Origin of the sequence: Mesorhizobium sp. B2-3-11 (assembly GCF_006442215.1) — a bacterium.
In the GTDB taxonomy this organism is placed as follows: domain Bacteria; phylum Pseudomonadota; class Alphaproteobacteria; order Rhizobiales; family Rhizobiaceae; genus Mesorhizobium; species Mesorhizobium salmacidum.
In genome coordinates this window covers 1-57671 of record NZ_VFVS01000017.1, presented here as the reverse complement: position 1 = coordinate 57671, position 57671 = coordinate 1, and the positions used below count along the sequence as shown (strand labels likewise).

Annotated in this window: 47 protein-coding genes and 2 pseudogenes (1 of these 49 running past the window's edge); 37 read left to right on the top strand and 12 right to left on the bottom strand. The window is 63.7% G+C overall.

Annotated elements, in window-relative coordinates; all coding sequences use genetic code 11:
• A protein-coding gene (locus FJ960_RS21680; protein ID WP_140716665.1) for an MFS transporter crosses the window boundary here: on the bottom strand, positions 1-852 show its 5' portion. The gene continues 330 nt to the left of window position 1, outside the view; the window shows 852 of its 1182 coding nt (coding positions 1-852); it begins with the start codon at positions 850-852; the stop codon falls past the left edge of the window.
• A 118-nt stretch (positions 853-970) separates the two neighbouring features.
• Between FJ960_RS21680 and FJ960_RS21675 the strand changes: the two genes are divergently transcribed.
• Entirely contained in the window at positions 971-1876 is a 906-nt protein-coding gene (locus FJ960_RS21675; RefSeq protein WP_140716663.1) for a LysR family transcriptional regulator, read from the top strand.
• Between the two features lie 60 nt (positions 1877-1936).
• Here the strand turns inward: FJ960_RS21675 and FJ960_RS21670 are convergent, their stop codons facing one another.
• Positions 1937-2986, bottom strand: coding sequence for an aldo/keto reductase (locus tag FJ960_RS21670; RefSeq protein WP_140716661.1), 1050 nt, complete (start codon positions 2984-2986; stop codon positions 1937-1939).
• Positions 2987-3088: 102 nt separating this feature from the next.
• Complete coding sequence (locus FJ960_RS21665; RefSeq protein ID WP_140716659.1) at positions 3089-3751, bottom strand: YggS family pyridoxal phosphate-dependent enzyme; 663 nt, start codon at positions 3749-3751, stop codon at positions 3089-3091.
• A gap of 152 nt (positions 3752-3903) precedes the next feature.
• On the opposite strand from FJ960_RS21665, the gene leuS reads away from it, so the two are divergent.
• The 4 genes from leuS (at position 3904) to FJ960_RS21650 (ending at position 9895) form a co-directional block, all read left to right on the top strand.
• Positions 3904-6528, top strand: coding sequence for a leucine--tRNA ligase (gene leuS, locus FJ960_RS21660; protein WP_140716657.1), 2625 nt, complete (start codon positions 3904-3906; stop codon positions 6526-6528).
• Positions 6515-7093, top strand: coding sequence for an LPS assembly lipoprotein LptE (lptE, locus tag FJ960_RS21655; protein WP_140503883.1), 579 nt, complete (start codon positions 6515-6517; stop codon positions 7091-7093). Before leuS ends, lptE begins: the two co-directional genes overlap by 14 nt.
• 59 nt (positions 7094-7152) lie before the next feature.
• The gene (locus tag FJ960_RS30175) at positions 7153-7284 is read left to right on the top strand and encodes a hypothetical protein (RefSeq protein ID WP_281405560.1); all 132 of its coding nucleotides are present in this window, start codon (positions 7153-7155) and stop codon (positions 7282-7284) included.
• Positions 7285-7348: 64 nt separating this feature from the next.
• The gene (locus tag FJ960_RS21650; protein WP_140716655.1) at positions 7349-9895 is read left to right on the top strand and encodes a DNA translocase FtsK; all 2547 of its coding nucleotides are present in this window, start codon (positions 7349-7351) and stop codon (positions 9893-9895) included.
• Between the two features lie 79 nt (positions 9896-9974).
• Here the strand turns inward: FJ960_RS21650 and fsa are convergent, their stop codons facing one another.
• On the bottom strand, positions 9975-10631 hold the full coding sequence (gene fsa / locus FJ960_RS21645; protein WP_027145130.1) for a fructose-6-phosphate aldolase: 657 nt from the start codon (positions 10629-10631) through the stop codon (positions 9975-9977).
• 91 nt (positions 10632-10722) lie between these two features.
• On the opposite strand from fsa, the gene FJ960_RS21640 reads away from it, so the two are divergent.
• The 8 genes from FJ960_RS21640 to FJ960_RS21605 all read left to right on the top strand — a co-directional run bounded on the left by FJ960_RS21640 (position 10723) and on the right by FJ960_RS21605 (position 19566).
• Positions 10723-12906, top strand: a complete 2184-nt coding sequence (locus tag FJ960_RS21640) for a primosomal protein N' (protein ID WP_140716653.1) — start codon at positions 10723-10725, stop codon at positions 12904-12906.
• Positions 12907-12954: 48 nt separating this feature from the next.
• The gene (locus FJ960_RS21635; protein WP_140716651.1) at positions 12955-13650 is read left to right on the top strand and encodes an aspartate/glutamate racemase family protein; all 696 of its coding nucleotides are present in this window, start codon (positions 12955-12957) and stop codon (positions 13648-13650) included.
• A gap of 95 nt (positions 13651-13745) precedes the next feature.
• Positions 13746-14141: a DUF4345 family protein gene (locus FJ960_RS21630; protein WP_127275645.1), complete on the top strand. Its 396-nt coding sequence runs from the start codon at positions 13746-13748 to the stop codon at positions 14139-14141.
• 246 nt (positions 14142-14387) lie between these two features.
• Positions 14388-14948: a F0F1 ATP synthase subunit delta gene (locus tag FJ960_RS21625; protein ID WP_140716649.1), complete on the top strand. Its 561-nt coding sequence runs from the start codon at positions 14388-14390 to the stop codon at positions 14946-14948.
• Positions 14948-16477 (top strand): F0F1 ATP synthase subunit alpha, encoded by a 1530-nt coding sequence (gene atpA, locus FJ960_RS21620; protein WP_140503877.1) that lies wholly within the window; start codon positions 14948-14950, stop codon positions 16475-16477. Before FJ960_RS21625 ends, atpA begins: the two co-directional genes overlap by 1 nt.
• 31 nt (positions 16478-16508) lie before the next feature.
• Complete coding sequence (locus tag FJ960_RS21615) at positions 16509-17396, top strand: F0F1 ATP synthase subunit gamma (RefSeq protein ID WP_140503875.1); 888 nt, start codon at positions 16509-16511, stop codon at positions 17394-17396.
• A gap of 69 nt (positions 17397-17465) precedes the next feature.
• The gene (gene atpD, locus FJ960_RS21610; protein ID WP_181166609.1) at positions 17466-19046 is read left to right on the top strand and encodes a F0F1 ATP synthase subunit beta; all 1581 of its coding nucleotides are present in this window, start codon (positions 17466-17468) and stop codon (positions 19044-19046) included.
• Between the two features lie 112 nt (positions 19047-19158).
• A complete protein-coding gene (locus tag FJ960_RS21605; RefSeq protein WP_140503873.1) occupies positions 19159-19566 on the top strand; it encodes a F0F1 ATP synthase subunit epsilon in 408 nt (135 codons plus the stop codon).
• Positions 19567-19677: 111 nt separating this feature from the next.
• Here the strand turns inward: FJ960_RS21605 and FJ960_RS21600 are convergent, their stop codons facing one another.
• Complete coding sequence (locus tag FJ960_RS21600; protein WP_140716647.1) at positions 19678-21186, bottom strand: mannitol dehydrogenase family protein; 1509 nt, start codon at positions 21184-21186, stop codon at positions 19678-19680.
• Positions 21187-21387: 201 nt separating this feature from the next.
• On the opposite strand from FJ960_RS21600, the gene uxaC reads away from it, so the two are divergent.
• The 8 genes from uxaC (at position 21388) to FJ960_RS21560 (ending at position 28448) form a co-directional block, all read left to right on the top strand.
• Complete coding sequence (gene uxaC / locus FJ960_RS21595) at positions 21388-22800, top strand: glucuronate isomerase (protein ID WP_181174283.1); 1413 nt, start codon at positions 21388-21390, stop codon at positions 22798-22800.
• 33 nt (positions 22801-22833) lie between these two features.
• Positions 22834-23811 carry a TRAP transporter substrate-binding protein gene (locus FJ960_RS21590; protein ID WP_140716643.1) on the top strand — a complete coding sequence of 326 codons (978 nt, stop codon included), beginning with the start codon at positions 22834-22836 and terminating at the stop codon, positions 23809-23811.
• Positions 23812-23873: 62 nt separating this feature from the next.
• Positions 23874-24398 carry a TRAP transporter small permease gene (locus FJ960_RS21585; protein ID WP_032935732.1) on the top strand — a complete coding sequence of 175 codons (525 nt, stop codon included), beginning with the start codon at positions 23874-23876 and terminating at the stop codon, positions 24396-24398.
• 3 nt (positions 24399-24401) lie between these two features.
• Positions 24402-25682 carry a TRAP transporter large permease gene (locus tag FJ960_RS21580; protein WP_027145118.1) on the top strand — a complete coding sequence of 427 codons (1281 nt, stop codon included), beginning with the start codon at positions 24402-24404 and terminating at the stop codon, positions 25680-25682.
• An 11-nt stretch (positions 25683-25693) separates the two neighbouring features.
• Positions 25694-26464, top strand: coding sequence for a FadR/GntR family transcriptional regulator (locus FJ960_RS21575; protein ID WP_140716641.1), 771 nt, complete (start codon positions 25694-25696; stop codon positions 26462-26464).
• Between the two features lie 22 nt (positions 26465-26486).
• Entirely contained in the window at positions 26487-27338 is an 852-nt protein-coding gene (gene kduI, locus FJ960_RS21570; protein WP_140716639.1) for a 5-dehydro-4-deoxy-D-glucuronate isomerase, read from the top strand.
• Entirely contained in the window at positions 27335-28099 is a 765-nt protein-coding gene (gene kduD, locus FJ960_RS21565; protein WP_140716637.1) for a 2-dehydro-3-deoxy-D-gluconate 5-dehydrogenase KduD, read from the top strand. The genes kduI and kduD overlap by 4 nt, the downstream gene beginning before the upstream one ends.
• A 10-nt stretch (positions 28100-28109) precedes the next feature.
• Complete coding sequence (locus FJ960_RS21560; protein ID WP_140503861.1) at positions 28110-28448, top strand: cupin domain-containing protein; 339 nt, start codon at positions 28110-28112, stop codon at positions 28446-28448.
• A 260-nt stretch (positions 28449-28708) separates the two neighbouring features.
• On the opposite strand, the gene FJ960_RS21555 is transcribed toward FJ960_RS21560, so the two are convergent.
• Positions 28709-30130 (bottom strand): coniferyl aldehyde dehydrogenase, encoded by a 1422-nt coding sequence (locus tag FJ960_RS21555; protein WP_140503860.1) that lies wholly within the window; start codon positions 30128-30130, stop codon positions 28709-28711.
• 231 nt (positions 30131-30361) lie between these two features.
• Between FJ960_RS21555 and recQ the strand changes: the two genes are divergently transcribed.
• From recQ to FJ960_RS21530, 3 genes and pseudogenes are all read left to right on the top strand, one after another.
• Positions 30362-32197 (top strand): DNA helicase RecQ, encoded by a 1836-nt coding sequence (recQ, locus tag FJ960_RS21550; RefSeq protein WP_140716635.1) that lies wholly within the window; start codon positions 30362-30364, stop codon positions 32195-32197.
• Positions 32198-32774: 577 nt separating this feature from the next.
• Positions 32775-34112, top strand: coding sequence for a hypothetical protein (locus FJ960_RS21540; protein WP_140716633.1), 1338 nt, complete (start codon positions 32775-32777; stop codon positions 34110-34112).
• A gap of 756 nt (positions 34113-34868) precedes the next feature.
• Positions 34869-35114, top strand: a pseudogene (locus tag FJ960_RS21530) (IS481 family transposase); the annotation flags it as partial.
• 1490 nt (positions 35115-36604) lie between these two features.
• Here the strand turns inward: FJ960_RS21530 and FJ960_RS21525 are convergent.
• On the bottom strand, positions 36605-37522 hold the full coding sequence (locus tag FJ960_RS21525) for a LysR substrate-binding domain-containing protein (RefSeq protein WP_140503853.1): 918 nt from the start codon (positions 37520-37522) through the stop codon (positions 36605-36607).
• Positions 37523-37643: 121 nt separating this feature from the next.
• On the opposite strand from FJ960_RS21525, the gene FJ960_RS21520 reads away from it, so the two are divergent.
• From FJ960_RS21520 to FJ960_RS21485, 8 genes are all read left to right on the top strand, one after another.
• Positions 37644-38684 (top strand): aromatic ring-hydroxylating dioxygenase subunit alpha, encoded by a 1041-nt coding sequence (locus FJ960_RS21520; RefSeq protein WP_140716629.1) that lies wholly within the window; start codon positions 37644-37646, stop codon positions 38682-38684.
• Positions 38681-39808 (top strand): 2Fe-2S iron-sulfur cluster-binding protein, encoded by a 1128-nt coding sequence (locus FJ960_RS21515; protein ID WP_140716627.1) that lies wholly within the window; start codon positions 38681-38683, stop codon positions 39806-39808. Before FJ960_RS21520 ends, FJ960_RS21515 begins: the two co-directional genes overlap by 4 nt.
• 47 nt (positions 39809-39855) lie before the next feature.
• Entirely contained in the window at positions 39856-40977 is a 1122-nt protein-coding gene (locus tag FJ960_RS21510) for an aminotransferase class I/II-fold pyridoxal phosphate-dependent enzyme (protein ID WP_140716625.1), read from the top strand.
• Positions 40974-42500, top strand: coding sequence for an FAD-binding oxidoreductase (locus tag FJ960_RS21505; RefSeq protein ID WP_140716623.1), 1527 nt, complete (start codon positions 40974-40976; stop codon positions 42498-42500). Before FJ960_RS21510 ends, FJ960_RS21505 begins: the two co-directional genes overlap by 4 nt.
• A gap of 22 nt (positions 42501-42522) precedes the next feature.
• Entirely contained in the window at positions 42523-44538 is a 2016-nt protein-coding gene (locus tag FJ960_RS30170) for a DUF2817 domain-containing protein (RefSeq protein WP_140716621.1), read from the top strand.
• A gap of 75 nt (positions 44539-44613) precedes the next feature.
• Positions 44614-45411 (top strand): transporter substrate-binding domain-containing protein, encoded by a 798-nt coding sequence (locus tag FJ960_RS21495; protein ID WP_140716619.1) that lies wholly within the window; start codon positions 44614-44616, stop codon positions 45409-45411.
• Positions 45412-45488: 77 nt separating this feature from the next.
• Positions 45489-46202, top strand: coding sequence for an ABC transporter permease subunit (locus FJ960_RS21490; protein ID WP_181174282.1), 714 nt, complete (start codon positions 45489-45491; stop codon positions 46200-46202).
• Positions 46199-46915 (top strand): ABC transporter permease, encoded by a 717-nt coding sequence (locus FJ960_RS21485; RefSeq protein ID WP_140716615.1) that lies wholly within the window; start codon positions 46199-46201, stop codon positions 46913-46915. The genes FJ960_RS21490 and FJ960_RS21485 overlap by 4 nt, the downstream gene beginning before the upstream one ends.
• A gap of 476 nt (positions 46916-47391) precedes the next feature.
• On the opposite strand, the gene FJ960_RS21480 is transcribed toward FJ960_RS21485, so the two are convergent.
• The 5 genes from FJ960_RS21480 to FJ960_RS21460 form a co-directional block, all read right to left on the bottom strand.
• Positions 47392-48312, bottom strand: a complete 921-nt coding sequence (locus FJ960_RS21480; protein ID WP_140503840.1) for an ABC transporter permease — start codon at positions 48310-48312, stop codon at positions 47392-47394.
• A 28-nt stretch (positions 48313-48340) separates the two neighbouring features.
• Entirely contained in the window at positions 48341-49435 is a 1095-nt protein-coding gene (locus tag FJ960_RS21475; protein ID WP_140716613.1) for an ABC transporter permease, read from the bottom strand.
• On the bottom strand, positions 49419-50966 hold the full coding sequence (locus tag FJ960_RS21470) for an ABC transporter ATP-binding protein (RefSeq protein ID WP_140716611.1): 1548 nt from the start codon (positions 50964-50966) through the stop codon (positions 49419-49421). The genes FJ960_RS21475 and FJ960_RS21470 overlap by 17 nt, the downstream gene beginning before the upstream one ends.
• A 96-nt stretch (positions 50967-51062) precedes the next feature.
• Positions 51063-52157: a BMP family ABC transporter substrate-binding protein gene (locus FJ960_RS21465; RefSeq protein WP_140716609.1), complete on the bottom strand. Its 1095-nt coding sequence runs from the start codon at positions 52155-52157 to the stop codon at positions 51063-51065.
• A complete protein-coding gene (locus FJ960_RS21460) occupies positions 52154-52981 on the bottom strand; it encodes a GntR family transcriptional regulator (protein WP_140503833.1) in 828 nt (275 codons plus the stop codon). The genes FJ960_RS21465 and FJ960_RS21460 overlap by 4 nt, the downstream gene beginning before the upstream one ends.
• A gap of 240 nt (positions 52982-53221) precedes the next feature.
• Between FJ960_RS21460 and FJ960_RS21455 the strand changes: the two genes are divergently transcribed.
• From FJ960_RS21455 to FJ960_RS21435, 5 genes and pseudogenes are all read left to right on the top strand, one after another.
• Positions 53222-54079, top strand: coding sequence for an aromatic ring-hydroxylating dioxygenase subunit alpha (locus FJ960_RS21455; protein ID WP_140503832.1), 858 nt, complete (start codon positions 53222-53224; stop codon positions 54077-54079).
• A 33-nt stretch (positions 54080-54112) separates the two neighbouring features.
• Positions 54113-55006, top strand: a complete 894-nt coding sequence (locus tag FJ960_RS21450) for an aromatic ring-hydroxylating dioxygenase subunit alpha (RefSeq protein ID WP_140716607.1) — start codon at positions 54113-54115, stop codon at positions 55004-55006.
• A 22-nt stretch (positions 55007-55028) separates the two neighbouring features.
• A complete protein-coding gene (locus tag FJ960_RS21445) occupies positions 55029-56795 on the top strand; it encodes a 2Fe-2S iron-sulfur cluster-binding protein (protein ID WP_140716605.1) in 1767 nt (588 codons plus the stop codon).
• Between the two features lie 9 nt (positions 56796-56804).
• A complete protein-coding gene (locus tag FJ960_RS21440) occupies positions 56805-57455 on the top strand; it encodes a glutathione S-transferase (protein WP_140716603.1) in 651 nt (216 codons plus the stop codon).
• A gap of 58 nt (positions 57456-57513) precedes the next feature.
• Positions 57514-57671: pseudogene (locus tag FJ960_RS21435) on the top strand (S-(hydroxymethyl)glutathione dehydrogenase); the annotation flags it as partial.

The following is a 57671-nucleotide window of genomic DNA, read 5'->3' as shown; positions in this document are numbered from 1 at the left end:
GAAGCTCATCGTGGCAAGCACCAGCGCCAGCACCACGAGGCTGCCGAGCACCGCCGGCACCAGCCAGCGATCGGCGACCTTGCCGCCGGCGAGATTGCCGGCGATGAGACCGCCGCCGAAGACGAGCAGGATCGGCGACACGGCCGCTTCCCTGAAGCCGCTGATCTCGGAGAGCAACGGGGCGATGTAGGTAAAGACGGCGAAGACGCCGGCATAGCCGAGCACCGTCGTGGCGAGGCCGAGCAGGACGGGCGTGCGGCGCAGCACGGCGAGATCGGTGCGCAAATCGCTCTTCTCGAGCGCTGCGTGGCCGCGCGGCACCAGGGCCAGGATGACGGCGAAGGCGGCGAGGCCGACGGCGGTCACCGCCCAAAAGGTCGCGCGCCAGCCAAAGGCCTGGCCGAGCCAGGTGCCGAAGGGTACGCCGAGGATGTTGGCGATGGTGAGCCCAGTGAACATCAGCGCGATCGCCGAAGCTTTCCTGTTGGGCGCGACCAGGCCAGTGGCGACCACCGAGCCGACGCCGAAGAAAGTGCCATGGGCAAAGGCGGTGATGATACGGGCACCCATCAGGGTCCAGTAATCTGGCGCCAGCGCACAGGCGAGGTTGCCAATCGTGAAGATTGCCATCAACGCCAGCAGCACGGTTTTGCGCGGCCAGTTGCCGGTGGCGATGGTCAACAGGGGCGCACCGATGACAACACCGAGCGCGTAACCCGAGATCAGTTGGCCAGCGGCCGAGATCGACACACCAAGATCCTTACTGACATCCATGAGCAGGCCCATGATGACGAATTCGGTGACACCGATGCCAAAGGCACCGGCAGCGAGGGCATAGAGAGCAAGAGGCATGGCGGTCCCATCTGTCAGCAAAGGACGCCCAGTCCGCGCCCCGGCCCGGAAGATCGTGATCCGCCATGTTGTGAACCAGACTTGCCCAAGGCATATTTCCTGTGAAATAGATTCACAGATGGCCAGGCCCGATATCAACCGCTCCGGCGAGATCGAAGTCTTCGTATGCGTCGTCGAAGCGGGGAGCTTCTCGGCCGCGGCGCGGCGGCTGCGCATGACGCCGTCGGCGGTGAGCAAGCTGATCGCGCGGCTCGAAACACGGCTTGGCGCGCGGCTTGTCAGCCGCTCGACGCGCAAGCTCCAGCTCACGCCGGAAGGGACGTCCTTCTACGACAGCGGCGTGCGCGTCCTGGCTGACCTCGATGCCGCCGAGCGGGAAGCGGCGGCGGGTGCGGCGCCGCGCGGGCGGCTGAGGGTCAATGCCTATGTGCCGTTTGGCCAACACCGGCTAATGGCACTGCTGCCGCGCTTTCTGGCACGGTATCCGGAGATTTTCGTCGAGGCTGTGCTGACCGACAGCGTGATCGATCTGTTGGAAGAGCGCGCCGATGTCGCGATCCGCGCCGGGCCGCTTCGCGAGTCACGGCTGGTGGCGCGCAAGCTCGGCCAGAGCCGGATGGTGGTGGTTGCCGCGCCTGCCTATCTCGAAGCGCGCGGCACGCCGCTGACGCCCGGCGATCTCGGCCGTCACAACATGCTTGCCTTCGGTTTCGTCCGATACATCGATGGCTGGCCGTTCATCGACGCGGCCGGCGCACCGGTCATGGTCCCGATCGCAGGCTCTGCCACGGTGAGCGACGGCGAGGCGATGCGGCTGTCCGCCCTATCAGGGGCGGGCATTGCGCGGCTGGCGCGCTGGCATGTCGAGCCCGACATCGCCGCCGGCCGGCTGGTGCCGCTGCTGGAAGACTTCAACCCCGGCGACGAAGAGCCGACGCATGCCGTCTATGTCGGTCAGGGCAAACACCTGCCTGCACGTGTGCGGGCCTTTCTCGACTTTCTCGCAGAGACCGTCCGGCTGTAGTCGAAGCCGCGCGTCCATGGGACACGCGGCGTCGAAAAGACTGGCTTGCCAGCGGTAGGGCTATGCCTTCGGGACGAAAGGCGCCGGACGACGGCCGGCGCCCTGGCGTTCGACCATCCAGCCGGGATATTCGGCCGGCAAGGCGCTCACTTCGTCCAGCCTGGCGAGGTCGTCGGCATCGAGCTTGAGGCTGGTGGCGGCGAGGTTCTGCTCGAGTTGCTCCATGCGGCTGGCGCCGATGATCACACTCATGACGAAAGGCTTGGCCAGGACATAGCCGAGCGCCACGGTGGCGACGCTGACATCATGTTTCTTGGCGACCTCGCGCATGACGGCGACCGCTGCCCAGGCGCGGTCCTCGTTGACCGGCGGGAAGTTGAAGGACGCGCGGCGGCCCTCGCCGTTGCCCGGCGCGCCGGGGCCATATTTGCCGGACAGCAGCCCGCCGGCCATCGGCGACCATACCATCAGGCCGAGCTTCTCCTCGTTGATCAGCGGCACGATCTCGCGCTCGAGGTCGCGGCCGGCGATCGAATAATAGGACTGGATGGTCTCGAAACGGGCAAAACCCTTGCGGTCGGCGATGCCGAGCGCCTTGGCGATGCGCCAGGCCTGCCAGTTGGACACGCCGACATAGCGGACCTTGCCACTAGTGACGAGATCATCGAGTGCCCGCAGCGTCTCGTCGATCGGCGTCACCGCGTCGGTGCCGTGCAACTGATAGAGATCGATGTGGTCGAGCTGCAGCCGTTCGAGGCTGGCATCGATCGAATCCATGATGTGGCCGCGCGACGAGCCGCGCTGGTTCGGCCCGTCGCCCATGGCGGCATGGACCTTGGTGGCGATGACCACGTTCGACCTGGCAACACCGAGATCCCTAAGCGACTGGCCGAGAAGGCGTTCGGACTCGCCGACGGAATAGACGTCGGCCGTGTCGAAGAAGTTGACGCCGGCGGCGATCGAGCGGCCGACGATTTCGTTGACGCCCTTCTGGTCGAGGCTGGCGATCAGGCCCCATTGGGCGTTCTGGCCGGCGGCGCCGAAGGTCATGGTGCCGAGGCAAAGTTCGGAGACGAAAAGCCCGGTATTTCCAAGCTGATTATAACGCATCGTGAGGCTCCAGGAGGATGTGTGGTGACATCGGGACAAATAGGAACGGTACGTTTCGTTTCAAGCGCTGGGGCAATGAATTAGCCGGGCTGGCCTAAGCGACTACCGGTTGCCGAAGATCGCCGAACCCACGCGGACGCTGGTGGCACCGAAGGCGATCGCGGTCTCGTAGTCGCCGGACATGCCCATCGACAGTTTGGCGGCGCCGGCCTCTCTCGCCATTTTTTTTAGCAGTGCGAAATGCGGGCCGGGATTCTCGTCCGCCGGCGGAATACACATAAGGCCTTCGATGGCGAGGCCATGAACTTCCCGGCAGCGCCTGACGAAGGCGACCGCCTCGCGCGGTTCGATGCCGGCTTTCTGCGGTTCGGAACCGGTATTCACCTGGACATAGAGCTTTGGCGCACGGCCTTGCCTGGCAATTTCCTTGGCGAGCTCGGCGGCGATCTTGTCGCGGTCGATGGTCTCGATGACGTCGAACAGCGCCACCGCCTCCCTCGCCTTGTTCGACTGCAGCGGGCCGATCAGGTGTAGTTCGATATCGGGGAAAGCCTTCTTCAGCGCTGGCCATTTGCCTTGTGCTTCCTGGACGCGGTTCTCGCCGAAGACGCGTTGGCCGGCCTCGATCACCGGCTGGATATCGAGCGCGTCGAAGGTCTTGGAGACCGCCACCAGCGTCACCGCGCCGGCTTCACGGCCGGCCTCCTGCTCGGCGGCGGCGATCTTCGCCTTGACCGCGAAAAACTGCTGAACGGTGTCGCCCATATGCAAATCCCGCTGTTTGACTCGCGTTTTTGTCAGCCGCGACGCCCATATGGTTGACGGGTTTGCCAAACCATGGTGAACACCCGGACCACATTTCGTGAACTGCCGGGCTCTTGCCCGCAGTTCGCATGCTTTTAAGTGAAAAACGTCCCATGGCAACCGAACGATACAATCCGCGCGCGTCAGAACCCAAATGGCAGAAGGTCTGGGCCGAAAAGAAGCTTTTCGAAGCGCACAATGACGATCCGCGCCCGAAATACTACGTGCTGGAGATGTTCCCCTATCCGTCGGGGCGCATCCATATCGGCCATACCCGCAATTATACGATGGGCGACGTGGTGGCGCGCTACAAGCGGGCCAAGGGCTTCAACGTGCTGCATCCGATGGGCTGGGACGCCTTCGGCATGCCGGCCGAGAACGCGGCCATGCAGAACAAGGTCCATCCCAAGGAGTGGACCTACCAGAACATCGCCACCATGCGCGAGCAGCTCAAGGTGATGGGCCTGTCGCTGGACTGGGCGCGCGAATTCGCCACCTGCGACGTCGATTATTACCACCGCCAGCAGATGCTGTTCCTCGACTTCGTCGCGAAGGGGCTGGTGACGCGCAAATCTTCCAAGGTCAACTGGGACCCGGAGGACATGACGGTGCTCGCCAACGAGCAGGTCATCGACGGGCGCGGCTGGCGCTCCGGCGCGCTGGTCGAACAGCGCGAGCTGACGCAATGGTTCTTCAAGATCACCGACTTCGCGCAGGACCTGCTGGATTCATTGGACGGCCTCGACGAATGGCCCGAAAAAGTGAAGCTGATGCAGCAGAACTGGATCGGCCGTTCGGAAGGCTTGCTGATCCGCTGGCCGCTGGCCTCGGAAATTGCCGGCGAGCATGAGTTGGAGGTCTACACGACGCGGCCCGACACCATTTTCGGCGCCTCGTTCATGGCGATCGCCGCTGATCACCCGCTGGCCAAGAAGGCCGCGGCGACCAATCCGGCGCTGGCGAAGTTCATCGATGAAGTGCGCCATATGGGCACTTCGGTGGCGGCTCTCGAGACGGCCGAGAAGAAGGGCTTCGACACCGGTATCCGCGTCGTCCATCCCTTCGACGATACCTGGACGCTGCCGGTCTATGTCGCCAATTTCGTGCTGATGGAATACGGCACCGGCGCCATCTTCGGCTGCCCGGCGCATGACCAGCGCGACCTCGACTTCGCCAACAAATACGGCCTGCCGGTGGTGCCGGTGGTGATGCCGGACGGCGAGAACCCGTCGGCTTTCCAGATCATCGACGAGGCCTATGTCGACGATGGCGCGATGATCAATTCGCGTTTCCTCGACGGCATGAAGCCGGACCGGGCTTTCGACGAGGTCGCGAACCTGCTGGAACAGAAGACGATCGGCAACCGGCCGATGGCCGAGCGCAAGGTGAATTTCCGCCTGCGCGACTGGGGCATTTCGCGCCAGCGCTACTGGGGCTGCCCGATCCCGATGATCCATTGCGAGGATTGCGGCGTGGTGCCGGTGCCGAAGGCCGACCTACCGGTCAAGCTGCCGGACGACGTCGATTTCGACCGGCCAGGCAATCCGCTCGACCGTCACCCGACGTGGCGGCATGTGAAGTGCCCGCAATGCGGCAAGGACGCGCGGCGCGAAACCGACACGATGGACACGTTCGTCGATTCGTCCTGGTACTTCGCCCGCTTCACGGCGCCCTGGGCCCATGAGCCGACCGATCCCAGAGCAGCGAACGAGTGGCTGGCCGTCGATCAGTATATTGGCGGTATCGAGCATGCGATCCTGCATCTGCTCTATTCGCGCTTCTTCACCCGCGCCATGCGCGAGACCGGCCATGTCGACCTGGCCGAGCCGTTCAAGGGCCTGTTCACGCAAGGCATGGTGGTGCACGAAACCTACCGTGTCGGCTCGGCATCGAATGGCCGCTGGCTGGCGCCGACCGAAGTGCGTCTGGAGGAAGTCGACGGCAAGCGCCGCGCCATCGACATCGCCACGGGCGAGGCGGTCACCATCGGCCCGCTCGAGAAGATGTCGAAGTCGAAAAAGAACACGGTGAGCCCGGAAGACATCACCGATGGCTACGGCGCTGACACGGCGCGCTGGTTCATGCTGTCGGATTCACCGCCCGAACGCGATGTCGAGTGGACCGACGAAGGTGCCGCCGGCGCACATCGTTTCATGCAGCGCATCTGGCGCCTGGTGTCGACGGCGGCCGAGACGCTGGCAGGGGTCACACCCAAGGCGGTCAATGACGGCGAGGCCGGAGCGGTTTCCAAGGCCGCGCACAAGATCCTGAAGGCGGTCGGCGAAGACATCGAGAAGCTCGCCTTCAACCGTGCCATCGCCCGCATCTATGAACTGGCCAACGCGCTGACCACCCCGCTCAACGAGGTGGCGGAAGCCAAGGCCGATCCGGCGCTGAAAAACGCCTGCCGCGAGGCCGTCGAGATCATGGTGCACCTGATCGCGCCTGTCATGCCGCACCTTGCCGAAGAGTGCTGGGAGACGCTGGGCGGCAGCGATCTGGTGGCCGAACGGCCGTGGCCGGTCTTCGATCCGGCGCTGGTCGTCGACAATGAAGTCACCTATCCGGTACAGGTCAACGGTAAGAAGCGGGGGGATTTGACAATTGCCCGCGACGCGGACCAAGGTGCGGTCGAAAAAGCGGTCTTGGCTCTCGACTTCGTGCAGAAGGCACTTGAAGGCAAGACTCCGCGCAAGGTGATCATCGTGCCGCAGAGGATCGTCAATGTCGTTGCCTGATCGGGAAAAGACAGAGTTGAGCCGTTTGCTGCGCCGCATCGCGCTTGCCGGTCTTGTCGGCTCGCTTGCGCTCGTCTCGGCCTGTCAGGTGCGGCCGCTCTATTCGAGCGCGCCGCTGTCGACCGGCTCCACAGCCAATGCCGAGCTGGCGTCGATCGCCGTCAAGCCGGTCCGGACGCGTTACGCCCAGCAGGTGCGCAACAATCTGATCTTTGGGTTCGGGCGCGGTGCCGGCGAACCGGCTTCGGCACTTTATTCGCTCGATCTCGGTGTGACCGAAGCCGTTGAATCCTCGGCACTCGTCCAGGTTGGAACCGATCAAGACGAGCCGACCGCCGGTTCGGTGACGCTGACCGCCGGCTACACGCTGACCGATGCGAAAACCGGCGCGGTGATCGCGGTCGGCAGGCGGGCGATCACCTCGTCCTTCGACAGGCCGCGTCAGGAATTTGCCTCCTACCGGGCGCAGATCGACGCCGAGAACCGTGCCGCGCGCGAACTGGCCGAGGCCCTGCAACTGTCAATCGCGCAGGATCTGGCCCGACACGGCAAGGCAGCCAGCTAGCGCCACTCTTCGTTCACGAAAGACGTCCTCTCGATCCTGGTGCCCCCGGCTGTTTCCCGATGGCCAAGGGCCGGCGCTTGCACATGCTCGGCCCGCATATGTGGATGATCGTCGAATACGATCCAGCGCTCGAATCCGTATCGTTCGGCATCGCCGCGAAAGATATTTTTCGCTCGCTCCAACGGCACTGACGGAAGCAACTGTTAACCACTCGCTCCCTATTGCTCAGCAGACGTTCCACAGTGAGTCTTGAGCATGGAAGCCAGGCGTTTTTCTCGGGTCAATTCATTGCACACAGCTTCGCCCGATGACCCCGAAAGGGAGCGCTCCGGCGGCCCGCGCGGCAAGGTGGATGTCAGCCAATCCGGTGCTTCCCATGCGGGCCAGTCCGGACGGGTAGCCGATCCCGGCGACGACCGCAGACCCTCCGTCGGGCCGAATGGGAAACCCGCGGCGGACAATGCTTTCCCGCAGGGCGACACCGAAAGCCCCGCCTGGCAAGAGTATTTTTTCCTTGCGCCCAATGTGCGTTTTACACGCACGCCGGACTATGAACCCAAGCATCGCCAACCTCATGACGTGGTTGCCGCGCAGGGCGGTCCGCAGGCGCCCCCGACGCAGCAGGTCGGGCCTGGCGCCGTCATGCATCGCGGACCATCACCGGCCGCGTCCGCTCAGCCGGCGCGCGGCGGCGAGACGTCGCAAGGTGTTCAGCCGACGGCTCCGAAGATGCCCGCAACGGCACGAGCGGCCACGCGCCCGGCGCCCGTTGTCGTGAATGGCGCGCCGGTCAGAACAGCCACCGCTGAAAAAGCCCGGCGGCCCTATCTTTCGGATCACGCCTTCTTCGAGGGCTTGGCTCCGCTTCTGGTTGACGTGACGTCGCCGCCCCGCTCAGTCAGCCCGGTTTCGCGTGTACCGGTCGCGGCAGCGCCGGTCGCCGCGGCGCGGGCCGACATCTCCGCGTCCGCCGTGGCCGATGTCACCACCTTGTTCCGTGTCATCGAATGCCTTCCGGGCCAGGCCTCGTCCGCACTGCCGGACGTCTTTCCGGCCAACTCCAACAAGGCCCTGGTCGAGCCGCCCGTTCCGGCGGGCAGGGCTGTCCGGCAGGGCCGGACGACGGCAGTGGTCGCATCTGCCGCAAGCAGCGCCGCCCCACTTGTGCAGCGCGTGGAGGAAACCGTTGCCACCGTGCGCGGGCCGTCGCTGCCCATGGCTGGCAAGGTTGCGCGGCCGGTGACGGGCGAAAGCTACGAGCTTCCCTCGGAGGAACTGCTGCAGCAGCCGCCGGAAGGGCAGGGCTTCTACATGTCGCAGGAGCGGCTCGAGCAGAATGCCGATCTCCTGGAAAGCGTGCTGGAGGATTTCGGCGTTCGCGGCGAGATCATCCACGTTCGCCCTGGCCCGGTCGTTACCCTCTACGAGTTCGAGCCGGCGCCAGGTGTCAAGTCGTCGCGCGTCATTGGCCTCGCCGACGATATCGCCCGCTCCATGTCGGCGGTCTCGGCGCGCGTCGCCGTCGTGCCCGGCCGCAATGTCATCGGTATCGAGCTGCCGAACGAGACCCGCGAAACCGTCTATTTCCGCGAACTGATCGAATCGCAGGGCTTCCGCAAGACCAGCTGCAAGCTGGCGCTTTGCCTTGGCAAGACGATCGGCGGCGAACCTGTCATTGCCGAGCTGGCGAAAATGCCGCACCTGCTCGTCGCCGGCACCACCGGCTCCGGCAAGTCGGTCGCCATCAACACCATGATCCTGTCGCTGCTCTACCGGCTGAAGCCGGAAGAATGCCGGCTGATCATGGTCGACCCGAAAATGCTTGAGCTCTCCGTCTATGACGGTATCCCGCACCTTCTGACCCCCGTCGTCACGGATCCCAAGAAGGCCGTTACCGCGCTCAAATGGGCGGTGCGCGAGATGGAGGATCGCTATCGCAAGATGGCGCGGCTCGGCGTGCGCAACATCGACGGCTACAATGAGCGCGCCGCCCAAGTCCGCGACAAGGGCGAGACGGTCGTCATGACCGTGCAGGCCGGCTTCGAGAAGGGCACCGGCGAGCCGCTGTTCGAACAGCAGGAAATCGATCTCGCGCCGATGCCCTACATCGTCGTCATCGTCGACGAGATGGCCGACCTCATGATGGTTGCCGGCAAGGAGATCGAAGGCGCCATCCAGCGCCTGGCGCAGATGGCGCGCGCCGCCGGCATCCACCTGATCATGGCAACGCAGCGGCCTTCGGTCGATGTCATCACCGGCACGATCAAGGCCAATTTCCCGACCCGCATCTCCTTTCAGGTCACCTCCAAGATCGACAGCCGCACCATCCTGGGCGAGCAGGGCGCCGAGCAACTGCTCGGCCAGGGCGACATGCTGCACATGATGGGCGGCGGGCGCATCGCCCGTGTGCACGGCCCCTTTGTTTCCGACGCCGAGGTCGAGCATGTCGTGGCGCATCTGAAGGCGCAGGGCCGTCCCGAATATCTGGAGACCGTGACGGCCGACGAGGATGAAGAGGAAGAGGAGGGCGACCAGGGTCCGGTCTTCGACAAGGGAGCCGTTGCCGCCGAGGATGGCGATCCCAGCTATGACGAAGCGGTCAAGGTGGTGTTGCGCGACAAGAAATGTTCGACGTCCTACATCCAGCGCCGCCTCGGCATCGGCTACAACCGCGCGGCTTCACTGGTCGAACGCATGGAGAAGGAGGGTCTGGTCGGCGCACCCAACCATGTCGGCAAGCGCGAGATCATGGCGGGCAAGCGCCCGTCGCCTATCGCGCCACCCGACGACGGCACGGACTGATCGGGCGGTCAGCTCTTGATCCGCAGCGTATGAAAAAGGCCGGTTGCCCGGCCTTTCTTCGTATCTGGTGTGGGACCGCTCAGCCGATCTTCTGGCCGGTCTTGGCCCAATCGGCGAGGAAGGCGGCCAGGCCCTTGTCGGTCAGCGGATGGTTGACCAGCGCCTTCAGCGTCGCCGGCGGCGCGGTGATGACGTCGGCGCCGATGAGAGCCGCCTGCTTGACGTGGTTCACCGTGCGCACGGAAGCGGTCAGGATCTCGGTCTGGAAATCGTAATTGTCGTAGATCTGACGGATCTCCTGGATCAGCTCCATGCCGTCCGAGCCGGTGTCGTCGATGCGGCCGACGAAGGGCGAGATGAAGGACGCGCCGGCCTTGGCCGCGAGCAGCGCCTGGGTGGCCGAGAAGCACAGCGTGACGTTGACCATGCGGTTCATCTCGGTGCGGATCGTCTTGCAGGCCTTCAGGCCGTCCAGCGTCAGCGGCACCTTGATGGCAATATTGGGCGCGATCTTGGCCAGCACCTCGGCCTCGGCCATCATCTGCTTGAACTCGGTCGCCACGACCTCGGCCGAGACCGGGCCTTCGACGATGTCGCAGATCTGCTTGGTGACCTCGATGATCTTGCCGCCCGATTTCAGGATCAGGGAGGGATTGGTGGTGACGCCATCGAGCAGTCCCAGATCGTTCAGTTCCTTGATCTCTTTGATATCGGCGGTGTCGGCAAAAAATTTCATGGCGGGTCTCCTGACGATTTCGTCGTGCTTGGGAAGGCACGTTCAGCGTTGCTCTTTGATCTAGACCAAAGTCAGGGCAAGGTCACGCCTCATGATCGAAGATTCGCCCTTTGTCGTGGCCGCGCCGGTGCTGGTGCCGATGCCGGCCGAACGCCCCTACACCTATGCCGTGCCGGCCGGCATGCGCGTGGTGCCGGGTTCGATCGTGCGCGTGCCGCTCGGGCCGCGCCAGGTCGCCGGCATTGTCTGGGACGGCGTTGTCGAGCAGGTCGATGCCAGGAAATTGCGCCCGATCGAGCAGGTTTTCGACTGTCCGCCAATCGACCGCGCCATGCGCCGCTTCGTTGACTGGGTGGCGCAGTACACGCTGTCGCCGCCGGGCATGGTGGCGCGCATGCTGCTCAGGGCGCCGGAGGCCTTTGATCCCGAACCCTGGATCGAAGGGCTTCAGCGCACCCTGCTCGTGCCCGATCGGATGACCGATGCCAGGGCCCGCGTGCTGGAGACGGCCGAAGGCGGGCTGGCCTGGACGCGCTCCGGGCTCGCGCACGCCGCGGGCGTATCGTCGACGGTGATCGAGGGGCTGAAAGCGCAAGGCGTGTTCGAGACGGTGATGATCCTGCCGCGCCCGGTGGTGGCCGCGCCTGATCCCAGCTATGCCGTTCCCGAACTGATGCCGGACCAGAACGAGGCCGCGTCGATGCTGCGCGCCAATGTCGCGGCCGGCGAGTTCAATGTCACGTTGCTCGACGGCGTCACCGGTTCGGGCAAGACGGAGGTTTATTTCGAGGCGGTGGCGGCCGCGCTCGAGCAGGGCAAGCAGGTGCTTATCCTGCTGCCGGAAATCGCCTTGACGCACGCCTTTCTCGAACGCTTCCAGCAACGTTTCGGCGCCAAGCCGGGCGAATGGCATTCGGATTTGCCACCGCGAATGCGTGAAAAAGTCTGGCGGCAAGTGGCGGAAGGCGGCGTGCGCGTCGTTGCCGGCGCGCGCTCGGCGCTGTTCCTGCCGTTCCGCGAGCTTGGCCTGATCGTGGTCGACGAGGAGCACGACCCCGCCTACAAGCAGGAAGACCGCGTCTTCTACAATGCGCGAGACATGGCTGTCGTGCGCGGCCATATAGGCGGCTTCCCCGTGGTCCTGGCATCGGCGACGCCGTCGGTCGAGAGCCGGGTCAATGCCAGCCAGGGCCGTTATGCCAGGGCTGTGCTTTCCGCCCGCTTCGCCGAGGCGGCACTTCCCGATCTCAAGTCGATCGACATGCGCCGCGTCCCGCCCGCCCGTGGCGGCTTCCTGTCGCCGGTGCTGATCGACCATATGCGCCGGACGCTGGAGAAGAAGGAGCAGTCGCTGCTGTTTCTCAACCGGCGTGGCTATGCGCCGCTGACGCTGTGCCGGGTCTGCGGCCATCGCTTCGGCTGTCCGGTGTGCTCGGCCTGGCTGGTCGAACACCGCTTTCGCGGCCAGTTGGTGTGTCATCACTGCGGTCACAATGAGCGCCGTCCCGAAGCCTGCCCGGAATGCGGCACGCTCGACCATCTGGTGGCTTGCGGGCCGGGGGTCGAACGCATCGCCGAGGAGGTCGTGACGCATTTCCCGGACGCGCGCACCATCGTGCTGTCCTCGGACATAATGGGCGGTGTACGACGATTGCGGCTGGAGCTGGAGGCAATCGCCAATGGCGAGGCCGATATCGTCATCGGCACGCAACTGGTCGCCAAGGGCCACAATTTCCCGAACATGACGCTGGTCGGTGTCGTCGACGCCGATCTCGGCCTTGCCAATGGCGATCCGCGGGCCGCCGAGCGCACGTTTCAGCTGCTCAGCCAGGTGACCGGCCGTGCCGGCCGCACCGGCAAGAAGAGCCTTGGCCTGCTGCAGACCTTCCAGCCCGACCATCCGGTGATGCGGGCGATCGTCTCAGGCGATGCCGAGTCTTTCTACCAGCGCGAGATTTCGGAGCGCGAACGCGCTGCCTTGCCGCCCTTCGGCCGGTTGGCCGGCGTCATCGTCAGCGCGGTGACGCGGGCGGAAGCGGAAGGCCATGCACGCGGCCTGCGCCGCGCGGCACCGGAAGCGTCGGACCTGTTCGTGCTCGGGCCGGCGGAAGCTCCGCTGTCGCTGCTGGGCGGCCGCCACCGCTTCCGCCTGCTGATCCAGGGCGAACGGCGCGCCGACATGCAAGGTTTTATCAGAGCCATGCTCGCCAACGGACCGAAGCAGCGCGGCTCGGTCCGGGTGCAGGTTGACATCGACCCCCAGAGTTTTTTGTAGGACGCAATTTCAGCTACAGTTGTCTCGGCGAGAGAACGGAAAGACCACATGAAAACCCTTGGCTTGCTCGGTGGCATGAGCTGGGAATCGACCGCGATCTACTACCGCCTGCTCAACGAGATCGTGCGCGAGCGCCTTGGCGGCTTGCATTCGGCGAAGCTGCTGCTCTGGTCGTTCGATTTTTCCGAGATTGCCGAGCGGCAGCATCATGGCGACTGGGACGGCGCCGGCGCGCTGCTGACCGATGCCGCGCGCAAGCTCGAGGCCGGCGGTGCGGAAGGTCTGCTCTTGTGCACCAACACCATGCATAAGCTGGCCGACCAGGTGCAGACGTCAGTGTCGATCCCGCTGATCCATATCGCTGATGCCACGGCGGCCGCGATCAGGCAGGCCGGTTTGCAGCGCCCGGCGCTGCTGGCGACGCGGTTCACCATGGAACAGGACTTCTACAAGGGCCGGCTTGCCGACAAATATGGCCTCTCGCCAGTGGTGCCCGATGACGCCGGGCGCGACATGGTCCATCGCGTCATCTACGAGGAACTCTGCCAGGGCGTTGTCTCCGAAGCTTCGAAGGCCGCCTATGTCGCCGAGGCAAACCGCCTTCGCCGCGAAGAGGCCGCCGACAGCCTGATTATGGGCTGCACCGAGATCACCATGCTGATCGGCCAGGGCGATTTCGACATTCCGGTTTTCGACACGACGCGCATCCATGCCGAGGCGGCGGTGGAATTCGCGCTCGGTTGATGCGCGTCTCCTAAAGTGCCTGGAGCCATCTGGCGCGGCATTTTTCCTTCGCTAGAATGCCCGCGATTTCAAAGCAGACTTTTCGAGGGGACACGATGGACTTTGCGCTTCCATGGCCGACGAGCCAGGGCGAATGGCTGGCCTGGTCGAGCGCGGTCTTCACCGTGCTGCTCGGCCTTCTGTTCTTCCTGGCGCCGGGCCTGGCGTTCCGCATCCTGCGCCTGCAGGCCAAACCCGAGAAGGCGGCGGCGATCGCCGAAGGCCGAGGCCGCATGTCGGGCTTCTATCTAGGGGTCGGCTTGTGCTGCATCCTGCTCGCGCAGCCGCTGGTCTACATGGCGCTCGGCTTCTCCTGGCTGTTCACCGCCTTCGGCCGGCTGCTGTCGATGATGTCGGATGGCGCCAATACACCTTTCAATTGGGTTTCCATCGTGGTGGAACTGGCGCTCGCGGCCTTGCCGCTCGCCTTTGCCTTCGGCTTTGTGCCCTGAATCCAAGGGTATTCCGGTGCGCAGGACCCGAGTCTTTCGCCGGATGCGACAATAGTGCCTGAAAACCATGCGGAACGACGCATTGCGGTCTTAAAATGCCTGTGCTAGACGGCAATCGACTTTCGGCCGGGGATAGCGGAAGCCGCGCCTCCGTGCTTGGAAAAATGCAGTAAGGTCAAAGATTTAGCCAGAGTTTTTGCTCGCGCCAACAATCTGCGGCCTGTCAGACAAGAGAAAAGACGGTCCGTGGCCCAATCGTCATCGCCAATCTCAGGTGTCGCAGAGCGCTATGCCGGTTCGCTGTTCGAACTGGCATCGCAGTCAAACTCCGTGGCCAAGGTCGAGGCCGACCTGAACGGTTTCGAGGCCATGCTGGCGGGCAGCGCGGACCTCACCCGGCTGATCAACAGCCCGGTATTCTCCAGCGAGGACCAGGCCAAGGCCATCGCGGCGATCGCCGACAAGGCCGGCATCACCGGCCTGACTGGCAATTTCCTGCGCGTCGTCGCCAAGAACCGCCGCCTGTTCGCGGTGCCCGGCATGATCAAGGCATTTCGCCAGATCGCCGCTGAGCACCGTGGCGAGGCTGCTGCTGAAGTGACGTCGGCGCATGATCTGACCGCGGCCCAGCAGACCGAACTCAAGGCGGCGCTGAAGAGCGTTGCCGGCAAGGACGTGGCCATTTCCGTCACCGTCGACCCGTCGCTGCTCGGCGGACTGGTGGTCAAGATGGGCTCGCGCCAGATCGATACGTCGCTCAAAACCAAACTCAATTCGCTCAAGCTTGCACTGAAAGAGGTCGGCTGATGGACATCCGCGCCGCGGAAATTTCCGCAATTCTGAAAGACCAGATTAAGAATTTCGGCAAGGAGGCCGAGGTCTCCGAAGTCGGACAGGTGCTGTCCGTCGGTGACGGTATCGCCCGCGTTTACGGTCTCGACAATGTCCAGGCCGGCGAAATGGTCGAATTCCCCGGCGGCATCCGCGGCATGGCGCTCAATCTCGAAGCCGACAATGTCGGCGTCGTCATCTTCGGCGCCGACCGCGACATCAAGGAAGGCGACACCGTCAAGCGCACCGGCGCCATCGTCGACGCGCCTGTCGGCCCCGGCCTGCTCGGCCGCGTCGTCGACGCGCTCGGCAACCCGATCGACGGCAAAGGCCCGATCAAGGCGATCGAGCGCAAGCGCGTCGACGTCAAGGCGCCCGGCATCATCCCGCGCAAGTCGGTGAACGAGCCGATGTCGACCGGCCTCAAGGCCATCGATGCGCTGATCCCGGTCGGCCGCGGTCAGCGCGAGCTGGTCATCGGCGATCGCCAGACCGGCAAGACCGCCATCATCCTCGACACGATGCTCAACCAGAAGTCGGTGCACGACAACGGTCCTGAGAAGGAAAAGCTCTACTGCGTCTACGTCGCCGTCGGCCAGAAGCGCTCGACCGTCGCGCAGTTCGTCAAGGTGCTGGAAGAGCGCGGCGCGCTCGAATATTCGATCATCGTCGCCGCCACCGCGTCCGATCCGGCGCCGATGCAGTTCCTGGCGCCGTTCACGGCCTGCACCATGGGCGAATATTTCCGCGACAACGGCATGCATGCGCTGATCAGCTATGACGATCTGTCGAAGCAGGCCGTGGCCTATCGCCAGATGTCGCTGTTGCTGCGCCGTCCGCCGGGCCGCGAAGCCTATCCGGGCGACGTCTTCTACCTGCACTCGCGCCTGCTCGAGCGCGCTGCCAAGCTCAACGACGACCTGGGTGGCGGCTCGCTGACCGCGCTGCCGGTCATCGAAACGCAGGCCAACGACGTGTCGGCCTACATTCCGACCAACGTGATCTCGATCACCGACGGCCAGATCTTCCTCGAAACCAACCTGTTCTTCCAAGGCATCCGTCCGGCCGTCAACGTCGGCCTGTCGGTGTCGCGCGTCGGTTCCTCGGCGCAGATCAAGGCGATGAAGCAGGTTGCCGGCTCGATCAAGGGCGAGCTCGCGCAGTACCGCGAAATGGCGGCTTTCGCGCAGTTCGGCTCGGATCTCGATGCCGCCACGCAGCGCCTGCTCAACCGCGGCTCGCGCCTGACCGAACTGTTGAAGCAGCCGCAGTTCTCGCCGCTGAAGACGGAAGAGCAGGTCGCGGTGATCTTCGCCGGCGTCAACGGCTATCTCGACAAGCTGCCGGTCAACCAGGTCGGCAAGTTCGAGCACGGCCTGCTCAGCCACATGCGTTCGGCCGGCAAGGACGTCCTCGAGGCCATCCGCAAGGAAAAGGCGCTGTCGGACGATCTGCGCGCCAAGCTGAAGGCCGAGATCGACGCCTTCGCCAAGACCTTCGCCTGAGCGAAGTGCAAGTCGGGATCAGGTTTGAAGCATGCCTTCATTAAAAGACCTTCGTAACCGTATCGCCTCGGTCAAGGCGACGCAGAAGATCACCAAGGCGATGCAGATGGTCGCCGCGGCAAAGCTGCGCCGTGCGCAAGAGGCGGCGGAAGCGGCGCGTCCCTATTCGGAGCGCATGGGTTCCGTCCTGGCCAACATCACCCAGGCTGTCGGTGGCGGTGGCGATGCCCCGGCGCTGATGGCGGGAACCGGCAAGGATGACGTGCATCTGCTCGTCGTCTGCACAGCCGAGCGCGGCCTGTGCGGCGGCTTCAATTCGCAGATCGCCCGTCATGCCCGCGACCATATCCGCCGACTTCTGGCCGATGGCAAGCAGGTCAAGATCATCTGCGTCGGCAAGAAGGGTTTCGACATACTGCGCCGCGACTACGCCGCGATGATCATCGAGCGCGTCGATCTGCGCGAGGTAAAGACGCTCGGCTTCGTCAATGCCGATGCGATCGCCCGCAAGGTTATCCACCTGTTCAACGAGGGCGCCTTCGACGTCTGCACGCTGTTCTATTCGCAGTTCAAGTCGGTGATCAGCCAGGTTCCGACCGCGCAGCAGATCATTCCGGCAGCGTCCGCCTCTTCGGCTCGGCCCGAGTCGACGGATGGCGCCAGCGCCGTCTACGAGTATGAGCCGGAGCCGGGCGAAATCCTGTCCGACCTCATCCCGCGCAACATCGCGGTGCAGGTTTTCCGCGCGCTGCTCGAAAACGCGGCGGGCGAAATGGGCGCCAAGATGAGCGCCATGGACAATGCGACGCGCAACGCCGGTGAGATGATCAACAAACTTTCGATCACCTACAACCGCCAGCGGCAGGCACAGATCACCAAGGAACTGATCGAAATCATTTCGGGCGCCGAGGCGCTCTAGGCGCGGTCCGCGGGTCATGGCCCGCGAACCGGACCGCGTGAGAAACAAAGGACGAAAAGGGTAAAGACGATGGCGAAAGCAGCGACCCCGCAGAAGGCAATCCCGAAGGCAGCAGCCCCGGCGAAGGCGGCCAAGGCTCCGGCAGCGGCGGCAAAGGCGGCCCCGGCCAAGGCAGCAGCAGCGCCGGCCAAGGCCGCCGCTGCCAGGACCCAGGCCGTGGCCACCAGGGCCACCGGCGTTGTAGGCAAGGTCCGCCAGGTCATCGGCGCGGTCGTCGACGTGCAGTTCGGCGAGCATCTGCCGCCGATCCTGAACGCGCTCGAGACCGACAATGTCGGCAATCGCCTGGTGCTCGAAGTTGCCCAGCATCTCGGTGAAAACACCGTGCGCTGCATCGCCATGGACTCCACCGAAGGTCTGGTGCGCGGCCAGGAAGTGCGCGACACCGGCGGCCCGATCGCCGTGCCGGTCGGCCCGGGCATGCTCGGCCGCATCATCAACGTCATCGGCGAGCCGGTCGACGAAGCAGGCCCGGTCGACGCGGTCGAATTGCGCTCGATCCATCAGCCGGCTCCGGCCTATATCGAACAATCGACGGAAGCGCAGATCCTGATCACCGGCATCAAGGTGCTCGACCTGTTGGCTCCCTACGCCAAGGGCGGCAAGATCGGCCTGTTCGGCGGCGCCGGCGTCGGCAAGACCGTGCTGATCCAGGAATTGATCAACAACATTGCCAAGGCGCATGGTGGTTACTCGGTGTTCGCCGGCGTCGGCGAGCGCACCCGCGAAGGCAACGACCTCTATCACGAGTTCATCGAATCCGGCGTCAACAAGAAGGGCGGCGGCGAAGGCTCGAAGGCGGCGCTGGTGTACGGCCAGATGAACGAGCCGCCGGGCGCGCGCGCCCGCGTCGGCCTGACCGGCCTGACGGTTGCCGAATATTTCCGCGACCAGGGCCAGGACGTGCTGTTCTTCGTCGACAACATCTTCCGCTTCACGCAGGCGGGTTCTGAAGTGTCGGCGCTGCTCGGCCGTATCCCGTCGGCCGTGGGCTATCAGCCGACGCTCGCCACCGACATGGGCGCGCTGCAGGAACGCATCACCACCACCACCAAGGGCTCGATCACCTCGGTGCAGGCGATCTACGTGCCGGCCGATGACTTGACCGACCCGGCGCCGGCGACCTCATTCGCTCACCTTGACGCGACGACGACGCTGAACCGTTCGATCGCCGAAAAGGGCATTTATCCGGCCGTCGATCCGCTGGACTCGACCTCGCGCATGCTCGACCCGCTGGTCGTCGGCGACGAGCACTATGGCGTCGCCCGCCAGGTGCAGTCGATCCTCCAGCGCTACAAGTCGCTGCAGGACATCATCGCCATCCTGGGCATGGACGAGCTCTCGGAAGAGGACAAGCAGACGGTGGCCCGCGCCCGCAAGATCGAGCGCTTCCTGTCGCAGCCCTTCTTCGTCGCCGAAGTGTTCACCGGCGCGCCGGGCAAGCTGGTCGACCTCGCCGACACCATCAAGGGCTTCAAGGGCCTCTGCAACGGCGATTATGACCACCTGCCGGAAGCCGCCTTCTACATGGTCGGCGGCATCGACGAAGCGGTCGAGAAGGCACAGCGCCTCGCGGCTGAAGCGGCGTAATTCAAGCGAATAGGGAGTAGTGAGTAGTGAGTAGAGAATAGCAGATGTGACCAAGGGGCCTTTGCACCCCTTCACTACTGACTACTCACTATTCCCTACCTGCTAAGTTGATATGGCTGAAGCTTTCAAGTTCGAACTGGTCTCTCCGGAGCGCCTGCTGGTTTCCGCCGAGGTCGAATCCGTCGTTATTCCAGGCGCCGAAGGCGAGATGACCGTCATGGCCCATCATGCGCCGGTCATGACCACGATCAAGCCGGGCGTCGTCACGGTGAAGAACGCCTCGGGCGGCGAAGAACGCTATGTCGTGTTCGGTGGCTTCGCCGACATCGTTCCGGCCGGCTGCACGCTGCTGGCGGAATCGGCCGTCGCGGTGAAGGATGTCGACCGCGCCGATCTCGCCCGCCGCATCCAGGAAGCCAGGGAAGACGCCGTGGACGCCAAGGACGACCAGGCGCGCAGCAAGGCGGAGCAGTTCCTTGGCCAGCTCACCACGCTGGAAGGCGCCATCCTGCCGGCCTGAACTTCAATTCAGAAGCGAAGTGAAAAGCGGGGCACTTGCCTCGCTTTTTTGTTTTGTTCGAGCGGAGAGAATTCAGCTATGGCGGCGATGCTGTAGCGTGCCAGCTTCGCCTTACGGCCCTTCGCCCTCTATGCCGAGCGCAGCAAAGGCCAAAGTCGTGCCGTCCCGCCGCAGGTGGACGAGGTGGACGGCCACGAGTTCGATCAGCGTCTGGCGTTCGGCGTGATCGCTGGCGAAGCCGGTCAGATCGAACACCGCCGTCACGGTTTCGTTCGCCGGCAGCTGCTGGTCCAAAAGCGCCGTCAGCGGAGCATCGAGCGGATCGGTGAAATGGCCCTCCGGCAAGCTCTTTCCGCGCGCCGCGCAGGCCGCGATCCAGGCTGCCACCACCAGCGTGAGATGGACCAGCTCGGTGCCGGCTTCGAGGCACTCGATAGCTGAAGCGATGATGCGCTGCGGCAGTTTCTGGCTGCCGTCATTGGCGATCTGCGCCGTGCGGTGGGCAAGTGCCGTGTTCGAAAAACGCTCGGCGAGCTCGGTCGTATAGGCTGATGTGTCGAGGCCGGCGTCATCCGGCAATGTCGATACCGCCTCCTCCCACAGCGCATCGACGAACTGCCTTATCGCCGGATCGGCGAAGGCGCGATCGACCGTGGCGTGGCCGCTGAGCAGGCCGAGATAGGCGATGCCCGAATGCGCGCCGTTGAGCAGCCTCAGCTTCATGTCCTCGAAAGGGGCGACATCGCCGACCATGGTGACGCCGAATTTTTCCCAGGCCGGACGGCCGGCCGGGAAATCGTCCTTGATCACCCATTGGCTGAAGGGTTCCGTCATCACGGGCCAGGCGTCCTCGATACCAAGTTCGCCCGATATCCGCGACCTGTCGGCATCGGTCGTGGCCGGCACGATGCGGTCGACCATGCTCGAGGGAAATGCGACACGACCTGCGATGTGGCCGGCGACCCCAGCATCGCCCGCCGAACCAGGACTGGCATCGCGCAATTTGGCGAATTCGATCAGCAGCCTGTGCAAGGTGGCGCCGTTGGCCGGCAGGTTGTCGCAACAAAGCACGGTAAAAGGCGGGGTGCCGGCGGCCAGCCTGCGGGCCAGCGCTTCGGTCAGAAAACCATGCGCCGTCTTCGGCTTTTGCGGATTGGCCAAGTCGTGGACGATGTCGGGATGCGTCGCGTCCAGCCCACCGCCCGCCGCCCGCAGATAGGCTTTCTCGGTGATCGTCAGCGTCACGATGCGGGTGCGCGCATCGGTCAGCACCGCCAGCACCGCGCCCGGATCTTCCGGCGCCACCAGCATCGAACCGATCGAGCCGATGACATGCAGCTTCTCGCCGCCGCTGCCGCGGACCGCCAGTGTGTAAAGCCCATCCTGCGGCGCCAGCGCGTCGCGCGTGTCGGCGCTGCGCAATGACACGCCTGTTATGCCCCAGCCCGTCTCACCGGCCGCCAGGCATTCATCGATATAGGCGGCCTGGTGGGCGCGGTGAAAGGCGCCGACGCCCAGATGCACGATGCCCGGTGTAACCGCACCGCGATCATATCGAGGCGCGGCGACCTTGGCCGGTAATGCGGGCGCCGTGCGGTTGGAAAGGCGGCGGTCTGTCATCGGTTCGCGCACTCATCTCGTGAAACGGGGTCATGGAACGGCTGGTATCCGGAGGCGGATCGCAAGCCGCAGAACACTGGCGGCGTAACACCGGCGGCGTTCGCCGACAATGCTCAGCTTTGCTCAAAAGTCATCATACAACAATCCAATTTTTGTATGTTGACATTATTTCTGGTCAACCCTACCGATAGGGCTGGGAGGATGGCCGTGGCACTGATCAATGCGGATTTGCTGTTTCCAGCCGAGGCGCGTCCGCTCTCGATCGCCCGCGATCTCTATGCCGGCATCAAGGACCTGCCCATCATCAGCCCGCATGGGCATACCGATCCGCGCTGGTATGCGCTGAACGAGCCGTTCCCCGATCCCGCGCAGCTGCTCATCGTGCCGGACCACTATATTTTTCGCATGCTGTTCAGCCAGGGCGTGCGGCTGGAGGCTCTCGGCGTGCCGACCCTCGATGGTGCGCCCGTCGAGACCGACGGCCGGGCGATCTGGCGGCTGTTCGCGGAACATTATTACCTCTTCCGTGGCACGCCGACCCGGCTGTGGTTCGACCATGTGCTTGCGCATCTGTTCGCCATCGAAGAGCCGTTGAGCGCCGCAACCGCCGATCGCCATTACGACACGATCGCGACGGTACTGCAGTGGGAGAACTTCCGCCCTCGCGCCCTGTTCGAGCGCTTCAACATCGAGGTCATCGCGACGACCGAAGGCGCGCTCGACGACCTCAGATGGCACCAGATGATCCGCGACAGCGGCTGGGAGGGCCGCGTCGTCACCGCCTATCGGCCGGACGCCGTCGTCGATCCCGATTTCGAAGGCTTCTTGGCCAATCTCGACCGGCTCGGCGAGATCACTGGCTGCGACACCGGGACCTGGGCCGGCTATCTCGACGCGCACCGCCAGCGGCGCGCTTTCTTCAAGAGCTTCGGCGCGACTTCGTCGGACCACGGCCATCCGACGGCGGAAACCGCCAATCTTTCCGACGCGGCGGCGCAGGAGCTGTTCAACCGGGTCCGCGCCGGCTCGCAGGATGAGCGCGAACGAAAGCTGTTTCGCGCCCAGATGCTGACCGAGATGGCCAAGATGAGCCGGGATGACGGGCTGGTGCTGCAGATCCATCCGGGCTCCTGGCGCAACCATTCGCCTGGCATTTTCCAGAAATTCGGCAGGGACAAGGGCTTCGACATCCCGACGCGTACCGACTATGTGACTGCGCTGAAGCCGCTGCTCGACTGTGTCGGGCTGGAGCGTGATCTCACCGTCATCCTGTTCACGCTGGATGAGGCCGGCTATACGCGCGAACTGGCGCCGCTGGCCGGCGTCTATCCGGCGCTGAAGCTCGGGCCGGCCTGGTGGTTCCACGACAGCCCGGAAGGCATGCGCCGCTTCCGCGAGATGACCACCGAGACCGCCGGCTTCTACAACACGGTCGGCTTCAACGACGACACCCGCGCCTTTCCGTCGATCCCGGCCCGCCACGACGTGGCGCGCCGCGTCGACTGCGCGTTCCTGGCGCGCCTCGTCGCCGAGCACCGGCTGCGCGAGGACGAGGCGCATGAACTCGCGAAGGAGCTCGCCTACACGCTTGCCAAGACGGCGTACCGGCTTTGAGCCGGACGTTTCGATTTTCAAAGGGAGGAAGTCATGGTGCATTTTTCGAAATTGACGGCGGCGACATTCGCCATCGGTTCGCTGCTGATCGGCGCTGCCAACGCCGAAACCGTGCTGCGATCCTCGGATACCCATCCGGACGGTTACCCGACCGTCGAGGCGGTCAAGTACATGGGCGACCTGATCAAGCAGCGCACCGCCGGCCGCTATTCGATCGAGGTCTATCACTCGGCGCAGCTCGGCGAGGAAAAGGACACGATCGAGCAGACGCAGGCAGGCGTCATCGACCTCGATCGTGTCTCGATGGGACCGTTCAACGGTATCGTGCCGGAGACCGCGGTGCCGTCGCTGCCCTACATATTCCGCTCCGTCGAGCACATGCGCCACGTCATGGACGGCGCTGTCGGCGACCAAATCCTGAAGGCGTTCGAGGCGCATGACCTCGTCGGCCTCGCCTTCTACGATTCCGGTGCTCGGTCTTTCTACAACACCAAGAAGGACATTACCTCGATGGCGGACATGAAAGGCATGAAGTTCCGCGTCATCCAGTCCGATGTGTTCGTCGACATGGTCAACGCGCTTGGCGCCAACGCCACGCCGATGGCCTATGGGGAAGTCTATTCGGCGCTGCAGACCGGCGTCATCGACGGCGCTGAAAACAACTGGCCGAGCTTCGAATCCGCCAAGCACTACGAAGTGGCCAAGCATTACACGATGGACGAACACCAGATCGTGCCGGAAGTGCTGGTCATGTCGAAGGCAAGCTGGGACAAGCTCTCGCCGGAAGACCAGGCGATCGTGCGCCAGGCGGCCAAGGACAGCGTCGTCAAGATGCGCGAACTGTGGGACGCGCAGGAGAAGAAGTCGCGCGGCATCGTCGAGGCCGCGGGCGTCAAGGTCAGCGATATCGACAAGCAGCCGCTGATCGACGCGATGAAGCCCGTCTACGACAAGTACCTGTCGACGCCCGAACTGAAGGACCTGGCCGCCCGCATACAGGCCGAGAAATGAACGGCAGGCTCAATGGATCGAGCAGCGCGGAGACCTCCGCGCTGCGTTCGGACGCGTCGGCCATGCGAGGATTCTGGCTGGGTGCGGAGCGGGTCCTGTCAGGACTTGCCAGGCTGGCGCTTTGGATCAGCGGCGCCGGCCTGACGCTGATGACAATCATCATCTTCTGGCAGGTCTTCTCGCGCTACGTGCTGAACCGTTCGCCGAGCTGGACGGAATCCTTCTCGGTTCTGCTGATGGGCTGGTTCATTTTTCTTGGCGCCGCCGTCGGCGTGCGGGAACGCACGCATCTGGGCTTCGACGTGCTGCTCTATGTCTTGCCTGCCTCGGCCAAGGCGGTGCTGCGCAGCATTTCCGATCTTGTCGTGCTGGCCTTCGGCGCCGGCATGATCGTCTATGGCGTACAACTGGCGAGGCTGACCTGGAACACGGTGATGCCTTCGCTCGCTTTGCCGGGCGGCGTCAGCTTCCTGCCGGTCATCCTGGGTGGCGCGCTGGTCTGCCTGTTTTCCTTGGAACGGCTGGCCGGGCGTTTTGCCGGCCTGCCCGTCGACGCCGACATCCATGCAACCGGCGAGGAGCCCTGAACCATGGCACTTATGGTCCTCTTCGGCACCTTCGTGTTCCTGCTGGTCATCGGCACGCCGATCGCGTTCTGCCTCGGCGTCGCCAGCTTCGCGACGATCCTCACGCTCGGGCTGCCGCCGGTCGTGGTGTTCCAGCGGCTCAATTCCGGCGTCAGCGTCTTTTCGCTGATGGCCATCCCCTTCTTCATCTTCGCCGGCGACCTGATGGTGCGCGGCGGCATCGCCGCGCGGCTGGTCGCACTGGCAGGCTCCCTGGTCGGCCATTTGCGGGGCGGTCTGGGGCAGGTCAACATCGCTGCGTCGACCATGTTCGGCGGCATTTCCGGCTCGGCGGTGGCGGATGCGTCGGCGGTCGGCGGGCTGATGATCCCGCAGATGAAGGCGCGCGGCTATGGCATCGACTACGCCGTCAACATCACGTCGGTCGGCGCCATCATCGCGCTTCTCATTCCACCGTCCCACAACATGATCATCTATTCGATTTCGGCCGGCGGCCGTATCTCGATCGCCGACCTGTTCACGGCCGGCGTGCTGCCGGGTCTGCTGCTGGCGTTGTCGCTGATGATAACGGCCTATTGGGTTGCCAGCCGCCGCGGCTATCCGACGGAGCCCTTCGCCGGCTTCGGCCGGGCCATGCAGCTGCTTGTCGCCGCCATTCCCGGCCTCATCCTGATCGCCATCATCTTCGGCGGCGTCAGGTCCGGCATCTTCACCGCGACCGAGAGCTCCTGCATCGCCATCGTCTATGCTTTCCTGGTGACGCTGATCATCTACCGCTCGATGAGCTGGGGCGACTTCGTCGCGGCGACGACGGCGTCGGTGCGCACCACCGCCATGGTGCTGATGATCATAGGCTGCGCGGCGGCCTTCGGCTGGCTGCTCGCCTATCTCAGGGTGCCGGCGGCGCTGGTCGCCTTTCTGCAGTCGGTATCCGACAACAAGCTGGTCATCCTGCTGTTGATCAACATCGTGCTGCTCATCCTCGGCACCTTCATGGACATGTCGCCGCTGATCATCATCACGACGCCGATCTTCCTACCGGTGGTCATGGCCTATGGCGTCGATCCCGTGCATTTCGGCGTGATCCTCATCCTCAATCTCGGCATCGGGCTTTGCACGCCACCGGTCGGCGCGGTCCTGTTTGTCAGCTGCGCCATCGGCCGCATTCCGATCTGGACCGCGATGCGCTCGATCTGGCCATTCTACGGCGCCGCCTTCGCCGTGCTGATGCTTGTCACCTACGTACCGGAAATCTCATTGTGGCTGCCGGGCCTGTTCCATTAGGAGATCGCCACGTGTCCGTCAGTCCCGATCTCAAGGTCGAACGAAAACCCAAGCTTTCTGAAGGCGTGATCACGGCGATCCGCAAGCAATTGCTGGCGGGCGAGATTCTGCCCGGCCAAAAATTGCCGACCGAGGGCCAGCTGACCGAAACCTTCGGCGTCAGCCGCACCGTCATCCGCGAGGCGCTGGCCAAGCTTGCCGCCGACGGCCTTGTCGAGCCGCGGCAGGGCGCCGGCGTCTTCGTCACCGAGCACATTTCGACCATGTTCGGCGCGCTTGCAGCCGACATGGGAGCCAAGGATTCCATCGCGCTCAACGTGCTCGAGGTGCGCCTGGCGATCGAAATCGAATCGGCCGGCCTCGCCGCCATCCGTCGCAACGCAGCGCAGGAAGCGGCGATCCAGGAAGCCTTCTTCGAGTTCGAGCGGATGCTGCTCGACAGCCAGCCGACCGGACCCGCCGACCTTGCCTTCCATCGCGCCATCGCCAGCGCCACCAACAATCCGTTCTATGTCGAAATGCTCGACGTGCTCGGCCGGCGCGCCATTCCGTGCGACGTGACCTCGCCCTGGTCGACCGAACTTGTGCAGTCCGACAGCTACCAGCGCGGGCTGCAGCGCGAGCATCTGGTGATCCTGAACGCGATCACGGCGGGCCATGCCGAAGCCGCGCGCGAGGCGATGCGCACCCATCTCGGCGCCAGCCAGCAGCGCTACCGCGAGCGCCTGCAGGCGCGGCAGGCCTTTTACGCCAGTTCGGTCAAGGCGGCCGCCGGGGAATGATCCACCAGAAGTCAGGACAGAGATGAGCCAGAACCACACCGACTACACATCGCGCTTCGCCATCGACCCGGCTGCCGCCGCCGCCATGGGAACGGACGAACTGCGCCATAATTTCCACATCGAAGACCTCTTCGAGCCCGGCCGCGTCAGCCTGACCTATACCCACTACGACCGCATGATCGTCGGCGGCGCCATGCCGGTGGCGACGGCATTGCCATTGGAAGCGATCAAGCCGACCGGCACCAAAGGTTTTCTCGTCCGGCGCGAAATGATCGCCGTCAACATCGGCGGCGCCGGCTCGATCGAAGCCGGCGGCCAGTCCTTCGACCTGCGGGCGCGCGACATGCTCTATCTCGGCATGGGCTCCAGCGATGTGTCATTCGCTTCGTCCGACAAAGCCGCGCCGGCTAAATTCTACCTGCTCAGCGCGCCGGCGCATCAGGCTCATCCCAGCCGGCTGATCCGCCTCGGCGACGCCAAGCGCCTCGATCTCGGCAGCAAGGAGGCCTGCAACGAGCGCTCGATCTTCCAGTTCATCCATGACGGAGGGACAAAAACCTGCCAGCTCGTGGTCGGCATGACGCAGCTGGCGCCAGGCTCGATCTGGAACACCATGCCGTGCCATGTGCATGACCGGCGCATGGAGGCCTATCTCTATTTCGATCTGCCCGAGGCGGCGCGCGTCTTCCATTTCATGGGCGAGCCGGACGAGACACGCCACATCGTCATGCGCAACGAAGAGGCGGTGCTGTCGCCGGGCTGGTCGATCCACTCTGGCGCCGGTACGTCCAATTACGCCTTCATCTGGGCGATGGCCGGCGACAATGTCGACTACACCGATGTCGACGCGGTGGCGATGGACGTGCTGCGGTGAGCGATCTCACAGCCTTCAGCCTGGCCGGCAAGCGCATCCTGGTCACCGGCGCCAACACCGGCATCGGCCGGGGCATCGCGGTCTCGATCGCGCGCGCCGGCGGCGCGGTGATCGGCGTCGGCCGCTCGTCGATGGAGGAGACGGCGAGCAAGGTCGCGGCTCTGGGCAGCGAATTCGAGACGGTTGCCGCCGACCTTGCCGACACGGGCGCGGCTGGACCGATGCTCGATCGTGTCTGGGACGAAAGCGGGCCGCTCGACGGGTTGGTCAACAATGCCGGCATCATCCGCCGCGCAGATGCCGTCGACCTGACGGAGACCGATTGGGACGATGTCATCGACGTCAATTTGAAGACCGCCTTCCTGCTCTGCCAGGCCTTTGCGCGGCGCGTCCTTGCCGAGGGACGCCAGGGCAAGATCGTCAATATCGCCTCGGTGCTGAGTTTCCAGGGCGGCATCCGCGTTGCGTCCTACACGGCGTCAAAGCATGGCCTGCTCGGCATCACCCGTCTGCTCGCGTGCGAGTGGGCGGCGAAAGGCATCAACGTCAACGGCATAGCGCCGGGCTATATCGAGACCAACAACACGCAGGCGTTGCGCGCCGATCCCGACCGCAGTGCGGCCATCCTCGGGCGCATTCCCGCCGGCCGCTGGGGGGAGCCCGGAGACATTGGTGATGCCGCCGTCTTCCTGCTGGCGCCGGCCTCGAACTACATGCATGGCGCGGTGGTGCCTGTGGACGGCGGCTGGCTGGCGCGGTGAGGAGGTGACGATGACCGAGCTGAAAGTTTTCGCGCAAGCCGGCGAGGCTGCCTGGACTCCGACCCCGGACGGCAATCGCCGGCGCGTGCTCCTATCCACCGACGAGCTGATGATGGTCGAATTCGGCTTCGACAAGGGCGGCGTCGGTGCGCTGCATTCGCACCCGCATGTCCAGGCAAGCTATGTCGCCGAAGGCCGTTTCGAGGTGACCATCGACGGACGGACCGAAATCCTGGAGACCGGCGGCAGCTTCATCGTTCCCTCCGGGCTGGTGCACGGCGTCAGGGCGCTTGAGGCCGGGCGTCTGGTCGACAGTTTTGCGCCGCACCGCGCCGATTTTCTCGCCTGACCGGGCCGCCAACGGTTCCTCGGCCAATGAAAAACCCGCGCCTCCAGGGAAGCGCGGGTTTGTTGCCTGGGCGCCAGAGCGTGTCACCGTTTCACAGAAACGGCGAAACGTTCTGCCTCTGTCTGACGCAATTCCGGACGGAAAACCGTTTCACACTTTTCCTGGAATTGCTCCAATGCGCCGCGGTACTCAAAACATCACCGCAGGACCGGAAACCTGCCGGATCATGGTGAATATAAACTTAATGCGCGCGACCTTGGTCAGGTGATGCGCTTGAGCAGCCCGAAAAGCCGTTCGAACGTCTTGCCATAGGGCGGCCGCAGAAGGGCTCCCGCGCTCAAGCGCGACTGCAGGAAGACCGGCTTCTCCTTGCTGAAAGTGCGGAACCCCCATTCGCCGTGATAGGCACCCATGCCGCTCGCGCCGACGCCGCCGAAGGGCTGGTTCTCCTGCACCAGATGAAGCATGCAGTCGTTGATGGTGACGCCGCCGGCGACGGTCTCGCGCAGGATGCGTTGGCGGTTGGTGCTGTCGTTGCCGAACCAGTAGAGCGCCAGCGGCCGGTCGGCCCGGTTCACATAGTCGATCGCGTCGTCGACCGTGGCGTATTCGACGATCGGCAGCACCGGGCCGAAAATCTCCTCGCGCATCAGCCGCAGGTCGGGGCCAGCGTTGCTGACCAGGGTCGGCAAAAGCTTCCGGCCCGCGGTGCCGAGGTCTTCGCCGGCCGGGTTGATCTCGGCGACATCTGCGCCGGCCTCGCGGGCCTCCGCGATTATGGCGCGCAGGCGCTGGTAATGCCGGTCGCTGACGATGGCGGTGTAGTCTGGGTTGTCGCGCAGAGTGGGGTAGAGCCGCGCCACGGCGACTGCGAGCTTCGCGGCGACCGTGCCTGCCTGTCCCTTGGGCACCAGCAGGTAGTCCGGCGCGATGCAGGTCTGCCCGGCATTCAACAGCTTGCCATAGGCGACGCTGGCTGTTGCCGTGTCGAGATCGCAGGAGGCGTCGAGGATCGCCGGCGACTTGCCGCCGAGTTCGAGCGTGACCGGGGTCAGGTTGGCGGCGGCGGCGATCGCGACCTGGCGACCGACCGCGGTCGAACCGGTGAACAGAAGGTGGTCGAACGGCATCGAGACGAAGGCCTTGCCCATCTCGGCATCGCCGGTGATGACGCTGAGTTCGTCCGGGGCGAAGTGGTCGCCGGCCAGTCTGGCCAGCAGTTCCGAGAAAGCAGGCGTCAGTTCGGAGGGCTTTACCAGGACGCGGTTGCCGGCGGCGAGCGCTGCCGTGACCGGCGCGACGGCAAGCTGAAAGGGGTAGTTCCAGGGCGATACGATGCCGACCACTCCGAGCGGCTGCGGCAGGAGGCGGTTTTTGCCCGGCAGGAAGGGCAAGGTGGTGGCGACACGACGCTCCCGCATCCAGCCGCCAACATGCGCAAGGGCATGGCGAATGCCGGCGCGCACGACAAACAGTTCCGCAAGCCGCGTCTCGTGCGCCGAGCGACCGCCGAAGTCGGCGCCGATCGCGGCGCAGATTTCAGTCTCGTGCCGCTCGGTCAGCGCCAGCAGGCGCTTGAGGCGGTCTTTACGAAGGCCAAGGTCGGCAAAGGGCTGCTTCTCGAAGGCGGCACGCTGCAACCGGAACCGTTCGCCGAGGACATCCTGTCTGGTCTGCAGCATCGCACCCTCCCTGGCATGTCGGGTCGAGCTTACATCGTGGCGCCGAGGAATCCAGCAGGGCGCAGATACCGCAGGGGAAGCGCGATCTCTCACAGGGGCAGAGAACGAGCCGGCCCTGTTGCGGCCCGGTGACGGCTGCGCTACTCCAGGGGATCACGCGGAGAGTCTCTTGGTCGGTTTCCACATCCTCTCCAATCCCCGAAAAATTGCTCCCAGCCAGGCGGCAGCCTGATGCAGGCACAGACGGCGAGTGTTCGGGCCGAGGATCCCAAGCGGCGCGTCCTGAAGGACGTGTTCGGCTTCGATGATTTTCGCCCCGGCCAGGCCGACGTCATGGACGCACTGCTCGGCGGGCGCCATGTGCTGGCCGTCATGCCGACGGGGGCCGGAAAATCGCTCTGCTACCAGGTTCCTGCGCTGGTCCTGGGCGGGCTAACTCTCGTCGTCTCGCCGTTGGTGGCGCTGATGCAGGACCAGGTCGCGGCGCTGCGGCTTGCCGGCGTCGCCGCCGATACGATCAATTCCTCGCTCGGCCGCGAGGCCAATGTCGCGGCGTGGCGCCGCGTGGCATCGGGCCAGACGCGGCTGCTTTATCTGGCGCCGGAGCGGCTGATGACCGAGCGCATGCTCGAGGCGCTTTCCAGGCTCGACATCAGCCTGATCGCCATCGACGAGGCGCATTGCATCTCGCAATGGGGGCCGGCATTCCGGCCCGAATATGAAGACCTGTCGCGGTTGCGCGGCATCTTCGCCAACGTGCCGATCATCGCGGTGACGGCGACGGCCGACGAGAGCACGCGCAGCGACATCGCCGCCCGGCTGTTCGCTGAGCGGGTCGAAACGCTGGTGCTGGGTTTCGACCGGCCCAACATCAAGCTGGCCATCGCGCCCAAGCAGGACAGCAAGCGCCAGCTGCTCGGCTTCATAGAGCGCCATGCGGGCAAGAGCGGTATCATCTATTGCCTGTCGCGCAAGAAGACCGAGGAGATGGCAGCCTTCCTCGAGAAGAACGGCGTCAGAGCGCTTGCCTATCACGCCGGCATGAGCAAGGAGGCGCGTGAGGCCAATCAAAACGCCTTCATGACCTTGTCCGGCGTCGTCATGGTGGCGACCATCGCCTTCGGCATGGGCATCGACAAACCCGACGTCGCCTATGTCTTCCACACCGATATGCCGGGCAGCCTGGAGGCTTATTACCAGGAAATCGGGCGCGCCGGCCGCGACGGACGCGAGGCCGAGGCGCATATGCTTTACGGTCTTGGCGACATCCGCATGCGACGGCTGTTCATCGACGACGAGGACGCCTCACCCGAGCACAAGAGACGGTCGCACCGCCGGCTCGACACGCTGATCGGCTATTGCGAAACGGCGCAGTGCCGGCGCCAGGTGCTGCTCGGCTATTTCGGCGAAGAGGCTCAAGCCTGCGGCAATTGCGACAACTGCCTCGATCAGGCGCCGCGCGCCGATGGCAGTGCCGAGGCGCGGAAAATCCTTGCGGCGGTCGCGCAGAGTGGCGAGCGCTTCGGCGCGGCCCATGTCATCGACATCCTGCTTGGCCACGAGACCGAGAAGGTGCTGGCGAGAGGCCATCAGACGCTAAGCGGCTTTGGCACCGGTGCCGCGCACAGGAAGACAGTGTGGCTGTCGCTGATCCGGCAACTGGTTGCGGGCGGGTTCCTGATGTCAGATCCCGAGGGTCATGGCGGTCTCGCCATCTCCGAAAGCGGCCGCGCGCTCGGCCGCGGCGAGACTGCATTCCAGTATCGCGTCGAGACGCAGGATCCTCTCGCGCGCGGCAGGAAGCGTTCCGGGGAAGGCTCCGCCGCCGGCGCCGAGGGCGTGGACGCCTCGCTGCTGGCAGCGCTCAAGGCGTTGCGGCTGCGGCTGGCCAAGGAGCGCCAGGTGCCGGCCTATGTGGTGTTTTCCGACCGCACGCTGATCGACATGGCCGACCGCCGCCCGCGCGACCTCGACGCCTTCGCCGAGGTGAACGGCGTGGGAGGGGCGAAGCTCAAGGAGTTCGGCGAGATTTTTCTCGCCGAGATTGCGGGGCATCAGGCTGGCTGAAGACCGCGAGGGCCCGACTCCAGACTGTAGTGCTGATCCGGCTGCTCCCAATGAGCAATGACAGCCGCGGCCTCAAAGTTGGGAGCGCAGCCTGCTGGCCAGCCATCCGAAGTTGTTTCGCGCAGGGACGCGCTCCCATTCGGCCCGGCCGATCTGCCGGGATGGCCCAAGATCCTGGTTGAACAAGTCAATCTGCGTTCTTGCGAAATCCCCGCCGTGCGCTGTCAGTCGCCCTGCTGCTTGCGATTGCAATGTTTTTCACGCCGCTCAAGCCCGCCGCTCCTCGGCGATGGCCCTTGCCCGCAGCTCAGATGCCTCCAAATCTCAGCCGGAAAGACCTTCGCCGAAATATTGTGTGTGAGATATCCGGGTTAGTCCTTTAGGGGATCTGTGCCGACAGTTTTGAGAAGATTCGGAAGTCCCCTACCCTGATTCGGTAACTGACGACCCCTACCTGCCTTTGGTAGGTTGATGATCTGCCTAAGGGTTTGCCTGGCGTGTTAGCGCGGGGCGCTCGGGTTTCGCCGACTGACGCCACAGCGTTTCACCAGCGCGGTCGACGCATGGAGGATCCGCAATGAATTACGAGCGGAGATCCAACTCGGCTTCCGCGCCCCTCGGCGACTGTCCTGACCGAGTATACACGATCGCTGCCTTGTTTCATGACGGCCTTAAACAGTATGACGACCACAAACGGTCGAGAGCCGCCCCGCTGCGCCTCATTCCGTTTTGCCTCATGATGTTGCTTGGATTTGCAGCAGTCGGGCTCGCTCCGCCAGTAACGAAACCTCCTGTCGCTCCCACCCAAATCGTGCCGCCGGATGGCGGATCGTCGGAATCTGCTGCGGCGGAACAGAGGCAAGCCCTGGGGTGGGAGCGGTCTTGGGTCGACGCGTTGAGGCGTGGTCTGACCGCCGCTCGGAGGGAAAGCGAGGCAACTCGCGCCGAAGCGCTTGCCTCGCAAGTCCGGGTTAAGGGGGAGCATGACCAGGCTGAACGCGAACGCGCAGCCAGTGAACAGAGCTTCCTCACGCTGCACAAGGATATCGATGATATCGATGCACTCAAGACCGGCAGTGCGCATGGGGAAAATCTGCCCCGCGAACCGGCGGCGACTCGCCAAGAACTGGCTGCCACGCGGCGCGTCATAGAAAACGCAAGCGCGCCGTCGCGCGCGGTCGCCGACCCGATGAACCAGCCGCAACCTGCCCTTGAAGCGCAGCGGCAAAAAGCCGACGGGCTTCCGCGCGACCTGGCGCAGCCGCGCCTGAGTGCCGAGGCCGTTGCACGCGATACCGCGGAAAGGTCTCTGGCCGAGGCCAGGCAGACGCTTGAAGAGGAGCGGCGGAAAGTCGGGCTCCTGGAGCGTGATATCGCCGGGGCCCGTCAGTCCATCGAAGCGCTGGAGGCGAGCGCGAAGCTGGCAGCAACAACGCGGGCCGGCGCCATCCAGGGCAGGCAGCTTGCTGAAGTTGCTGCAAGGCAGGCTGGCGAGGCGCTCGCACAGGAACGCGAGAGAGCAAACGCGCTGGCGAGTGATCTTGAAACTGCTCGGCGGGAAGGCGACGCCGCAACGGAGGAATTGACCCGGATATCGACGGCGTTCAACGAGGCGGCGGAGCAGGAGCGCAAAAAAGCCATTGACCTGGCACGCGACCTCGCGTCGGCCCGCAAGGACATCGAGGCCCTCAAGCGCTCGGCTGAGCGCTGCACCTCGCATATTGAAAACGCGGCAAAGGCACTCCCCACCGATCGCGCAAGCGCACATGCGCCCCGGCGCAGATCGCTCAACCGAGGGCAGCAGGAGGTCGGCAACGCGGGAGTGCCCAAGTCGCGGGTCGTTCGCCTGACGACGATCACGCTGCCAGACGCGCTGCTTCCCACGCGACCCCCGGCTGAGGGGTTCAGTCAATGACAGCCGGGGATGGAGGATTGCGATGAGCAGATACATCGCGGCCGTTTTCTCGATTGTAATCGCGACTCAACCTGCCATGGCTATTGAGGCAGGAGTTGGTGCCAAGGCCGACAATGTCGGGGTTGGCACCAGTGTGGGCGTCGACCAGAACGGGGCGTCAATCGGTATTGGCGCGAGCGTCGGTAGCGTAGGAGCCGACGCCGGAGTTTCGGTCGGGACAGGCGACGGCTCAGTAGGCGCAAGTGTTGGAGCCAGCGGCCAACTCAGTGGGCAAGGCGCCTCGTCCGAAAGTACCCCAGCAGGCGCTCCGCCAGGCAATACCCCTGGTCATCCCGCCGCCACGACCGCCCCGGCCGCAGGCGTGCCACACATCTCCCTGCCACGCATCCTGCGGCCTTACGGCGAGGGTGGTCGCTCATCGGCCGTGACGGCAATCGAAGCAATACCGGGCACGCCGGGTGCAACTGTTCGCGCCTGCCGTGACGCGATTGCGTCGGCCGCCTCCCCGTTTGGCGTCGTGAGTATACATGCGACGAGCGCAGGTTCCTTACGCCGTCTAAGCCGAGGCGCGGTCTCGGCCCCGATAGCAGTTCGCATCCATTATAAAAGGCAAGGTGGCGCCGAGATCCGGCAGGCGCGGATCAGATGCCACCTCGACGCGACGGGCAAAGTGATCAGGCTGACATAGGTGCACCCTAGGTGTTTGATCCCAGGCTTTGATGGGGCACTCTTGTCTCCCGAATCAAAGGAGGCACTATGGGCCAGGTTCTCCATGGGAGCGCCACGACGACAGAGGCGGTCCGTCGAGCGATACAACATAGTCAAGAGAGCTTGAGGGCGCTGGCCAAGCGCTAGGGATCAACCAGAAGACCGTCGCCAAGGGGGGAGCGGACCTCAACAACCGACCTGCCAACCGGACCGAAGGAGCCGCGGTCGACGGTGCTCTCCGTCGAAGAAGAAGCGGTCATCGTCGCCTTCCGGCACTACACGCTGCTGCCGCTCGGCCATGCCGATCAGCGTGCGGTCGGAGAACACCACATAGGCCGGCCACCTGGCGTTCCTTGGCGAGCCGCAGCGCAGCGTCTTGAGCGTGGCCAGCAAGGAAGCGTCCACGCCCTCGCCGCCCGCGGCGGAGCCCTGCGGCACGCGCGGTAAGTTGCAGCGAGCTAGCCCGGATATCTCACACGCATTTATATGGCGGAGAGGGAGGGACTCTAACCCGCAATCGGGCAAAACATCAATTTCCCGCCTGTCTCCCGGCGGCCCTTCCTTCCAGCGATACAACCAACGCTACATAGCACGATACATTACCCTGAGAGCCCCTCGCCGCGGACATTCTCACAGGCACAGCGGAGACCTGTCGACCCATGCTGGCACAGCTGCCGCGAACTCCCGCGAGTGCATGAGCAATGACGGGGAAACGGCAACAGTCTGATTGTAGGAAAAGTTTTCCCGGCCTTCGCGTTGCAGGCATCAACGAACCTGCAGCGCCTCGCCCTTGACGTCGCTTGAGACTTATCGCCTGCCCGGGTCATTGGCATCGGAGCGACGACAACTCCGACCAAGGCGAGGCGCCGTCTCAAGTATTAGCTATCAAGCCGACGTAACAAGAGCCCGATCTGACGTCGGAAGATTGCCATGAAAATATGATGGTCCTCAAAGGGCCATCTCGATCGCATCCCCAGCACTGGGACGAACTGCCTCCCAAAGAGTGCGCGTTCGCCATGTAGCCGGAGACCGGGGGCACATCTCATCGCGGATTCAGCCCGCATCAAATTCTCTACTTGAGATTCAGGGGCAGTGCACGTCAGCTGGCTACGGAACCTGGACCCCCAGCCAGCACAAATTCACGCTTTCACAAGCCGTAGAAGCCGTGCTGGATTTCAGGCCTCGCCCGCGTCTGGGCATCATCACTGGTGCCCGGATCTGGGGTCCGGCGTCAACCACATTTGCGTCGGTACTTTACTCTGTTGGGGCGGGGGGTATTGGCGGGCAATGTTTGCCTAGGTCGTAAGATTGCCGAGGCCGGCCCCTGTCAGAGGATCGATTGCGGATGTTTGGTTCGGAGTTAGGCGAACGTCGAACCCTTGATCCACAACCGGTTCGCCGGGGTTCGAGTCCCTCCGGGTTCACAGTTGAATGTTATATCAATGAGTTACGTTTAATTAGTCGAAATTGAATTGAGCGTTATCCAATGAGTCACCGAGGTTTGAAGGAAATGATCGCGGGCCTGTTCGCCAATTTTCTCCTTCTCGGTGATAGCACCTGCCACACGTAACTCAGGCTGCCGGTCTCGAAAGACCTTGCAACGATGCGTGCGGCAATCGGCGGCAACGACGTGCGAAAGGGATGGTTTTTCGGCTAGTCAGGCGCGTTCAAGCCCCGCACCCAACATCTAAAAAGGCTCGCGATTCGGCATTCAGTCAGCCGACCATCCGACCTTCTGTCCTTGTGAGAACAGACGGAACGTGCGTCCCGAGATCAGCGCTCGGCTAACCTGCCAAGGTTGCGCCAAGCCGCTTGGAAATTGAAACAATCCAAGTTCGCAGCTCTGGCGCAAAAGGTTTTTCCAGCATCGCCCGGTCCCAGGCCAGGAAATAGGGCTCTGGCAGCCTGACGCGCTTGTCGAACGGCGCCACCAGCCTGCCCGAGGCAATGTCGTCGGCGGCCATCGACAGTTGTGCCAGCACGAAGCCCCTGCCGTTGGCTGCAGCATCGATCGCGGCGCTCGACAGCGAAAAGGCGACTTCACCCGATGTCTTGCGGTGCACCGCGCCGATGCTTGCCGCCCATTCCGCCCATGTGGGCGGCGAACGATGGTCGCGTGCCCATTCGATACTGAGAAGCGGCAGATCGAGGATATCGGCGGGCTTGCGGACCGGATGTTTCGCCAGCAGCGCGGGCGAGCAGGCCGGCACCACCCAGTCGGTGAACAACTCGGTGTAGTGCTCGAAATCACGGTATTTGGTGCCGTAGGAAATGCGGAAGTCGACCTGTTCAGCGCTCAGCCTTGGCTCTGTCTCGGCGCCGACCAGTCGCACGGTGGCGCCGGGATGGCCGATCTGCCAATCCAGAAGCTGCGGACCGATCCATTTGCTGGCGAGCGACGGCAGGCAGGAGATGGTCAAAGTGTCGGCGAAACGGGCCCGTTCGATGACATCCTGGGCCTCGCGTATCTTTTCGAAGCCGATGGAAACCGCCGCGTGGTAGACGCGGCCCAGTGCTGTAAGGGCGACGCTCCTGCCGCGACGTTCCAGAAGCCGTGCGTCCAACGCATCCTCGGCCTTGCGTATCTGCTGGCTGACAGCGCCGACGGATACACCGAGCTCGTTTGCCGCGGCCGTCACGCTGCCACGCCTGCCAAACGCCTCAAAGGCCTGTATCGCACGCAGAGGGGGCGTCTTGTTCACCTGGGCATCGATCCTGGGGTCAGCTTGATTTAGTTTTTCTAAAATAGAACGCAGATGCAAGTCCTATGTCGTCCCGAACTCGCAAGATATTCATTTGGGCTCACAAGCTGGGGAGGACGCCATGTTTCTTCGAAACTGCTGGTACGTTGCCGCATGGGATCATGAGATTGCCGGCCAGCTGGTGCCGATCCGGATCCTTGGCGAGGACATTGTTCTTTACCGCCGTACCGACGGCGTGGTGGCGGCGCTCGAAGACGCCTGTCCGCATCGCAAGCTGCCGCTGTCCATGGGCCGCATCAAGGGCGATACGGTCGAATGCGGTTACCACGGCCTGACCTTCGACAGCACGGGAACCTGCACGCGGGTACCGGGCGCGGAAAAGATACCGCATGTCGCGTGCGTCCGCTCCTATCCGATCGCCGAACGCTACGGACTGCTCTGGATATGGATGGGCGAAGCGGCAAAGGCCGACCCCGCGCTGATTTTCGCCGTCGACCATTGGGGCGATCCGGCATGGGGCGTCAATCGCGGCGAGTCCATGGCGCTCGATTGCAATTACCTCTACATGACCGACAACCTGCTCGACCCCTCGCATGTCTCCTGGGTCCACCAGTCGTCCTTCGGCGGCGTCCAGGCCATGGAGGATGCGCCGCTCGAAACCACCGTCGGCGAGGACGGCGTGACGGTGTGGCGCTGGGTGATCGATGCCGCGCCAGCGCCGTTCTATGCGCCCTTCCTCAAATTCTCCGGCAATTGCGACCGCAAGCAGCACTACGAAGTGCGTTACCCCTCCAACGCGATCATCAAGGCGATTTTCGTGCCGGCCCGCACCGGGGGCGAGGGGAAGCCGCTGCACGAGGACGTGTTCCTCATGGACAGCTACAACTTCATGACGCCGGTCGATGAGAACCAGACGAAATATTACTGGTTCCAGATGCGCAATTTCGCTCCCGCCGATCTGGAGGTGTCGCGCCAGTTCGCCACCTCCGTGCGCGGCGCTTTCGACGAGGACCGCACCGTGCTCAATGCCGTGCACAAAGGCATGGCCAACAAGCGCACACCTAATCTCGATCTCAAGATCGATGTCGGGCCGCTGCGTTTTCGCCGCAACCTGGCCAAGCTGATCGCCAGCGAAAGCCAGCAATTGGTGGCCGCCGAATGAACGCATTCACCGCTCGCGACACCATCGCAAGAAGCGGATTTCGCGACCTGAGGGTGGTTGCGAAGGTGCGCGAAAGCGCCATCATCACGTCGTTCCACATGGAGCCGGTCAATCCAGGGGATTGGCGCGATTTCGAACCGGGCCAGTTCCTAGTATTTAAGATACCCGTGCCGCAGGCGGCCGGCGAAAAGGGATATGTGCTGCGCAACTACAGCGTCTCCTGTTCCCCGGCCGCCAAGGGTCGCTACCGGATCAGCGTAAAGCGTGAAGCGGCACCCGCGCCCGGTCTGCCTGACGGGATAAGCTCATGCTTCCTGCATGACCGGATCGAAGTCGGCGACATACTTCAGGCCGAAGGGCCGCGCGGCGATTTCGTGCTCGACAATGCGAGCAGCCGTCCAGTCGTGCTGCTCAGCGGCGGCGTCGGGCTGACGCCGATGGTGTCGATGCTGCATGCGCTGGCTTCGACGCCGTGCCGCCGTGCCGTCTTCATTCACGCCTGCGAGAACGGCGACGTGCATGCCTTGCGCGACGAGGTCGCGGGCCTTCTCGCGACACGGCCAGGCCTGACCGCGCACTACTGCTACCGATCCCCGTCCGAACGCGACAATGCCGAGCAACACTTCCACAGCGAAGGCATGATTTCAAAGGATGTGCTGCAGCGTCTGCTGCCGATCGACGACTATGATTTCTACCTTTGCGGCCCGCCGCCTTTCATGCAGGCGATCTACGCCATGTTGCGCGAGCTTGGCGTGCCGAAGCACCGCATCGCCTACGAATTCTTCGGCCCGGCGACGGTGCTTGAGCCTGATGCCGTACGAACCCCAGCGGTTGTTGCGCAGACGGCAAGAATCGCGCCGGCAGCCGAGGAGACAACCGTGGAGTTCCGAAAATCTGGCCTCAAGGCTGTCTGGGACGGGTCCGCCGCATCGCTGCTCGACTTTGCCGAGGATCAGGGTCTGGAACCGGAGTTCAGCTGCCGGTCCGGCATCTGTGGCACATGCAAGTCGCGGCTGGTCTCGGGCGACGTCGTCTATTTCGAAGAACCGCTGGACGAGCTTGGGGCAGGCGAAGTGCTGCTGTGCTGCTCGAAGCCGAGCGGATCAATCGTCCTGGATATTTGACAAGATCGCGATGCCGCGTATGCGCGCGGGGAAACGGAAGTCGGAATTTGGAACAGTCGGTCAAACCAGTGTCGAGCCTGCCGCTCAATCCGCATATCGCGGCGTTGCCGCCCTACAATGCCGGCATGAACATTGCGATGGCGCGGGCGCTGAGTGGCCGCCACGACATTGCCCGGCTGGCCAGCAATGAGAACCCCGACGGCTGTTCACCCGCCGTCATGGCCGCATTGGCCTCCTCATCGTTCGAACCTTGGCGCTATGCCGATCCGGCCTGCATGGCGCTGCGGGCAGCGCTTGGCGAGTGGCTGGCGATCGATCTCGGCCTGATCGTTGCCGGCAACGGTTCCGAGGAGATGATCGCCGCCATCTCGCGCGCCGTTCTGGTGCCGGGCGCCTCTGTCGTTACCACAGTGCCGAGCTTCGGCCTGCATGAGATAGAGCCGCTGGCGGCGGGTGCCGCTGTCATCAAGATCGCGATGACACCCGAAATGGGGTTCGATCTTGCTGCGCTCGAAACGGCAATCGCTGCCGGGCCGCGGATCGTTTTCATATCCTCGCCATGGAACCCGGTCGGGCCGGGCCTCGACCATTCCAGCCTGCAACGGCTGATCGGCGCCGTGCAGCCAGGCACGCTTCTTGTCCTCGACGAAGCCTATTTCGAATTTGCCGATCCCGGCGCACCCGACGGCATCAAGGTTCTGCGCGACAGCGGCATCGACCATGTGGTGCTGCGGACATTTTCGAAGGCCTATGGCCTGGCGGGGTTGCGCGTGGGCTATGCCGTCTGTTCGAGCCTCGAACTGGCGCGAGTGATCGCCGCTGCCAAGACGCCGTTCAACGTCAATGCGGCGGCGCAGACCGCAGCCATCGCCGCACTCGCCGACGAAAGCTGGATGAAGGCGTCGGCAGGCCGCGTCAGGGCCGAGCGCGCGCGCACCGCCGCCGCGCTTGCCGGCCTTGGTTTCCGGGTTGCACCGTCGCAGACTAACTTCCTGTTCTTTGACTGCAAGGGCGACAGTTCGAACCTCGCCGCCGGTCTTCTGAAGCAAGGGATCATTGTCAAGGCGTGGCGCGAAGCCGGCTACGAGCACTATCTGCGCGCCACTATCGGGCTGCCGGCTGACAACGACCGGCTGATTGCGGCCGTCCAGGAATTGGTAACGCGATGACCGGCCTCGCGTCTCCAAGGCAAATGAACTCGACCGACCAGGCGGTGCCGCCGTCGGTTATCAACGCGATCCGCGATGTCGTCGGTGCGGCGAATGTGCGTACCGGAGAGGATGCCGGGGCGATCGACCTTGGCTCGAATGGCGCGGATTGTGGCGCCGGCATCGTCGTTGCGCCTTTATCGACCGCCGAAGTCGCGGCGGTGGTGCGCATCTGCCGCCAGAACGAGATCCCGATCGTGCCGCAAGGTGGGCGGACCGGCCTGGTCGGCGGCAGCGTTTCGCGGCCAGGCGAGATCGTCCTTTCGATGATGCGCATGAACCGCATCGAGCGGCTTGATCCCGTCGAACGCGTGGCCGTCGTCGGCGCCGGGGTCACTCTTGAAGCGCTGCAAGAGGCCTCGCGCGAACACCGGCTGGAGCCGGGCGTCGATCTTGCCGCACGCGGCTCGGCGACGATCGGCGGCATGGTGTCCACCAATGCCGGCGGCGTGATGGCTTTTCGCAACGGCGTCATGCGCCACCGCGTGCTTGGCCTCGAGGCCGTTCTGGCCGACGGATCGGTCTATTCCGATCTTACCCGGGTGGTGAAGAATTCCGCCGGCTATGATCTGAAACATCTCTTCATCGGTGCCGAGGGCACGCTCGGCATCGTCACCCGAGTGGCCGTCAAGCTCGATCCTTCACCGCGCGCCACAGCGACCGCGCTTTTCGGGCTGCCATCGGTCGAGGCGGCCCTGCGGACAATTCGGCTGGCGCTTGAATCCGACGCCGGGCATCTGCGCGCGGCCGAGGCAATGTGGACCTCGTATTTCGGCCTGGCCGCCGCCGCGCATGAATGGTCTGAACCCAGCGTGCCGCTCGATCAGCCGCTGTTCCTGCTGCTGTCGCTTGGCGGCGCGCACGAAAATGCACTGCGCGAGGGCTTCGAGCGTATCTATTTGGAGACGGTGCAGCAGTATCCCGAAGCGACCGGCATCATCGCCGACTCGCGGCGGCAGGAAGACGAGCTGTGGCGGCTGCGCGAGGACACCAGCGTGCTCTACCGCGCTCATCCCCAGGCGCCTTCGTTCGACGTGTCTGTGCCATTGTCGGAAATTCCGGCCTATCTCGATAGAATCCTGCCTGGGCTCGCCGCCGTCGAACCGGGTCTTGCACCCTATGTCTTCGGACATCTCGCCGATGGGAACCTGCACATCATCCTCAACCGGAAGGGCCCGCTGGCGCCTGACGTCGCGGAGGCTGTCGAGCGGGTCCTTTATCAACAGCTCCGGGAGATTGGCGGTTCCTTTTCAGCCGAGCACGGTGTTGGGTCAAAACGCATCCATTCCTTGCTGACGACAGCTGACCCGACAAAGCTCGACGCGATGGAGCGGGTGAAACGAGCGCTGGACGAGCAGTCGATCATGAACCCCGACAAGGTGCTTCCCCGCGATGCCTGGTTTGTCCGATCCTCCAGGCCGCCCCTTTCGGGCAATGGGCACCGATTGTCCCTCAACAACGCGAGCGACCTCAACGATGAGTAGCCCCATGCCGCAACCGCAGGGAATGAACGGATTGACCGCAACCACCCGACGTCCCGTGGGATCAACGACGCGCCATGATGAGCCGGCACTAGCCTATCCCGGCGACTTTGCCGCCTTGCGCCAGGGCTTTCGCGAGGCGGCGGAGCGGGCGGGCGCGGAACTGTCTGAGTATGTCCATCCGCTGAACGGACCGGATGGCGAGGCGCTGGCGACAGATGTGGCGCTGCTGGGTCGACGCGATGCGCGCAAGCTGATCGTGATCATCTCGGGCACGCATGGTGTCGAGGGGCCGTTCGGCTCGACCTGCCAGACCGCCTGGCTCGGCCAGAAGAACCTGCGGCGCTTGCCTGACGACACCGCATTCCTAGCCATTCACCTCATCAATCCGTGGGGCACGGCGTGGTCGCGGCGCGTCAACGAAGACAATGTCGACCTCAACCGCAACTTCATCGACTGGTCTTCGAGTCCTCCGGTCAACAACGGCTATGCCGGTCTGCATGACGCCCTGGCATACCGCGAATGGGAAGGGCCGGACCGCATAGCGGCCGACGAGAAGCTGGCCATGGCGCGCAGGAGGCTTGGACATGCCGGGCTGGCGGCGATCGTCGAGGCCGGCCAGTATGAGTTCGCCGACGGGATGTTCTATGGTGGCGGCGGCCCGGTCTGGTCGAACAGGACGCTGAACGAAATCCTGAAGACCTTTGCCCGCGAGGCGCGTCAAGTCATTGTTTTTGATCTGCATACGGGGGCAGGGCCCTACGGCTATCCGGCGCTGCTTTCGGTGGCGAGTTCCGAGCATGCTGGCCTTGCCTGGGGCAAATCCATTTTCGGGCCGGCGCTGTCGACCGTGCTGACCGGCCCGGGCGCCAAGACAGGCACCGGCATCGCTGCGACGGCGACCGGCTATGTCTCCGACGCCGTCCGCAAGGCAATGCCGAACGCGCGCGTGCTGCCGCTTGTGGTCGAATGCGGCACGCTGAACGGCCCGGCCGTCATGGAAGCGGTGCAGGCCGACAACTGGCTGCATCTGTTCGGCAAGCCCGACTCGCCGCTGGGCAAACGGATCCGGGACACGCTGCGCTCTGCCTTCATTCCGGATGATCCGGATTGGCAGCGCGCCTGCCTGTCCAGCAGCCTGCGCCATTTCGACCGCGCGCTGGCGGACCTGAAGGCTGTCGATCTGGATCAGGACGAAGCCATCAAAGGCGAACCGCCGCCGCCCACCATTCGCGCTGGGATTGCCGATCCGGCGCCCGCCGACGAAGCGAAGATCACGACGCCGGCCGTACAGATCGACGAGCTTCACAAGAGCTTCGGCTCGCTTCTGGTGTTGAAGGGCGTCAATCTTACCGCGCATGCCGGCGAAGTCATTTCCATGATCGGCTCGTCAGGCTCGGGCAAGAGCACATTCCTGCGCTGCATCAATCTTCTGGAACAGCCGGACGGCGGCAAGGTCGCCATCGACGGCGAACTCATCAAGATGAAGCCGCTGTCCAACGGCCGTCTTGGCCCGGCCGACATGGCGCAGGTCGAGCGTATCCGCGCGCGCGTCGGCATGGTGTTTCAGAACTTCAATCTATGGCCGCACATGACGGTGGTGGAGAACATCGTCGAAGCGCCCCGGCATGTGCTGAAGGAGCCGCGCGATAAAGCCATCGAACACGCGCACGCCTTGCTGAAGAAGGTCGGGCTCGCCGACAAACATGCCCATTATCCCGGTCAGTTGTCCGGCGGCCAGCAGCAACGGGCGGCGATCGCGCGCACACTGGCGATGCGGCCCAAGGTCATCCTCTTCGATGAGCCGACATCGGCGCTCGATCCCGAGCTGGTCGGCGAGGTGCTGCGGGTGATCCGTCAACTGGCGGAGGAAGGCAACACCATGATCCTCGTGACGCATGAGATGCAGTTCGCGCGCGAGGTCTCCCACAAGGTTCTGTTTCTCCACCAGGGAAAGGTGGAGGAAGAGGGTGCACCAGCGGAGCTGTTCGGCAGCCCGCGCTCGGAGCGTCTGCGCCAATTCCTGGCACGGACACTGTGAGGCAAGCCCGCATCCTCGAAGCGTCCGGTTCGCACCGGACAACGGCAATGAAGATCAACAACAAGGGGAACTGATATGAAACTGAAAGTCTTCACGCTGCTCGCATGTCTGGCGGGAAGTATGGGCAGCGCATTGGCGGCCGAGGGCGAGCTGTCGATTGGTACGGAAGGCGCCTACCCGCCATGGAGCATGTCCGACGCCAATGGCAACGTGACCGGTTTCGACGCCGATGTCGGCGCATTGCTGTGCACCAAACTCGCGGTGACCTGCCATTTCGTCGTACAGGCGTTCGACGGTTTGATCCCGGCGCTGAAGGCCAAGCGCTTCGATGTCATCATCTCGGGCATGTCGATCACTGCCGACCGCAAGAAGGAGATCAATTTCAGCGTCGGCTATGCCGAACTGGCCAACATGTTCGTCGCGGCCAAGGGTTCTGATCTGGCCGCCATCACCGATGTCGACACCCTGCTGAAATCGCTCGATGGCAAGAAGGTCGGCGTGCAGGCCGGCACCACGCACGCGCACTTTCTTGAGAAGCGTGCGCCGAATGCCGACCTGAAAACCTACGACACACTCGACCAGATGCAGATCGACCTTGCGAGCGGCCGGATCGATACGGCTTTCGCCGATCAATCCGCCTTGCAGGATTTTCTGGACAAGCCGGATGGCAAGAACTTCCAACTCATAGGTGTTGAGATCAAGAGCACGTTCGACCCGACGCTTGGCGAAGGCATCGGCGTCGGCATCGCGCAGGATAACACCGAACTCAAGGCCAAGATCGACAAGGCGCTTTGCGAGTTGATCGCGGACGGCTCGGTCGGCAAGGCCAGCCAGAAATGGTTCAAGACGGACATTTCCCGGCCCTGCAAATAACGCCTTGGAATTCTGGCATGCGCCCGGACAGCCGGGCGCATGCGTCTCATTGGCACGACAGACTTAGGGCAACTCAGATGGAATTCGGTCTTTGGCAGGTTTGGGAAGCGGGTTGGGTGACCGCCATCCTGCGTGGCGCGTCGATCACAATCCTTGTGGGTTTCGTCAGTATGGCGGCCGGTCTGGTGATCGGCATCGTCTGCGGGCTGATCAAATGGGCCCGAATATTCCCGCTTTCGCTGCTCGTTGATGCCTATACCTCGCTGGTGCGCGGGGTGCCCGAACTTCTCATCATCTACCTCCTGTTTTTCAGCTCGGTTGAATTCGTAACCAAGGTCATGACCGCGTTCGGCTATGCCGGTGTCGCGGAGAGCGGCTATGCGTTCGTCATCGCGGTTATCGCCATCGGCGCGATCTCCGGCGCCTATTCGACCGAGGTCGTGCGCGGGGCTCTGGGCGCGATCCCCGATGGGCATATCGAGGCCGCTCGCGCGCTGGGACTATCGGGCGCTCGGATCTTTCGCCGCATCATCGCCCCGCAGATGCTGCGCATCGCGGTTCCCGGCATCAACAATGTCTGGCAGACGACGATCAAGGACACCGCCTTGGTTTCTGTGGTCGGCCTTCAGGAGTTGATGCGCATTTCCTTCATCGGCGCGAACTCCACCCGCCACCCGTTCATCTTCTACCTGATTGCGGCGGTGGTTTATCTCGCCATCACGCTTGTAAGCCAGGCCGGCTTCGACAGGATCGAACGCCTGCTCAGGCTACGGACGAGAAAAGCAGTATGATAGACCTCATCCAGCTTGCAGTTCCCGTTCTGCTCAAGGGCCTATGGGTCACAGCCGCGCTGACCTTCGTTTCGGTGCTGATCGGCTTCAATCTCGGTCTCGGACTGGCGCTTATGCGGCTGTCGTCGAACTGGCTCCTGTCGGGCTTCGCCAAATATTACAGCAATGTCTTTCGCGGGACTCCGCTGCTGGTGCAGATCTTCCTGTTTTACTACGGGCTCGGCCAGCTTTCCCTGATCAAGGACAACGCGACTTTGTGGTGGGTGATCAGCGACGGATCGCATTGCGCCGTCCTGGCGCTCGCCCTGAATACGGCTGCCTACACATCCGAGATCCTGCGCGGCGGATTGATGTCGGTTCCGGTTGGTCTCGTCGAGGCGGCTCAGGCGTGCGGCATGTCGCGCATGCTGCGGTTCCGCCGCATCGAGTTCCCGCTCGCCATCCGCCAGGCACTGCCGGCCTATGGCAATGAGCTTATCCTTGTCGTAAAGGGAACCAGCCTTGCCTCGACGATCACGGTGCTCGAAATCACTGGCTACGCCAAGCGGCTGATGAGCCAGACTTTCGCGATCTTCGAGATATTCGCCATTGCCGGGGTGCTCTACCTAGTGATCAACCTGCTGCTGATCGCGATTATCCGTTCCATAGAGCGTTTTCTAATGAGGCATGAGTCCTCCTCTAGCCAGAAATCGACCGCACTCAAATCGATCTGACGTGGTTTCATGACGCGTCTGGTGCTCGTTCTTCGCGATCAGGCCGCCTTCGTCAACCTTGGCGGGCAAGCATGGCGGAGAAGCCACCATAGCTGTGGCGCTGACAGCTATATTAGGCGCTTCTTCTTTCGCACTGCCGACGATTGGGCGAGCGTGGCGAGTCAAAGACCCACGCAAGAACTATGAGAGCCTCAGCAGATTCCACCGACCCTCGGATCGGTATGCGCAATGGTTTCGTGCGCATCTCATCTGGGGCGAACCAGTGCCGATGATATCGATGGCGCCGAACACAGCTGTTTCAATAGGTTAGTGGTTTGTGGTACCGGGAGAGCGCTACCGCCTTCCCCACACTCATCGAGCCGTCCATTCCGGCTTCGCTGCTACCGCTGAGCACCTAGCCTGGCCACTTCGATGGGCGCGTGCGGCAAAGGTCGGCAACGAGTGCAAAGACAGATTTTGAACCCGACATCCCTGGCTCATCTCGTCGGGCGGAAGGGCTTTGCCAGCGAGGCCGGGAAATGCAGGGCCAGCATCTGACGGTTCCTGGAGATCAGCACAAGGACCATGATGGTCGCCAGATAAGGCAGGGCCGACAACAGTTCGGACGGTACCTCCAGCCCCAGCGCCTGTCCTTGCAGCTGAAGGATCGTCATGCCGCCGAACAGCCAGGCGCCAAGCAGGATGCGCAGCGGCCGCCAGGTGGCGAAGACCACCAGCGCCAGCGCGATCCAGCCCTTGCCGGCGGTCATGTTCTCGACCCATAGCGGCGTATAGGCAACCGACAAATAGGCGCCTGCCAGACCCGCCATCAGCCCGCCGAACAGCACGGCCATGTAGCGGATCCTGATCACGGGGTAGCCGATCGCATGCGATGTCTGCGGCGACTCGCCAATCGTGCGCAGAACCAGGCCGGCTTTGGTCCGGTAGAGGAACCAGCTTATAGCGCCGAACATCAGCAGGGCCAGATAGACCATCGGATCGAAGCGGAACAGCAGCGGGCCGATCAGCGGCAAATCGGACAGCATAGGGATGTCGACGCGGTGCAGCGCCTCGATCGGTTCGCTGCCGAAGCCGCGCCCAAGGAAGGCCGAGACGCCCGAGCCGAAGATCGCCAGCGCCAGGCCGGCGGCATATTGATTGGTCAGGAAAGTCAGCGCCAGGACGCCGAACAGCAGCGAGGCGGCAGCACCGGCCAGCGCGCCGGCCAGGATCGCGGCAGGCATGGAATAGCCCGCGGTGACCGCCCAGAAAGCAAGGGCAGCGCCCATCAGCATCATGCCTTCGATACCGAGATTGAGAACGCCGGATTTCTCGACCACGAGTTCGCCGAGCGCGGCGAAGATCAGCGGTGTGGCGGCGATGACGGTGCCGGTGAAAATGGCAATGAACAGATCCATCAGGCTGTCTCCCCTGTCCGAAAGCTGCTCATCGTGCCGTCTCTAGCGCATGCGTGTCCCGGACGGGTCTTACCAGGCGAACGCGATAGAAGATGAAGAGGTCTGCGGCGAGCAGGAAGAACAGCAGGATGCCCTGGAAGATGCGTGTCAGCGCTGACGGCAGGCCGAGCGTCATCTGCACACCTTCGCCGCCCAGGAAAAGCAGCGACATCAACAGCCCGCCAAGCACGATGCCGAAGGCGTTCAGCCGTCCGATGAAGGCAACGATGATGGCCGCGAAACCGTAGCCTGGCGAAATCTGCGGCGAAAGCTGCCCAAGCGGCCCTGCGGCCTCCGCCATGCCGGCGATGCCGGCCGCCGCACCCCCCGCCAGCATTCCGATCCACACCGCCGCCGATTCGCGGAAGCCGGCATAGCGGGCGGCTAGCGGTGCGGCCCCGCTTACCGACATCTTGTAGCCGAGAAAGCTGCGGTCGGTGAACAGCCACATCAGGAATACGGCGACGACGGTGATGAAGATCGAGGAATTAAGCCGGTAGGCCGAGTCGAAGGACCCAAACAGCGCCGCCGTCGGCAGAAGCGCGGTCTGCGGGTAGTTGAAGCCGGCCGGATCGCGCCAGGGTCCATGCACGAGATAGGACAGGAACAGCGTGGCGATATAGGTCATCATCAGCGTGACGAGGATTTCGTTGGTGTTCATGCGGGCGCGCAGGAAAGCGGGGATCGCCGCCCAAGCCATGCCGGCGCCCATGCCGGCGAGAAACATCAGCGGCAACAGAAGCACGCTTTCGGGGTCCGGCCAGAAAAGCCCGACGCCGCTGGCGGCAATCGCACCCATAGTGAACTGGCCCTCGGCGCCGATGTTCCAGACGTTGGCGCGAAAGCCGACCGCCAGCCCGCAGGCGATCAGGATCAGCGGCGAGGCCTTGAGCAGCCATTCGGACAGGCCGTTCATCGAGGAGAGCGGCTCGATGAAGAAGGCATTGAGGGTCGCCAGCGGATCGTGTCCGAGCGATGCGAAGAAAATCGATCCGACGACAACCGTCAACAGTGTTGCCAGTGCTGGCGCGGCGATGCGCATCAGCGAGGAAGGCTCCGGTCTTTGTTCAATCCTGAAGCGCATCGTTGCCGACCCCATTCGCCAATACGCCGTCACGCATGCCGCGGCCCGTCATCAGAAGTCCGATCTCCTCGCGATCGGTCGTCTTGCGCGCCAGCGGCGGGGAGACCTTCCCCTGGCAGATCACCAGCAGCCGATCACAGATCTCGAACAACTCGTCTAGTTCTTCCGAGATGACGAGCACCGCCGCGCCGGCACGACTGAGGTCGACGATGGTCTGCCGGATGAAGGCGCTCGCGCCGACATCGACCCCCCAGGTCGGCTGAGATACGAGGAAGAGCTTCGGCTGGAGCGCGATCTCGCGCCCGACAATGAATTTCTGCAGATTGCCGCCGGACAGGCTTTGCGCGGTTGCGTGCGCCCCGTTGGCCTTGACCTTGAATTTTTCGATGATGCCCTTGGCGAAGGTCTTGGCCCTGCGCCGGTCGACCAGCCCGTTGCGCACCGTGCCGAAGCGGTGCGCGGTCAGCACCGCATTTTCCCACAAGGTGTGCGACGGCACGGCGCCGCGTCCGAGCCGCTCTTCGGGAACGAAGGCGACGCCGAGCTTGCGCCGTTCCTGTGGGCGAAGACGGGCTGCGGCCGTTCCGCAAATCCGGATGGCGTCGTTGCGCTCATGCGTGCGCTCGCCGCTCAGCAGGGCGATCAGTTCGGCCTGGCCATTGCCGGAAACGCCGGCCAGGCCGACGATCTCACCGCCATGCACGTTGAACGACACGTTCTTCAGGTCGACGCCGAAATGATCCCGGGCCTTCACTGTAAGGCGGTTGACCTCGAGCACTGGCCTGTCGCTCGGCGCCGGCGGGCCGACATGCATTTCGGGCAGTTTCGAGCCCACCATCATGCGGGCAAGCTCCAGCGACGTCGTCTCCTTCGGGCGCGCGGTGCCGGTGATCTTGCCGTTGCGCAGCACGGTGGCGGTGTCGCAAAGCTCCTGCACCTCATCAAGCTTATGGCTGATATAGACGATGCTGCAGCCTTCGCTGGCCAGCTGCCGGAGCGTTTCAAACAGTTTCATCACCGCTTGCGGCGTCAACACCGAGGTCGGCTCGTCCAGGATCAGCAGTTTCGGCGCCTGCAGCAGGCAGCGCACGATCTCGACGCGCTGGCGTTCGCCGACCGACAGGTCATGCACCTGGCGATGTGGATCGATGGGCATCCCGTAGCGACGCGACAGCTCGCGGATCCTGTTGGCGAGCGAAGGCAGATGGAAGGTGCTGCTGGCCGAGAGCGCTATGTTCTCGACCACTGAAACGGACTCGAACAGCGCGAAATGCTGGTAGACCATTTCGATGCCAAGCGCGCGGGACATCGCCGGGTTATGCGTGGCGATCGGATTGCCGTCGCAGTAGATTTCGCCCGAATCGGCTTGCGCGGCTCCATAGATGATTTTCATCAAAGTGGATTTGCCTGCGCCGTTTTCGCCCAGCACGGCATGGATCTCGCCCGGCTGGATCGACAGCGAAACATCGTCATTGGCGACGACCCCGGGATAGCGTTTGCAAATATTGCGCAGTTCTAGACGCGGGTGCATGGCGAGTCCTGCCGTGGCATTGGGCGAGGTGGGACGATGCGCAAACGGGCAGGCGCCGAAGCATGAAGCTTCAGCGCCGCCCGGCCTGGGTGACGATCAGCTTAGCCTGCCGATCATCCCCTTCACGAACCAGTTCATGCCGCGAATGTCGTCGTCGGCCAGAACCGATCCGGCGGCAACCTTGACGTTACCGTCCTGGTCCTTCAGCTCGCCGGCATAGGGGTGCACCTTGCCACTGCCGATGTCGGCCTCGAGCTGCTTGAGCTTGGCGCGGGCGTCGGCGGGGATGCCTTCATTGTAGGGTGCCATTTTCACCACGCCGGCAGCCAGTCCATCCCAGCGCACTTCCGGCTTCCAGGTGCCGGCGGCGACCGCCTTGGCGGCGCCGACATAGTCGCTGGTCCAGTCGAGAACGAAGGAGGTCAGCTGCTTGCCCGAGGCGAATTTCGACATGTCGCTGGCGTAGCCGATCGACCAGGCGCCGCCATCACCGGCGACTTGCACGCCGGTGGCGGTGTCGGTCATCGAGCAGACGACGTCGCAGCCTTGCGAGATCAGCGTCTTGGCCGCCTCCTTCTCCTTGCCGGGATCGAACCAGGAATTCAGGAAGATGGCATTGCAGGTGGCATTCGGATTGACGCTTTGCGCGCCAAGCAGCAGCGCATTGGCCGGTCCGACGATGTCGGGGATCGGAAAGCCGCCGATGAAACCGATCTTGCCCGATTTCGACATGGTGCCGCCCGCCGCGCCGGCGACGAAGGTGCCTTCGTAATATTTGGCTTCGAAGGTTCCCAGATTGGCGAGGTGGACGATGCCTGAGCAGTGTTCGAATGCCACCTTGGGAAATCGCGGCGCCACCTTCTGCATCGGCGTTCCGTGCGAAAAGCTTGTGCCGAAGATCAGCCTGTTGCCGGCGCTGGCCAGTTCGCGGAAGACGCGCTCGGCGTCCTGCGGCATGAAAATATTGTCGATGACGGTGAGCTCGACCTTGTCACCGAACTCGGCCTTGATGGCATCGACCCCGAGGCTGTGCTGCTTGGTCCAGCCGATCTCAGCGACCGGCGAGACATAGACGGCACCGATCTTCAGCACCTCCTGCGCCCGCGCGATAGTGCTTAGTCCTCCCGAGCCAAGGGCCGCACCGGCCGCGCCGCTGTATTTCAGGAATTCGCGTCTGGTTAAATTGTTCATGATGATAACCCTCTGTTGGTTTTTTTTGTCGATGCCCGGCTTGTCGGTGCCTGGTCTGTTCCGGGGAGGAGATGGAGATGCATTGCCGCGTCGCCATCGCCGGATGTCTTCGGCGACCTTCGCAGCGGAACGGCTGCCGCCTTGTCGCCGTCGAGATAGGGAGCGAGCGCCTCGGCTGGCGTCATCTCGGGAAACACCTCGCGATCCATGATGTAGCCGCGCACCACGGTGCGATGGTGGGTGTCGATCAGATCCATCGCCTGCTTTAGGCGGCCTTTTTCGAGGAGGTCGACGACCCGCGAGTGGTCGTCGAGCAGGTTGCAGTAGTCGAAATCGGCGGTGATGAGCGAGCGCAGCAGCGTGGTGCGGCGCACGAGCTGCGCATGGATTTCCTGCATCACCTTGTTGCGGCTGAGCCGCACGAACACGGTGTGGAATTCCTGTCCGAGCACGTCGGCGAGCGCATCATTGCCGGCGGCGACAGCCTGGCGCTGCCGCTCGACATGCTGGCGCAGTTCGGCCCAGCCTGCCGGCCCCAGGCGATCGCTGAGCTGGGCCGCCACGCCCTGTTCGACGAGCGTCAGCGCGTCGTAGATCTCCATCGCTTCCTGCATGCTCGGTTTGGCGACGAAGGCGCCGCGATTGCGCTCGATCTGGGCCAGCCCGTCATCCGCGAGCCTTATCAGCGCCTGACGCACCACGATGCGGCTGACGTCGAATATCTCGGCCAGTTCCCGTTCGCCGAGTTTGCAGCCCGGCACGAGCCGATGATCGATAATGGCGCGCGTCAAAGTGTCGGCGATCGTTTGGGAACGCCCACTCACGGCATTGCTCTCCGCCACTTCCAGGACATGATCAGCAGGCTCCCACAGTGAGCCGGGACGCAACATATTCCCGGATTCAGAATTTCATGCATCGGAATGCAATCGAGGAAATCTGTCAACACAAAAAACGAATTTGGCCGACAAAAAATTATTGATTGATATCCAATCTTGTGGTTTCGTGATCTCGAAACGCCGGGCTAGGTTCATGGTGAAGGGCTAGCCGAGTTGGGAGGGAAGCCGATGGCAACCCGCTGCGTCGATCGCGAGCTTCTGAACGACTGGCATGTTGTCGCCGACCAGGAATCGCTCAGCCAGGATACGCCATTTCCGACACGTCTGCTGGGGGCCGACCTCGTGGTGCGCAGGCGTCGCGACAGGACTGAGGTCGTGCGCTCCGATACCGGCTCCGTGCTGAGGAGCGCTGAGCGCTACGGCTTCATCTGGGCATGTCTCGACAAGCCTTGGCGCGACATCATCTACATTCCCGAGGCCAACGAGGCCGACCGCCATCTCGTCAGTGGCGGGTCGATCGCGGTCAAGGTGTCCGGCCTTCGGGCCGTCGAGAATTTTCTGGACATGGGTCATTTCCCCTTCATCCACACCGGCTGGCTTGGCGAAGAGCCGCATACGGAAGTGGCCCCCTACAAGGTGGAAATCACCGCTCAGGACGAGGTGCTGGCGACCGAATGTAAATTCTATCAGCCCATCGCCTCGCCGACCGCCAAGGAAGGATTTGTCGTCGACTACATCTATAAGGTGATCCGGCCCTATACGGTGGCGCTTTACAAGAGCAATCCGATCCAGAAGCATCGGCTCGACGTCATCACCCTGTTCGTGCAGCCGGTCGACGAGGAAAACTGCATCGCCCATCCCTACCTCTGCTATCTCAAGGAAGGTATGGAGGCGGCGACGGTTCGCAGCTTCATGCAGCTCATCTTCGGCCAGGACAAACCGATCCTGGAGAACCAGATGCCGAAGCGCCTGCCGCTCGATCCGCGCGCCGAGACACCGATCCGCGCCGACGCCGTCTCGATTTCCTACCGACGCTGGCTGCGTGACCGGGCCGTCACCTACGGCGCTATACCGGCGCAAATCTGATTTGGGCGCCCTGGCGGCATTGAAGAGGGTAATATGATGACAAAATGCTCGGATCCGGTGATCCTCAATCTCTGGCACCCCGTAGGCGCGATCGCCGAACTCGCTCCCGGAGCCTTCCAGGAAACGGTTCTGCTGGAGGAGCGCCTAAGCTTTGCCGTCGATGCCGATGGAGAGCCCGTCGTCTGGCGATCGCGGCAGGATATGCACCGGGCCGACCAGGTTCCGGCTGCCGACCGGCTGCCGGCAAGGAGCGCCTACGGCTATGTCTGGACCTCGCTCGGCTCGCCGCCGGCCGATCTTTTCCCGATCCCGGAATATGGCGAACCCGATCGTCGCAAGCTCAATGCAGCCACGTTCGGCGTCAACGTCTCGGCGCCCCGCGCCATCGAGAATTTTCTCGACATGGGCCACTTTCCTTATGTCCACACCGATATTCTCGGCGTCGAGCCGCACACCGAGGTCAAGGAGTACGATGTCGAGATCTCCGTCGACCGCGACGAGATCCTGGCGACGCGTTGCCGCTTCTTCCAGCCGATGGCTTCGACCGCTTCCGACGGTGGCGCGGACGTGGATTACGTCTATCGCGTGCCGCATCCCTATTGCTCGGTGCTCTACAAATCGAGCCCGGTCGACGAGGCCCGGCGTGATGTGATCGCCATCTTCCTGCAGCCGGTCGACCAGGAGCACGTGCGCGCACACATGCTGCTTTGCGTGCTCGACGAAGATAATGAAGACAAGGTGATCAAGCGCTTCCAGCAGACGATCTTCGGCCAGGACAAGCCCATCCTGGAAAACCAGGTGCCAAAGCGCCTGCCGCTCGATCCGCGCTCGGAAACACCCATCCGGGCCGACAAGTCGGCCATCGCCTACCGGCGTTGGCTGAGCCAGAAGGGCGTGACCTACGGGGTCATTCCGGTTGCGGCCTGACGAGATTTTTTGGAGACGATTGATGTTGGAAGAAGCCAGAAGCCGTTGGCATCCGATTGCCGCTGCCCATGATTTGCCGTTCCGCCATGTCTTCCATGGCCAATTGCTCGGCCGGGAATTCGCCGTTTGGCGGGCCGATGACGGCTACGTCAACATCTGGGAAAACCGCTGCCTGCATCGCGGCGTCAGGCTATCGATCGGCATCAATGACGGGCGCGAGCTTAAGTGCCAATATCATGGCTGGCGCTATTCGAACCGCACGGCCGGCTGCACCTATATCCCCGCGCACCCCGCCGATGCACCGGCCCGCACCATCACCAACCGGACCTTCCCGGCGGTGGAGCGCTATGGCCTTGTCTGGTCGTCCGAGGAGCCTCGGGGTGAGGTCCCCGATGTCACCGGGCTGACCGAGAGCAAGCTGCTGGTCTTGCGCGGAATCCCGGTCAACGCACCGGCCGGCAAGGTCGTGAAAAGACTGAGGGCCTATCGTTTCCAGCCCAGCGCCGCCGTCGAAGGCGAAGGTGCCGAGACCGTGGTCGAAGCTGCGCAGGATTTCGTGGTGGCGCTGCGCTCGGCGGACGGCGGCGCGCAGACGCAAGGGGTCTTCTTCGTCCAGCCGGTCGATTCCAACCGTTCGGTCATCCGCGGCGTGCTCGATGAGGATGCAGAAGGGGCGGCGCGCATCGCCATCCTGCGCTACCACAATGAAAGGCTGTCGAAGCTGCGCGACGAGGCGGAGCGCGAGGCGGCCACCGCGCAGGCGCCGGCGCCGATCGAACCGGTTTACGAAAGGGTGTCCACCGAACTCGCCGAAATGCCTGAAGCGAGCACGCATGCCCGTAAGGCGGCACTGCGCGTCACGGTGGCGAGGAAATGGCAAGCGGCCGACGGCGTTGCCGGTTTCGAGCTTCGCCCGATCAAAGGCATCCTGCCCACCTTCCAGCCCGGTGCGCACATCGACGTGCACATGCCCAATGGCGAGATCAGGCAGTATTCGATCACCAACGGTCCTGGCGAAACCGACAGCTTCGTCATCGGCGTCAAGCTGGAGCGCGATTCCAAGGGCGGTTCGAAATGCATGCACGAAACCGTGCGCGAAGGCGACGTGCTGGCGATTTCCGAGCCGCGCAATAATTTCCCGCTGCGCCGCGATGCGATCAAGACGCTGTTCGTAGCCGGCGGCATCGGCATCACGCCGTTGTTGGCCATGGCGCAGGCGCTGAAGAACCAGGAACTGACGCACGAGCTTCACTATTTCGCGCAGGGCGAAGAACACCTCGCTTTCTCTGATCGGCTGAAGCATCTCGGCGATGCACTCAAGCCGCATCTCGCGCTATCGCCGGACGCGACCGGAGCCGAGCTGCGGCAGATCCTCGCCGGTTACCGGAATGGGATGCATCTCTATATCTGCGGACCCGGACCGATGCTGGAGGCGGCGCGAAAGATCGCGGCCGAGCAGGGCTGGCCGGAGAGCGCGGTACATTTCGAGTACTTCAAGAACGCCAACAAGATCGATGACAGTTCGAGCTTCGAGATCGTCTTGGCGCGTTCGTGCGTCACGCTCCAGGTGCCTGCCGGCAAGACGATTATGCAGGTGATGCGCGAGAACGGCATCGATGTGCCGTCGTCCTGCGAGCAAGGCGCCTGCGGCACCTGCGTGGCGACGGTGATCGAAGGCGAGCCGGACCACCAGGACGTCTATCTCAACGATGCCGAGCGGAAAGCCGGCACCAGAATCATGACCTGCGTGTCGCGGGCCAAATCGGCGCGCCTCGTGCTGGATACCTAGGAGCAGCCGATGATCACGCTTTACGACTACGAACTGTCGGGCAATTGCTACAAGCTGCGTTTGCTGATGAGCTTCCTCGGCGTCGACTACAAGACGGTCCCGGTCGATTTCTATCCCGGCCGCGAACACAAATCGGAATGGTTCCTGAGGCTCAATCCGCTCGGGCAGTTGCCGGTCATCGACGATGACGGGCTGGTGCTGCGCGACGCCCAGGCGATCCTGGTCTACCTCGCATCGAAATACGATCCGTCCGGCACCTGGTACCCGCGAGACAATCCGGACTTGCTTGGCGAAGTCAGCCAGTGGTTGGCTTTTGCCGACGGTATCACCGCAACGGCGTCTGCCGCCCGCCTGCACGATGGGCTGTTCTACGATTTCGACATCGATGCGGCGCGCGCCGGCGCGCACCGGCTATTCCGTATCCTCGACGAGCATCTGTGGTTCGGCGAACAGCAGGGGCGCGGCTGGATCTGTCCTGCCGATCATCCGACCATCGCCGACATCGCTTGCTTTCCCTACATCATGCTGTCGGAGGAGGGTGGCATTCCGCGTCAGGACTATCCGGCTATGCGGCGCTGGTGCGATCGCGTCAAGCGCATCAAGGGTTTTACCGTCATGTCGGGCGTGTTTCCTGCGGGACCGGCCAAGGCTGCCGCATAATTAATTTTTAATCGTATAGCCGGGCGATCGTCTCGGCGGGCAAGTTTGGGAGAGAGAAATGAAAACCCGCGCCGCTGTTGCTGTCGCCGCCGGAAAGCCGCTGGAGATCATGGAGGTCGACCTCGACGGCCCGCGCGAGGGCGAGGTGCTGGTCGAAATCAAGGCGACCGGCATCTGCCACACCGACGAGTTCACGCTGTCAGGCGCCGACCCCGA

Bases quoted from the DNA above. Each gene is read 5' to 3' on its own strand.
- FJ960_RS21675 (WP_140716663.1), top strand. From the start codon at position 971: ATGGCCAGGCCCGATATCAACCGCTCCGGCGAGATCGAAGTCTTCGTA.
- FJ960_RS21670 (WP_140716661.1), bottom strand. From the start codon at position 2,986: ATGCGTTATAATCAGCTTGGAAATACCGGGCTTTTCGTCTCCGAACTT.
- FJ960_RS21665 (WP_140716659.1), bottom strand. From the start codon at position 3,751: ATGGGCGACACCGTTCAGCAGTTTTTCGCGGTCAAGGCGAAGATCGCC.
- leuS (WP_140716657.1), top strand. From the start codon at position 3,904: ATGGCAACCGAACGATACAATCCGCGCGCGTCAGAACCCAAATGGCAG.
- lptE (WP_140503883.1), top strand. From the start codon at position 6,515: ATGTCGTTGCCTGATCGGGAAAAGACAGAGTTGAGCCGTTTGCTGCGC.
- FJ960_RS30175 (WP_281405560.1), top strand. From the start codon at position 7,153: ATGGCCAAGGGCCGGCGCTTGCACATGCTCGGCCCGCATATGTGGATG.
- FJ960_RS21650 (WP_140716655.1), top strand. From the start codon at position 7,349: ATGGAAGCCAGGCGTTTTTCTCGGGTCAATTCATTGCACACAGCTTCG.
- fsa (WP_027145130.1), bottom strand. From the start codon at position 10,631: ATGAAATTTTTTGCCGACACCGCCGATATCAAAGAGATCAAGGAACTG.
- FJ960_RS21640 (WP_140716653.1), top strand. From the start codon at position 10,723: ATGATCGAAGATTCGCCCTTTGTCGTGGCCGCGCCGGTGCTGGTGCCG.
- FJ960_RS21635 (WP_140716651.1), top strand. From the start codon at position 12,955: ATGAAAACCCTTGGCTTGCTCGGTGGCATGAGCTGGGAATCGACCGCG.
- FJ960_RS21630 (WP_127275645.1), top strand. From the start codon at position 13,746: ATGGACTTTGCGCTTCCATGGCCGACGAGCCAGGGCGAATGGCTGGCC.
- atpA (WP_140503877.1), top strand. From the start codon at position 14,948: ATGGACATCCGCGCCGCGGAAATTTCCGCAATTCTGAAAGACCAGATT.
- FJ960_RS21615 (WP_140503875.1), top strand. From the start codon at position 16,509: ATGCCTTCATTAAAAGACCTTCGTAACCGTATCGCCTCGGTCAAGGCG.
- atpD (WP_181166609.1), top strand. From the start codon at position 17,466: ATGGCGAAAGCAGCGACCCCGCAGAAGGCAATCCCGAAGGCAGCAGCC.
- FJ960_RS21605 (WP_140503873.1), top strand. From the start codon at position 19,159: ATGGCTGAAGCTTTCAAGTTCGAACTGGTCTCTCCGGAGCGCCTGCTG.
- FJ960_RS21600 (WP_140716647.1), bottom strand. From the start codon at position 21,186: ATGACAGACCGCCGCCTTTCCAACCGCACGGCGCCCGCATTACCGGCC.
- uxaC (WP_181174283.1), top strand. From the start codon at position 21,388: ATGGCCGTGGCACTGATCAATGCGGATTTGCTGTTTCCAGCCGAGGCG.
- FJ960_RS21590 (WP_140716643.1), top strand. From the start codon at position 22,834: ATGGTGCATTTTTCGAAATTGACGGCGGCGACATTCGCCATCGGTTCG.
- FJ960_RS21585 (WP_032935732.1), top strand. From the start codon at position 23,874: ATGCGAGGATTCTGGCTGGGTGCGGAGCGGGTCCTGTCAGGACTTGCC.
- FJ960_RS21580 (WP_027145118.1), top strand. From the start codon at position 24,402: ATGGCACTTATGGTCCTCTTCGGCACCTTCGTGTTCCTGCTGGTCATC.
- kduI (WP_140716639.1), top strand. From the start codon at position 26,487: ATGAGCCAGAACCACACCGACTACACATCGCGCTTCGCCATCGACCCG.
- FJ960_RS21560 (WP_140503861.1), top strand. From the start codon at position 28,110: ATGACCGAGCTGAAAGTTTTCGCGCAAGCCGGCGAGGCTGCCTGGACT.
- FJ960_RS21555 (WP_140503860.1), bottom strand. From the start codon at position 30,130: ATGCTGCAGACCAGACAGGATGTCCTCGGCGAACGGTTCCGGTTGCAG.
- recQ (WP_140716635.1), top strand. From the start codon at position 30,362: ATGCAGGCACAGACGGCGAGTGTTCGGGCCGAGGATCCCAAGCGGCGC.
- FJ960_RS21540 (WP_140716633.1), top strand. From the start codon at position 32,775: ATGAATTACGAGCGGAGATCCAACTCGGCTTCCGCGCCCCTCGGCGAC.
- FJ960_RS21520 (WP_140716629.1), top strand. From the start codon at position 37,644: ATGTTTCTTCGAAACTGCTGGTACGTTGCCGCATGGGATCATGAGATT.
- FJ960_RS21515 (WP_140716627.1), top strand. From the start codon at position 38,681: ATGAACGCATTCACCGCTCGCGACACCATCGCAAGAAGCGGATTTCGC.
- FJ960_RS21505 (WP_140716623.1), top strand. From the start codon at position 40,974: ATGACCGGCCTCGCGTCTCCAAGGCAAATGAACTCGACCGACCAGGCG.
- FJ960_RS30170 (WP_140716621.1), top strand. From the start codon at position 42,523: ATGAACGGATTGACCGCAACCACCCGACGTCCCGTGGGATCAACGACG.
- FJ960_RS21495 (WP_140716619.1), top strand. From the start codon at position 44,614: ATGAAACTGAAAGTCTTCACGCTGCTCGCATGTCTGGCGGGAAGTATG.
- FJ960_RS21490 (WP_181174282.1), top strand. From the start codon at position 45,489: ATGGAATTCGGTCTTTGGCAGGTTTGGGAAGCGGGTTGGGTGACCGCC.
- FJ960_RS21485 (WP_140716615.1), top strand. From the start codon at position 46,199: ATGATAGACCTCATCCAGCTTGCAGTTCCCGTTCTGCTCAAGGGCCTA.
- FJ960_RS21480 (WP_140503840.1), bottom strand. From the start codon at position 48,312: ATGGATCTGTTCATTGCCATTTTCACCGGCACCGTCATCGCCGCCACA.
- FJ960_RS21475 (WP_140716613.1), bottom strand. From the start codon at position 49,435: ATGCGCTTCAGGATTGAACAAAGACCGGAGCCTTCCTCGCTGATGCGC.
- FJ960_RS21470 (WP_140716611.1), bottom strand. From the start codon at position 50,966: ATGCACCCGCGTCTAGAACTGCGCAATATTTGCAAACGCTATCCCGGG.
- FJ960_RS21465 (WP_140716609.1), bottom strand. From the start codon at position 52,157: ATGAACAATTTAACCAGACGCGAATTCCTGAAATACAGCGGCGCGGCC.
- FJ960_RS21455 (WP_140503832.1), top strand. From the start codon at position 53,222: ATGGCAACCCGCTGCGTCGATCGCGAGCTTCTGAACGACTGGCATGTT.
- FJ960_RS21450 (WP_140716607.1), top strand. From the start codon at position 54,113: ATGATGACAAAATGCTCGGATCCGGTGATCCTCAATCTCTGGCACCCC.
- FJ960_RS21445 (WP_140716605.1), top strand. From the start codon at position 55,029: ATGTTGGAAGAAGCCAGAAGCCGTTGGCATCCGATTGCCGCTGCCCAT.
- FJ960_RS21440 (WP_140716603.1), top strand. From the start codon at position 56,805: ATGATCACGCTTTACGACTACGAACTGTCGGGCAATTGCTACAAGCTG.